50 protein-coding genes (1 of these 50 running past the window's edge) are annotated in these 57,671 nt (G+C 42.3%); 37 read left to right on the top strand and 13 right to left on the bottom strand.

The window, feature by feature from the left end:
* Nucleotides 1–285: 285 nt before the first annotated feature.
* Complete coding sequence (locus tag Q4591_RS10620) at nucleotides 286–2,115, bottom strand: ABC transporter ATP-binding protein (protein ID WP_102439673.1); 1,830 nt, start codon at nucleotides 2,113–2,115, stop codon at nucleotides 286–288.
* Nucleotides 2,116–2,349: 234 nt separating this feature from the next.
* On the opposite strand from Q4591_RS10620, the gene Q4591_RS10625 reads away from it, so the two are divergent.
* From Q4591_RS10625 to sstT, 7 genes are all read left to right on the top strand, one after another.
* Nucleotides 2,350–3,909 (top strand): Ada metal-binding domain-containing protein, encoded by a 1,560-nt coding sequence (locus tag Q4591_RS10625; RefSeq protein ID WP_102439672.1) that lies wholly within the window; start codon nucleotides 2,350–2,352, stop codon nucleotides 3,907–3,909.
* On the top strand, nucleotides 3,899–4,414 hold the full coding sequence (locus Q4591_RS10630; RefSeq protein WP_102439671.1) for a methylated-DNA--[protein]-cysteine S-methyltransferase: 516 nt from the start codon (nucleotides 3,899–3,901) through the stop codon (nucleotides 4,412–4,414). The genes Q4591_RS10625 and Q4591_RS10630 overlap by 11 nt, the downstream gene beginning before the upstream one ends.
* 227 nt (nucleotides 4,415–4,641) lie before the next feature.
* Entirely contained in the window at nucleotides 4,642–5,904 is a 1,263-nt protein-coding gene (locus Q4591_RS10635; RefSeq protein ID WP_241900950.1) for a DEAD/DEAH box helicase, read from the top strand.
* 60 nt (nucleotides 5,905–5,964) lie between these two features.
* A complete protein-coding gene (locus Q4591_RS10640) occupies nucleotides 5,965–6,435 on the top strand; it encodes a dual specificity protein phosphatase family protein (RefSeq protein WP_102439669.1) in 471 nt (156 codons plus the stop codon).
* Between the two features lie 134 nt (nucleotides 6,436–6,569).
* Nucleotides 6,570–8,201 (top strand): phospholipase D family protein, encoded by a 1,632-nt coding sequence (locus Q4591_RS10645; protein ID WP_102519084.1) that lies wholly within the window; start codon nucleotides 6,570–6,572, stop codon nucleotides 8,199–8,201.
* Between the two features lie 113 nt (nucleotides 8,202–8,314).
* Nucleotides 8,315–9,193, top strand: a complete 879-nt coding sequence (locus Q4591_RS10650) for a chemotaxis protein CheV (protein ID WP_102519082.1) — start codon at nucleotides 8,315–8,317, stop codon at nucleotides 9,191–9,193.
* A gap of 249 nt (nucleotides 9,194–9,442) precedes the next feature.
* Nucleotides 9,443–10,666 (top strand): serine/threonine transporter SstT, encoded by a 1,224-nt coding sequence (sstT, locus tag Q4591_RS10655; RefSeq protein WP_102439666.1) that lies wholly within the window; start codon nucleotides 9,443–9,445, stop codon nucleotides 10,664–10,666.
* 107 nt (nucleotides 10,667–10,773) lie between these two features.
* Here sstT and Q4591_RS10660 read toward each other — a convergent pair whose 3' ends face one another.
* Both Q4591_RS10660 and Q4591_RS10665 read right to left on the bottom strand, forming a co-directional pair.
* Nucleotides 10,774–11,430: an RluA family pseudouridine synthase gene (locus Q4591_RS10660; RefSeq protein ID WP_102439665.1), complete on the bottom strand. Its 657-nt coding sequence runs from the start codon at nucleotides 11,428–11,430 to the stop codon at nucleotides 10,774–10,776.
* A gap of 124 nt (nucleotides 11,431–11,554) precedes the next feature.
* Entirely contained in the window at nucleotides 11,555–12,151 is a 597-nt protein-coding gene (locus Q4591_RS10665) for an ACP phosphodiesterase (protein ID WP_102439664.1), read from the bottom strand.
* Between the two features lie 184 nt (nucleotides 12,152–12,335).
* Between Q4591_RS10665 and Q4591_RS10670 the strand changes: the two genes are divergently transcribed.
* The 6 genes from Q4591_RS10670 to secF all read left to right on the top strand — a co-directional run bounded on the left by Q4591_RS10670 (nucleotide 12,336) and on the right by secF (nucleotide 18,220).
* Complete coding sequence (locus Q4591_RS10670) at nucleotides 12,336–12,533, top strand: hypothetical protein (protein WP_102476182.1); 198 nt, start codon at nucleotides 12,336–12,338, stop codon at nucleotides 12,531–12,533.
* 183 nt (nucleotides 12,534–12,716) lie between these two features.
* The gene (queA, locus tag Q4591_RS10675; RefSeq protein WP_102476181.1) at nucleotides 12,717–13,757 is read left to right on the top strand and encodes a tRNA preQ1(34) S-adenosylmethionine ribosyltransferase-isomerase QueA; all 1,041 of its coding nucleotides are present in this window, start codon (nucleotides 12,717–12,719) and stop codon (nucleotides 13,755–13,757) included.
* A gap of 145 nt (nucleotides 13,758–13,902) precedes the next feature.
* Nucleotides 13,903–15,021, top strand: a complete 1,119-nt coding sequence (gene tgt / locus Q4591_RS10680; protein ID WP_102439661.1) for a tRNA guanosine(34) transglycosylase Tgt — start codon at nucleotides 13,903–13,905, stop codon at nucleotides 15,019–15,021.
* A 37-nt stretch (nucleotides 15,022–15,058) separates the two neighbouring features.
* Entirely contained in the window at nucleotides 15,059–15,391 is a 333-nt protein-coding gene (gene yajC, locus Q4591_RS10685) for a preprotein translocase subunit YajC (RefSeq protein ID WP_076542918.1), read from the top strand.
* A 17-nt stretch (nucleotides 15,392–15,408) separates the two neighbouring features.
* Nucleotides 15,409–17,262, top strand: coding sequence for a protein translocase subunit SecD (secD, locus tag Q4591_RS10690; RefSeq protein ID WP_102439660.1), 1,854 nt, complete (start codon nucleotides 15,409–15,411; stop codon nucleotides 17,260–17,262).
* A 10-nt stretch (nucleotides 17,263–17,272) separates the two neighbouring features.
* Entirely contained in the window at nucleotides 17,273–18,220 is a 948-nt protein-coding gene (gene secF / locus Q4591_RS10695; protein WP_076542916.1) for a protein translocase subunit SecF, read from the top strand.
* A gap of 67 nt (nucleotides 18,221–18,287) precedes the next feature.
* Here the strand turns inward: secF and Q4591_RS10700 are convergent, their stop codons facing one another.
* On the bottom strand, nucleotides 18,288–18,539 hold the full coding sequence (locus Q4591_RS10700; protein ID WP_303461028.1) for a hypothetical protein: 252 nt from the start codon (nucleotides 18,537–18,539) through the stop codon (nucleotides 18,288–18,290).
* Nucleotides 18,536–18,934 carry a DUF3224 domain-containing protein gene (locus Q4591_RS10705; RefSeq protein ID WP_102439658.1) on the bottom strand — a complete coding sequence of 133 codons (399 nt, stop codon included), beginning with the start codon at nucleotides 18,932–18,934 and terminating at the stop codon, nucleotides 18,536–18,538. Before Q4591_RS10705 ends, Q4591_RS10700 begins: the two co-directional genes overlap by 4 nt.
* 129 nt (nucleotides 18,935–19,063) lie before the next feature.
* Between Q4591_RS10705 and Q4591_RS10710 the strand changes: the two genes are divergently transcribed.
* The 5 genes from Q4591_RS10710 to Q4591_RS10730 all read left to right on the top strand — a co-directional run bounded on the left by Q4591_RS10710 (nucleotide 19,064) and on the right by Q4591_RS10730 (nucleotide 22,581).
* Nucleotides 19,064–19,381, top strand: coding sequence for a DUF2007 domain-containing protein (locus tag Q4591_RS10710; RefSeq protein WP_102439657.1), 318 nt, complete (start codon nucleotides 19,064–19,066; stop codon nucleotides 19,379–19,381).
* Between the two features lie 125 nt (nucleotides 19,382–19,506).
* Entirely contained in the window at nucleotides 19,507–20,433 is a 927-nt protein-coding gene (locus Q4591_RS10715) for a bifunctional precorrin-2 dehydrogenase/sirohydrochlorin ferrochelatase (RefSeq protein ID WP_102476178.1), read from the top strand.
* A gap of 129 nt (nucleotides 20,434–20,562) precedes the next feature.
* The gene (locus Q4591_RS10720) at nucleotides 20,563–21,099 is read left to right on the top strand and encodes a YaeQ family protein (RefSeq protein ID WP_102439655.1); all 537 of its coding nucleotides are present in this window, start codon (nucleotides 20,563–20,565) and stop codon (nucleotides 21,097–21,099) included.
* A gap of 268 nt (nucleotides 21,100–21,367) precedes the next feature.
* Nucleotides 21,368–21,943: a CBS domain-containing protein gene (locus Q4591_RS10725; protein ID WP_102439654.1), complete on the top strand. Its 576-nt coding sequence runs from the start codon at nucleotides 21,368–21,370 to the stop codon at nucleotides 21,941–21,943.
* Nucleotides 21,944–22,083: 140 nt separating this feature from the next.
* On the top strand, nucleotides 22,084–22,581 hold the full coding sequence (locus tag Q4591_RS10730) for a GNAT family N-acetyltransferase (RefSeq protein WP_102531436.1): 498 nt from the start codon (nucleotides 22,084–22,086) through the stop codon (nucleotides 22,579–22,581).
* 79 nt (nucleotides 22,582–22,660) lie between these two features.
* Here the strand turns inward: Q4591_RS10730 and dapD are convergent, their stop codons facing one another.
* The 3 genes from dapD to map are packed head-to-tail and all read right to left on the bottom strand — an operon-like array spanning nucleotide 22,661 to nucleotide 26,897.
* Entirely contained in the window at nucleotides 22,661–23,485 is an 825-nt protein-coding gene (gene dapD / locus Q4591_RS10735) for a 2,3,4,5-tetrahydropyridine-2,6-dicarboxylate N-succinyltransferase (protein ID WP_076542908.1), read from the bottom strand.
* Nucleotides 23,486–23,503: 18 nt separating this feature from the next.
* A complete protein-coding gene (glnD, locus tag Q4591_RS10740; protein ID WP_102476176.1) occupies nucleotides 23,504–26,083 on the bottom strand; it encodes a bifunctional uridylyltransferase/uridylyl-removing protein GlnD in 2,580 nt (859 codons plus the stop codon).
* 22 nt (nucleotides 26,084–26,105) lie between these two features.
* Nucleotides 26,106–26,897, bottom strand: a complete 792-nt coding sequence (map, locus tag Q4591_RS10745; RefSeq protein WP_076542906.1) for a type I methionyl aminopeptidase — start codon at nucleotides 26,895–26,897, stop codon at nucleotides 26,106–26,108.
* A gap of 330 nt (nucleotides 26,898–27,227) precedes the next feature.
* On the opposite strand from map, the gene rpsB reads away from it, so the two are divergent.
* The 17 genes from rpsB (at nucleotide 27,228) to tilS (ending at nucleotide 47,079) form a co-directional block, all read left to right on the top strand.
* Nucleotides 27,228–27,956: a 30S ribosomal protein S2 gene (rpsB, locus tag Q4591_RS10750; protein ID WP_076542905.1), complete on the top strand. Its 729-nt coding sequence runs from the start codon at nucleotides 27,228–27,230 to the stop codon at nucleotides 27,954–27,956.
* Between the two features lie 115 nt (nucleotides 27,957–28,071).
* Nucleotides 28,072–28,923: a translation elongation factor Ts gene (gene tsf, locus Q4591_RS10755; RefSeq protein WP_076542904.1), complete on the top strand. Its 852-nt coding sequence runs from the start codon at nucleotides 28,072–28,074 to the stop codon at nucleotides 28,921–28,923.
* A gap of 67 nt (nucleotides 28,924–28,990) precedes the next feature.
* Nucleotides 28,991–29,728: a UMP kinase gene (gene pyrH / locus Q4591_RS10760; protein ID WP_076542903.1), complete on the top strand. Its 738-nt coding sequence runs from the start codon at nucleotides 28,991–28,993 to the stop codon at nucleotides 29,726–29,728.
* A 109-nt stretch (nucleotides 29,729–29,837) separates the two neighbouring features.
* A complete protein-coding gene (frr, locus tag Q4591_RS10765) occupies nucleotides 29,838–30,395 on the top strand; it encodes a ribosome recycling factor (RefSeq protein WP_076542902.1) in 558 nt (185 codons plus the stop codon).
* Between the two features lie 83 nt (nucleotides 30,396–30,478).
* On the top strand, nucleotides 30,479–31,303 hold the full coding sequence (locus tag Q4591_RS10770) for an isoprenyl transferase (protein ID WP_102439651.1): 825 nt from the start codon (nucleotides 30,479–30,481) through the stop codon (nucleotides 31,301–31,303).
* Nucleotides 31,304–31,323: 20 nt separating this feature from the next.
* The gene (locus Q4591_RS10775) at nucleotides 31,324–32,181 is read left to right on the top strand and encodes a phosphatidate cytidylyltransferase (RefSeq protein ID WP_102439650.1); all 858 of its coding nucleotides are present in this window, start codon (nucleotides 31,324–31,326) and stop codon (nucleotides 32,179–32,181) included.
* 4 nt (nucleotides 32,182–32,185) lie between these two features.
* Nucleotides 32,186–33,376 carry a 1-deoxy-D-xylulose-5-phosphate reductoisomerase gene (ispC, locus tag Q4591_RS10780; protein ID WP_102439649.1) on the top strand — a complete coding sequence of 397 codons (1,191 nt, stop codon included), beginning with the start codon at nucleotides 32,186–32,188 and terminating at the stop codon, nucleotides 33,374–33,376.
* Nucleotides 33,377–33,390: 14 nt separating this feature from the next.
* The gene (rseP, locus tag Q4591_RS10785) at nucleotides 33,391–34,761 is read left to right on the top strand and encodes a sigma E protease regulator RseP (RefSeq protein ID WP_102439648.1); all 1,371 of its coding nucleotides are present in this window, start codon (nucleotides 33,391–33,393) and stop codon (nucleotides 34,759–34,761) included.
* 30 nt (nucleotides 34,762–34,791) lie between these two features.
* Nucleotides 34,792–37,275: an outer membrane protein assembly factor BamA gene (gene bamA / locus Q4591_RS10790; protein WP_102439647.1), complete on the top strand. Its 2,484-nt coding sequence runs from the start codon at nucleotides 34,792–34,794 to the stop codon at nucleotides 37,273–37,275.
* Between the two features lie 56 nt (nucleotides 37,276–37,331).
* Complete coding sequence (locus tag Q4591_RS10795) at nucleotides 37,332–37,829, top strand: OmpH family outer membrane protein (RefSeq protein ID WP_102439646.1); 498 nt, start codon at nucleotides 37,332–37,334, stop codon at nucleotides 37,827–37,829.
* A complete protein-coding gene (gene lpxD, locus Q4591_RS10800) occupies nucleotides 37,829–38,848 on the top strand; it encodes a UDP-3-O-(3-hydroxymyristoyl)glucosamine N-acyltransferase (protein ID WP_102439645.1) in 1,020 nt (339 codons plus the stop codon). Before Q4591_RS10795 ends, lpxD begins: the two co-directional genes overlap by 1 nt.
* Nucleotides 38,849–38,883: 35 nt before the next feature.
* Entirely contained in the window at nucleotides 38,884–39,345 is a 462-nt protein-coding gene (gene fabZ, locus Q4591_RS10805; RefSeq protein ID WP_076542894.1) for a 3-hydroxyacyl-ACP dehydratase FabZ, read from the top strand.
* Complete coding sequence (gene lpxA, locus Q4591_RS10810) at nucleotides 39,342–40,112, top strand: acyl-ACP--UDP-N-acetylglucosamine O-acyltransferase (protein WP_102439644.1); 771 nt, start codon at nucleotides 39,342–39,344, stop codon at nucleotides 40,110–40,112. The genes fabZ and lpxA overlap by 4 nt, the downstream gene beginning before the upstream one ends.
* Nucleotides 40,113–40,120: 8 nt before the next feature.
* Entirely contained in the window at nucleotides 40,121–41,263 is a 1,143-nt protein-coding gene (lpxB, locus tag Q4591_RS10815) for a lipid-A-disaccharide synthase (RefSeq protein ID WP_303461032.1), read from the top strand.
* Nucleotides 41,264–41,351: 88 nt separating this feature from the next.
* Nucleotides 41,352–41,978 carry a ribonuclease HII gene (gene rnhB / locus Q4591_RS10820; RefSeq protein ID WP_241900949.1) on the top strand — a complete coding sequence of 209 codons (627 nt, stop codon included), beginning with the start codon at nucleotides 41,352–41,354 and terminating at the stop codon, nucleotides 41,976–41,978.
* 186 nt (nucleotides 41,979–42,164) lie between these two features.
* Complete coding sequence (gene dnaE / locus Q4591_RS10825; protein WP_102476170.1) at nucleotides 42,165–45,641, top strand: DNA polymerase III subunit alpha; 3,477 nt, start codon at nucleotides 42,165–42,167, stop codon at nucleotides 45,639–45,641.
* A gap of 64 nt (nucleotides 45,642–45,705) precedes the next feature.
* The gene (gene tilS, locus Q4591_RS10830) at nucleotides 45,706–47,079 is read left to right on the top strand and encodes a tRNA lysidine(34) synthetase TilS (RefSeq protein WP_102476169.1); all 1,374 of its coding nucleotides are present in this window, start codon (nucleotides 45,706–45,708) and stop codon (nucleotides 47,077–47,079) included.
* Here tilS and Q4591_RS10835 read toward each other — a convergent pair.
* Complete coding sequence (locus Q4591_RS10835; RefSeq protein ID WP_303413644.1) at nucleotides 47,056–47,952, bottom strand: GGDEF domain-containing protein; 897 nt, start codon at nucleotides 47,950–47,952, stop codon at nucleotides 47,056–47,058. The genes tilS and Q4591_RS10835 overlap by 24 nt on opposite strands.
* A gap of 180 nt (nucleotides 47,953–48,132) precedes the next feature.
* On the opposite strand from Q4591_RS10835, the gene Q4591_RS10840 reads away from it, so the two are divergent.
* On the top strand, nucleotides 48,133–50,085 hold the full coding sequence (locus tag Q4591_RS10840; protein ID WP_102439639.1) for a monovalent cation:proton antiporter-2 (CPA2) family protein: 1,953 nt from the start codon (nucleotides 48,133–48,135) through the stop codon (nucleotides 50,083–50,085).
* 165 nt (nucleotides 50,086–50,250) lie between these two features.
* Nucleotides 50,251–53,481, top strand: a complete 3,231-nt coding sequence (locus tag Q4591_RS10845) for a DEAD/DEAH box helicase (protein WP_102439638.1) — start codon at nucleotides 50,251–50,253, stop codon at nucleotides 53,479–53,481.
* A 50-nt stretch (nucleotides 53,482–53,531) separates the two neighbouring features.
* Here Q4591_RS10845 and Q4591_RS10850 read toward each other — a convergent pair whose 3' ends face one another.
* From Q4591_RS10850 to Q4591_RS10865, 4 genes are all read right to left on the bottom strand, one after another.
* Nucleotides 53,532–54,749 (bottom strand): CDP-glycerol glycerophosphotransferase family protein, encoded by a 1,218-nt coding sequence (locus Q4591_RS10850; protein ID WP_241900947.1) that lies wholly within the window; start codon nucleotides 54,747–54,749, stop codon nucleotides 53,532–53,534.
* 63 nt (nucleotides 54,750–54,812) lie between these two features.
* Nucleotides 54,813–55,217, bottom strand: coding sequence for a glycerol-3-phosphate cytidylyltransferase (tagD, locus tag Q4591_RS10855; protein WP_102476166.1), 405 nt, complete (start codon nucleotides 55,215–55,217; stop codon nucleotides 54,813–54,815).
* A 54-nt stretch (nucleotides 55,218–55,271) separates the two neighbouring features.
* Nucleotides 55,272–56,666, bottom strand: a complete 1,395-nt coding sequence (locus tag Q4591_RS10860) for a sugar phosphate nucleotidyltransferase (RefSeq protein WP_102439636.1) — start codon at nucleotides 56,664–56,666, stop codon at nucleotides 55,272–55,274.
* A gap of 8 nt (nucleotides 56,667–56,674) precedes the next feature.
* Nucleotides 56,675–57,671, bottom strand: the 3' portion of a protein-coding gene (locus Q4591_RS10865; RefSeq protein WP_303461035.1) for a WecB/TagA/CpsF family glycosyltransferase. It continues 932 nt past the right edge of the window; only the last 997 of its 1,929 coding nucleotides appear in the window; its start codon lies off the right edge, out of view; the stop codon is at nucleotides 56,675–56,677.

The raw sequence follows: 57,671 nt of genomic DNA on the forward strand, positions 1-57,671 counted from the left end.
GTCGATTAGCTCAGCTGGGAGAGCACCTCCCTTACAAGGAGGGGGTCACTGGTTCGAGCCCAGTATCGACCACCATTTTCTTCGATTTATCCTCTTCAAGTCATAATATTTTACTCTCAATGAACACTCATTCATCAGTTATAAATTTATTTAATATTTCTTGTGTTTTCTTAGCTTAACCGCTGCAGATAAAGTAACTCTTGCCGCTTAATGACATAAAAAACGCCCAGTTTCGATAGAAGTCAAAAGTGAGCGTCATAAAAGTGTGTTATTTATTGTGGAATGTTAATCAACGCCTAAAAAGCCGCCAGTTTGATGGGACCAAAGTTGGGCATAAATACCCTCAGACTTGATCAACTCTTGGTGAGTTCCTTGCTCAACGATCTGGCCTTTATCAATGACAATTAGTCTGTCCATAGCCGCGATGGTTGATAGTCGGTGAGCAATGGCAATCACGGTTTTACCTTCCATTAATTCATATAAACTTTCCTGAATTGCCGCCTCAACTTCGGAATCTAATGCTGAAGTGGCTTCATCTAGTAGTAAAATCGGGGCATTTTTCAATAATACTCGGGCAATTGCAATACGTTGGCGTTGACCGCCAGAGAGTTTTACCCCACGTTCACCCACTTGTGCATCTAAGCCTGTATTACCAAAGGGATCTGATAAATCATCAATAAACTCGGCTGCTTGAGCCTGCGCAATGGCTGCTTGAAGCTGTTGCTCCGAAGCATTAGGATCGCCATAGAGGATGTTTTCTCGAATTGAGCGATGCAGTAGTGAGGTATCTTGAGTTACCATGCCGATTTTAGCCCGCAGCGAATCTTGAGTAACATCGGTAATCGGTTGATCGTCAATACTCACTTGACCTTTTTCAACATCGTGAAAGCGCATTAGCAAGTTAACGAGCGTTGATTTACCAGCGCCAGAACGACCTACTAAACCGACCTTTTCACCGGCTTTAATGTTTAAATTCAGATTGCTAATCACCCCTGATTTTTCGCCGTAATGAAAACTAACATCGTTAAAGTCAATTTTACCTTTGCTAACAACAATATCTTTAGCGCCAGGTTTATCTTCAATTTCAATGGGTTTTGATAAGGTATTCATCCCATCAGTGACAGTACCGATATTTTCAAACAGTGAGCTTATTTCCCACATGATCCATTGAGACATGCCGTTTAAACGCAGTGCTAAGCTAACAGCAATAGCAATCGCACCCACAGTAATCGCATTATCTGCCCAAAGCCAAATTGAAACCGCCGCAATGGTAAATGCTAAAAGGTAATTTATGATCTGCACTAAAACGTTAATGATGGTCACAAGGCGCATTTGGCCGTAGACGGTTTTAAGAAAGCCCATCATGCTGTCTTGGGCGTATTCAGCCTCTTGCTTGGTATGAGAAAACAGCTTCACGGTGGAAATATTGGTATAACTATCAACGATCCTGCCAGTCATGGTCGAGCGGGCATCTGCTTGCTTGGCTGAAATGGCTTTTAGCTTTGGCACTAACTTCCACTGAATAGCAATATACGCAAATAGCCACACCAGCATTGGCAGCATTAAGCGCACGTCAGCACTGGCGATCATCACCAGCATTGAAGTGAAATAGATGATGATATACATCAATACATCTAACAGTTTCATGACGGTTTCACGCACTGCTAATGAGGTTTGCATTACTTTAGTGGCAATGCGGCCGGCAAAGTCATCCTGATAAAATGAAACGCTTTGTTTTAGTAAGTATCGATGTGCTTGCCACCTGATGGCCATAGGGTAATTACCCAGCAAGGTTTGATGCACGATAGCCGCATGCAAAGCCACTAATAACGGAATAATCACCAGTACTACCACAGACATCAATATTAAGGTGCTACCTTCATCTTGCATTAAGGTCTGTGGGTTTTTAGTGACTAACCAGTCAACTAATTTGCCCATAAAGCCAAATAATGACACTTCTAAAATCGCCAAAGTCGCTGTCAAAATTGACATGATGATTAAGTGTTTTTCAAAACCGCGGGTGTAATGACGGCAAAAGGCATAAACGCCTTTTGGGGCTTGGCTGGGTTCTTCTGAAGGTAATGGGTTGGTAAGGGATTCAAAGAATTTAAACATCTATTTCTCAATATTTGAAACGGGAACAGCAATATATACAGAGGATACCTTAACTTGGTGCTGACTTGTTAGCTAAGTGTTAGTTAGATTGTTTCGATACTTGTAGGCTAGCATTAAATGGGGTCAGTGGTTGAGTTCCGTTTTCCGCTAGTGACTAGCGTCATTATTCGCTAAAGTGACGCTAATAATCTTCAAGCTGCTATTAACCAGCTTACATAAACGGGTAACGATAACATGTCTCCTAAAGCAGTGCTAAACAGCGAGAAGTCTTTAGCACCTATAGCCAGCAGTCAGGCGTGCAGTTTAGCTGCTAATGTTTGCCGTCAAGCAAGGCTAAGCCGTGATGCGCGTTTTGATGGGCATTTTTTTACTGGGGTTTTAACCACAGGGATTTATTGCCGCTCAATTTGCCCTGCGACGGCACCTAAAGAGCAAAACGTGCGTTACTTTGACTCTGCGATTAAAGCTGCTCAGGCGGGGCTTAGGCCTTGTTTACGTTGCCGCCCAGATAGTGCGCCACAATCCAATGCATGGAAGGGCACTCAAACCAGTTTGCAGCGAGCGATAGCCCTGATTGATGGCGGTTGTTTAAGTGGCGAACAGGGTCAAACACTTGCATCATTATCACAACGGCTGGGTATTAGTAGCCGCTATTTAAGCCAACTCTTTAATAAGCAGCTAGGCACCTCGCCAAAAAAATATGCTATTTATCGACAACTGATGTTTGCTAAACAGCTGTTACATCAAACCAGCTTGCCAATAACGGACGTGGCATTAGCTGCAGGTTTTAATAGTATCAGACGCTTTAATGAAGTTTTTAAGGAGCAGTTGCAATTGACCCCATCCCAATTAAGGCGTGATAGCGCCAAGGCAAATGTTGCTACCAAAGCTGACGGTATTAGCCTGTTATTAGATTACCGCCCGCCGTTTAATTGGTCGAAACAGTGGTCGTTTTACCAGTTAAGAAGCGTTGAAAACATGGAGTGGCTTGATGAGGCATCAAAGGCTTATGGCCGCAGTTTTTGTTTAAATGTTAATCATCGGCAGGTTAGCGGCACCATTGATGTATTACCGCTAAAAGATAAACACCAATTGTCACTTACGGTGAAATTTGAACGTGCTGACGACTTAGACTATTTACATCATGTGGTGCTGTTTGTGCGTAAGTTATTGGATTTAGATGCGGATATGGCGGTTATCCATCAATCATTTAAGTCACTTGTCGACATGGGGTTAACCCCTACAGAGGGTTTACGGATCCCTGCCACAGCCTCGGTGTTTGAAGCCGGATGCCGGGCAGTATTAGGTCAGCAAGTGAGTGTGGTACAGGCAAGTAAGCTACTGAATATCTTGGTGAGGAGTTATGGTAAAAAGCTCGTAATTTCAGATCGTGAGCTTATCTTATTTCCAACCCCGCAAGCGATAGCAGCGGCAAGTTTAACTGAATTTAACATGCCAGCATCACGCAAAGCCGCGCTTAATTTGTTAGGTCAGTTTGTCGCTGAGCACCCAGACGCAAGCCCTGATGATTGGCTCAGCGTTAAAGGTATTGGCCCATGGACTATTGCCTATGCCAAAATGCGCGGTCAAGGCGATCCGGATATCTTTTTAAGTGGCGATTTAGTGATAAAAAACCGCTTGAAAGTTCTGCGCTGCCAGCATGGGAAGGTTGATGGGCAGACAGAAGCGCTTACCGGTAAAGCCTATCGACAATTTTGCGACAAGATTGCCAAGGATGTCAGCCCATGGGGCAGCTATGTCACTTTTCAATTATGGAATAGTAATGAAAGTTAATAATCAACCGCCGATTTACCTGCAAATTGAGCTAAGCCCTGTGGGTTACTTGAAGCTGCGAGCCTCAGAATTAGGCCTTACCCATTTGCAAGTGGTCAGTGAGGCTGACGCTGTCGATAGTGGCGATATTATCGATGCAAGTGCTGACTCAATTGAGCAAGCTCAAAAACATGTGCAGCAAGCCATCACAGAACTTAATGAATATTTTGCCGGTAAGCGCAGTGAATTTGACGTCACGCTTGCAGCCACTGGTACTGTGTTTCAGCATGAGGTTTGGCAAGCGCTGCGAGAGCTGCCGTTTGGGCAGGTATGCAGTTATGGCGATATCGCCAATAAAATTAATCGACCTAAAGCAGTTAGGGCGGTGGGCGCTGCCAATGGTGCTAATCCCATAGCGATAATCGTGCCGTGTCATCGAGTGATTGGTAAAAATGGTACCTTAACCGGTTATGCCTATGGCCTTAAAATGAAACAAGCTTTGTTGTCATTAGAATCAGCTGATTAATCGAATGCGGCTTGTTTCATCATCTATGAGCAGTAATTCATCATTGCTTGATCTATTTCGCTAACTTAAGCGGCATAAATACGCTAAAATAGCTGGCTATACCTTATTTTGAGCACTTGAAATTAATGACCTCTGCTACTGATCGCAAAGATGATACCCAAACGAGCCTAAATGCTGACACCCTTTTAGCGACGCAATCTGAAACTAATACCGTTAGTTTCACCGAAATGGGCTTAATCTCGCCATTATTAGCGCGGTTAACTGAACTTGAGTACCTCACTCCAACGCCGATCCAAGCGCAGGCCATTCCTCACGTATTAGCGGGTAAAGATTTACTGGCTGGTGCTAATACTGGCTCTGGTAAAACCGCAGCATTCGCTTTACCGATTTTGCAGCAGTTAAGTCAGTCTGCTGGGGCGTCAAAAAATAAAGGTAACTTTGTTTCAGCGTTGATTTTAGTGCCGACCCGCGAGCTTGCAAAGCAAGTCGCCGATAGCGTTAAATCCTATGCGGTGCATTTTAATGGCGCCATTAAAACCGTTGCCGTGTTTGGCGGCGTGTCAGTGAATACTCAAATGCTGGCCCTTCGCGGCGGCGCAGATGTACTTGTGGCAACTCCTGGGCGATTATTAGATTTAATCTCAAGTAACGCCATTAAGCTTGATAAGGTAAAAACCTTAGTGCTTGATGAAGCCGATCGTATGTTAAGCCTTGGTTTTACTGACGAGCTGGCTTCAATATTAAAATTAATGCCTGAGAAAAAGCAAAAACTGTTGTTTTCAGCAACTTTCCCAGAGGAAGTTCGCACCCTTACGGCGAGTTTACTGGTTGAGCCAGTAGACATTCAGTTGCAAAGCGCCGAAGAAAGCACCTTAGTGCAACGGGCATTTACCGTAAACCGTGAAAGTAAAACCGCATTATTAGCCCATTTGATCAAAGAGCATAAATGGCGCCAAGCATTGATTTTCGTTAATGCTAAAAATAGCTGTAAGCACTTGGCAGAAAAACTATCAAAACGGGGTATTAGCGCTGAAGTTTTCCATGGCGACAAAGCCCAAGGCGCCCGTAATCGTGTGCTAGATGGATTTAAGTCAGGTGAGATTGAGGTATTAATTGCCACCGATATCGCCGCACGTGGTTTAGACATTGATAAGCTCCCAGTGGTTATCAATTTCGATTTACCAAGAAGTCCTGCTGATTACATGCATCGTATTGGCAGAAGTGGTCGTGCCGGTGAAGTTGGTTTAGCGATATCATTATTAGCCCATGCGGATTACCATCATTTTAAAGTGATTGAGAAAAAAAATGCCCTGCGTTTAGAGCGTGAGCAAGTTGCTGGCTTTGAAGCCGATGAGCAAATGCCTGATGACTTGTTAGAGCTTGATAAGCCAATGGCAAAACCTGAAGGCACAGGTAAGAAAAAGCGTAAAAAGAAAGCCGAAGTCAATGTCGATTTTTGGGCTCATATTAAAAAACCTGAACAAGACTAATTCAGCCTTAGTCCCGAGTGAACGCCCCATTTCATAGTTAACAAGAGTATTAACGTTTTTATGAAGCAGTTATTTTGGTTAGTAGAGGGGGTCATTGCAGGTCGCAGTGGCCCTAATAAACACCCTTGGGATTTAGCGGAATTAAAAGCGGCAGGTATTGGCGCTATTTTATCGGTCAATGATGGTGACGAGGTCGCAGCTGCCGCCATAGAAGCGTTAGGGCTAAAATATTGCTGCACTCCTTTTTCAAATAATATCCCACCGCAAGAGGGTGATGAGGCTATTTGCGTTGCGCAAATGCCAACAGCGTTGGCCTTTATCAGAGAGTGTGAAGCGCAAAATATTGCGGTACTTATCCATTGCCGCTCCGGTAAAGACCGCACGGGCATCATGATGGCGTATTACTTAATGGATAATGGCGCAGCGCCAGTCCATGCTGTGAGTCAAGTGCGCAGTGTAAGAGACATTGCTTTTAGCGCTGAAGGTTGGGATCAATTTGTATTTGATGTCTTGTATGCGCTGCAAGATTAAACCATAGTTATACAGCGCATCTGTGACGGCTTATGATAGCGGTCATGTTAGCAATACGCTTAAACCATAGTGTAAAAGGCTGCCTGATAATAGAGCCCCAGTAAAACCTGAGTCAAATTGAAAGGAAGCCATCAATGCCCAAAAACAATTCTGTCATATTCGTTTGTTGTGTATTGTGTTTAACTCTCATTGGCTGCGCCAATCGCGCTGAATTCAAGCCTCTTTCTCAGCAGTATAAACTCGCGCCTGTCACTGACTCTCCTTTAGCACAATACATTCAATCTCAACTGCAGCAGTCCTCACCTCAGTACTCTTCACTTCAGTACTCTCAAACTAGCAGCCAAAGCAATGATGATACTCAAGCAGAGTTAAGTTTAACGGGAGTTAACCCCCTTAGTGATGGCATTGATGCTTTTATTGCTCGTTTAGCCATGATTGAAGCAGCCACTGAAAGCATCGACTTGCAATACTACATTTATCGCAATGATGAAACCGGGAAAATCCTCAGTTTATTTCTCTATAAAGCCGCTCAGCGCGGGGTGCGAGTTAGGGTGTTGCTGGATGATTTAACCACAGCAAATGGCGACGATGGCTTAATGGCCATTGCAACTCACCCTAATATTTCAGTGCGTTTGTTTAATCCATCCTATGAACGTCAGTATCGTGGACTGGCATTTTTATGGAACTTTAGCCGCCTCAATCATCGTATGCATAACAAATCACTGACCATTGATAATTTAGTGACAGTGGTTGGGGGGAGAAATATTGGCGCTGAATACTTTTCAGCAGATGAGAATGTCGATTTTGGTGATTTTGATTTACTGGCCATTGGCGACGCTGTTGATAAGGTATCAACCCAATTTGATACTTATTGGAACTCGGCCCAAGTTAATAGCATTGAGCAATTGGTAAAGGCCGCTGAGCCATATCAAGGCAATAATACAAATCCTGAGCAAGATAACGTGCTAGCGAAACTGGATGCCAGAGCAAGCATTCTTGAGAAGAGCTTAATGACCGATGAATATGTTACTCGTTTAGAAAAAAATACCTTATTAGATCGCCTGCAAAATCAAGGGTTACAGTGGTATTGGGGCGAAGCCCAAGTGGTGTATGATCCGCCAAATAAACTTGAAAGAAACCCTAATGACAGCATTTTATTAGATGACTTAAGTTATTTTTTTGAGCAAGCGCAGCATCAATTACTGATTGTCTCGCCTTACTTTGTCCCAGGCGATGCGGCAACCCATGCATTAATCAATGAAGTAAAACGGGGTAAAGAGGTCACCATAGTGACTAACAGTTTAGCTGCAACGGATGTATTAGCGGTTCATGCAGGGTATCAGCAGTACCGCCAAAAACTCATTGAAGGCGGGGTTAAGATTTATGAAGTAAAAGGCAATGCCAAGGGCCAAAAATCTAAAAAAACCAGTTGGAAAGGTAGCAGTCGCACGAGTTTACATGCCAAAACCTTTATTATTGATGAGCAAACACTCTTTGTTGGTTCGTTTAATTTTGATCCCCGCTCAGCACTGATCAACACCGAAATGGGCTTAATTATTGATAATGAGATGCTGGCTAAAGAGATCCTTGCAGGGCTTGCGCTGTCAGCAAATGATAAAGCTTATGAAGTGGTGTTAAAAAATGGCGAGCTGGTGTGGCTTGACCATCAGCATCATAAAATTATTTATGCAGAGCCCGGTGCTGGCTTTTGGCGTAAGTTTTTAGCTGATTTTTTAGCATTGTTGCCAATAGAGTCCCAGCTGTAGTTTTCTAATTGATAAAGCAAATTAGCGACTTAACCCCCGAAATTCAGATTTGAATTTGATATGACGAAAAGGCTGTGGTTAACTTTAAATAATCAGTTTTAATCGGCAATATTATGAAAAGTAAAGCAAGCCAGTCACAAGGATTGTTACTGTTTCACCTTTCCCATACTCAGCAGTTTGCTTTGGGCACCTTAAAAGTTCGCGAAATTGTCCCGTACACGCGTTTGTCGGTTATTCCGAAATCCCATCCGTCAATATTAGGTGCAGCAACCATACGCAGTAAAACCATTGCGGTGATTGATATGGCTGCATCGATTGGTTTTAAGCCGATAGATCCAAGCGACTATGATAAATGCAATATTATCATCACTGATTGCCAGCGAATGGTGATAGGCTTTTTGGTTAGAGGAATTGACAAAATAATTGAGTGTAACTGGCGAGATATTGAGGCGCCGGCAGCGAACTTAGGCCATCAGGTTTTTCTTACTGGGGTTGCTCGCCTTGATGGCAAATTAGTGCAATTGTTGGATGTCGAGTTATTAATGGCAAAATTATTCCCCTATGATCCCGCCGCTAACCGAGCTATTTTGACAGATATTCAACGAGAGAAATTAAAGCCACTGAATATCTTATTAGTGGATGATTCTAAAGTCGCTCGAAAGCAACTTTCAGATGCACTCGATTCTATCAATATCCCTTATTCTGTCACCGCAGATGGCCATGATGCACTACAGATCATGCAGCGGGCTGCAGATAACCAAAAACCTATAGATTTGTTAGTGAGTGATATTGAAATGCCAGGACTTGATGGTTATGAGCTTGCATTTGAAGTCAAAAATAACCCGCAACTTGCCAATGCCTATATTATTTTACATACCTCTTTATCCAGTGAAATTAGTGTCAGCCAGGCTAAACAAGTTGGCGCCGATGAAGCCTTAACAAAATTTGATGCCCATGAATTAATTGATGCTATTCTCCGAGGGGCAAAATAACAATTTTCATCTAATACAATAATTTGCCAATAATGAAACGCGCTAAATTTCATCACATGTTGGCTAAATGTGGTTTGTTTGGGAATGTACGGTAATATTAGTGCATCATTTTGCAGCGAAACTAGACTTTAGCCATCCCATCCGATATATACCTATCAGAGCTTATTAAAATCCCGTTATTCGATTTTTAAAAAGTCACAAATATTAGAGCTTAATAAAAGCCATAAATATAAAAATATAGGTCAAGCAATGAATCAAAATCCATCACTGTTAGCGCGATTAGCTAATGGCAGTTTAGTGTTACAAATTCTCGCCGGTATTGTACTGGGTGTTCTTCTCGCCACATTTTCAACTTCAGCAGCAGGGCAGGTTTCCTTCCTTGGTGATTTATTTGTTGGAGCATTAAAAGCAGTCGCACCGATCTTAGTGTTTGTACTGGTGGCATCATCAATTGCAAATCAAAAGAAAAATGCCCATACCAATATGCGTCCTATTATTGGTTTGTATTTAGCGGGCACATTTGCTGCCGCGTTAACTGCAGTACTGTTTAGTTTTGCCTTTCCGACAACATTAGTACTTGTTGGCGGCGTTGAGGGGACTAATCCTCCTCAAGGTATCGCAGAAGTGTTAAATACCTTGTTATTTAAAATTGTTGATAATCCAGTGAATGCACTGCTTACCGGTAACTATATTGGTATTTTAGCCTGGAGTATTGGTTTAGGTATTGCTTTACACCACGCCAATGAGTCGACAAAGAAAGTTATTTCAGACTTAAGCGATGGCGTAACCGCAATCGTACGCTTTGTGATCCGCTTTGCGCCTATTGGTATCTTTGGCTTAGTGTCGGGCACCATTGCGGCAACAGGCTTTGATGCATTAGCAGGCTATGCGCAATTACTTGCAGTATTGGTAGGCGCTATGGCCTTTATTGCTTTAGTGGTTAACCCGATTATGGTTTACGTAAAAATCAAACGTAACCCTTATCCATTAGTGTTTAAGTGTTTACGTGAAAGTGGCGTAACGGCGTTTTTCACCCGTTCAAGTGCTGCCAACATTCCAGTGAATATGGCTTTATGTGAAGAGTTAAAGCTGCATAAAGATACTTACTCAGTGTCAATCCCATTAGGCGCAACCATTAATATGGGCGGCGCGGCAATTACTATTACCGTACTGACTCTTGCAGCTGCTCATACCTTAGGTATTCAAGTTGACTTCTTAACAGCAGTGTTATTAAGTGTGGTTGCTGCAGTATCGGCATGTGGCGCTTCAGGCGTTGCTGGTGGCTCATTACTGCTTATTCCGCTTGCGTGTAGCTTGTTTGGGATCTCTAATGATGTGGCGATGCAAGTTGTTGCTGTAGGCTTTATTATTGGCGTTATTCAAGATTCTGCGGAAACTGCGCTAAATAGCTCAACGGATGTGGTATTCACCGCTGCAGCTTGTGAAGCGGCTGAGAATAAAGCAAACGGTTAAGGGTTAAGCTTAAAAAGCTTCAACCTCTAATGTGAGATAATAAAAAACCGACAACTTGTCGGTTTTTTTGTATCTGCATACTTATTTTAGCGCCAGTTAAATTGTTTTTAGCAAAAAGGGTGTTTGCTAAAAAAAGTGCGTTGCTTTTGAGTGTACGGGTGAATAATTGTCAGCATTTGCGCATGCAAGCTAAGGCGCTTTTTGGCTTTAGCTGTAATGTCATCACCGTAAAAGTTATCACCAAGTATCACATGGTTAAGTGCTAGCATATGAACACGTAACTGATGAGTACGGCCTGTTTCTGGCATCAACTTAACCAAGGTATGATTTGCAAAACGCTCGATGACTTCATAGTGAGTAATCGCTGATTTACCTTGATCTGATACCACTTGAAATGGTGGGTTTTCTTTGTCGCCAGCTAACGATAAATCAATCGTGCCACTGTCAGCGCCCATAACACCATCTACTTCAGCGATATAAACTTTCTTGGTTTTTCTATCTTGAAACTGAGTTTTAAGATGAGACTCGGCTTTTTTATTGCGGGCAAATACCATGATGCCAGAGGTGTCGCAGTCTAAGCGATGTACCAAAATGGCTTCAGGGTAGAGTTTTTGTAAACGAGTAATAGCACAATCATGGGTATTGGCAGCTTTGCCAGGATTTGCTAATAAGCCGGCAGGTTTATTAATAACAATGATATCTCGGTCTTTATAACGGATATCAAGCCATGGAATACTAGGTGGTTGGTAGTCAAAAATTTGCATTTAGTCGCATCGGTTTACAAAAATAGGTGACTATTTTAGCAAATAAACGGCGCTGCAGTAATGGATATCAACCGCTAAAGTAAAATAGCCTCAATTAATCGGCTATTTGATTGCGGCAAATCAGTTATGGCAGGTATTGTTCAGGTGTCTTACGGCTATAGATACGGCTATAGGCCATTAACTGTGGATAGAAAGTACGAAAAGCAATCTCAATTTCAACATATAACTTGTCAACGTCGCTGATGGCCGTCTTAAAAAGCTCAGGTTTTGAAATACGTTGACTCACACCTTCAATTGCTTTGTTTAGCCCAGCTCTTGTTTGGTAGCTCATTAACCAATCTTGTTCGATGACTTTTGGGATGATCAATTGCAGCTTTTCCGGCAGTTCGGCGGTATGTTGCAGGCTATGGTATGCCTTTTGAGTAAACTCAGATAACGATTGCTGATGATACTCATCCCAGTAGAAAGCAAGGTAATGATCAAACACTAAATCAATTAAAATTGGCGCCACACGGCGTGAACTTTTTGGAAATAATTTGATTAAATCGGTGATTAATTCATGGCTGTCAGTAATTTGATCGATTTGTCGATGTAGCCATAAACCTTGTTGCAAATGCTTTGGGAAGTGTTTTATATCGCCCTTGGCAAAGTCTCCAGCAAGATTGGCTGCTAAGTGGCTGTCGCTAATATCAGCTAAATGTAGGTGCGCTAGAAAGTTCATATTTTGTACTTTTATTTTTGAAAATTTACAGTATGATACTAAACAACAAAATTGGAAATATAGTAACAACTGACTGTAAGATTCATCATATAGATTTCTCTTTAAAAGTCATGGCTATTATTTACAATTTGTACTTATGGAAGATATTTTATGCCTGTTGAAATTTGGGCTGTAGGGATCATGGATGATGAAAAACTGGATAAAATCAGTATTAAGGCAGCAGTCTGCTAAAAAACGTAAAAAAGTTGACATAGACCTCAAGATTGAAAGCCATTCTTTTAAACCTGACAGTTTATGTAATTCTGCCGATAAAAATTTGTTTTCATCAGTATCTGAAGTTGATGATAATTTAGCAAATGTACAATCAGCGAATTCAAAATAACCCTATTTCGTGGTTTTTTAAACGCCGCGCTTAAGCCAGATCCCCAACTGATTTTAATGTTGGCGTTAGCCATTAGCCGCTGGCGTGCATTAATCGATCACTATTTCATACCCTTTGCTTGATATTAGCAGTTACTAGTCCTAGACTAGCGCGGTTTTTATTGTCTATAAAAGAGTATCGAAAATGCGCGTAGCAGACTTTTCTTTTGAATTACCAGATGAGCTTATTGCTCGATATCCAATGGCTGAGCGAAATGCTTCGCGTTTATTGACCTTAGATGGCAATTCAGGTGAGTTGGCCGATAAGCAATTTACCGATGTCCTGTCGAAAGTGAATAGCGGTGACTTGATGGTATTTAATAATACCCGTGTTATTCCAGCACGTTTGTTTGGTCAAAAAGCAAGCGGTGGTAAATTGGAAATGTTGGTGGAGAGAATGCTTGATGATAAGCGTATTCTTGCCCATGTTCGTTGCTCTAAGTCTCCTAAAGTTGACTCTATGATTATTGTTGACGGTGGCTACAAAATGAAAATGCTAGCCCGTCATGACGCTTTATTTGAGTTAGCCCTTGAAGATGATAAAACCATTTTAGAAGTACTTGAAGAAGTTGGTCATATGCCTTTGCCGCCGTATATCGATCGTCCCGATGAGGATGCTGATAAAGAGCGCTATCAAACGGTTTATAACCAAACCCCCGGCGCTGTGGCAGCACCTACAGCAGGTTTGCACTTTGATGATGCCATGCTTGAGGCGCTAAAAAACAAAGGCGTTAATATCGCTTTTGTAACCTTGCATGTAGGCGCGGGTACTTTTCAGCCAGTGCGAGTGGATACCATCGATGAACATGTGATGCATTCTGAGTGGGCTGAAGTTAGCCAAGAGGTTGTCGACTTAATTGCTCAAACTAAAGCGGCGGGCAAACGCGTTGTTGCTGTAGGCACTACATCAGTGCGTTCATTAGAAAGCGCTGCGAAAGCCTGTGGTGATGACCCGTTGACGGAATTTAAAGGCGATACCGATATTTTTATTTATCCAGGATATCAGTTCAAAGTTATTGATGCCATGGTGACTAATTTTCATTTACCAGAGTCAACCTTGATTATGTTAATCAGCGCATTTTCGGGTTATGAAAATGTGATGAAGGCTTATCAGCATGCGATTGAGCACAAATACCGCTTTTTTAGCTATGGCGATGCCATGTTTTTAACGAAAAAAGCCCCGTAACGATTGATTTTGATCTAAAATACCCGCCCACAGAGGTGGGTATTTTTTTGGGTTTATTTTGTAGCCTCACTTGAAGTTGCAACATTTGCCCTCATGTCTTAATGAAACAACAGCGAGTCAGACTGTTTATCTGGCAAGGTGATTTATGAAATTTGAATTAGATACAACTGATGGTCGCGCACGTCGTGGTCGTCTGATTTTTGAGCGCGGCACCGTTGAAACTCCAGCATTTATGCCAGTAGGTACTTACGGTACTGTGAAAGGGATGACGCCTGAAGAAGTTAGAGCCACAGGCGCTGATATTCTGTTAGGTAACACCTTCCATTTATGGCTTCGCCCAGGTGAAGAAATCATGCGTAAGCATGGCGATCTTCATGATTTTATGAATTGGCAGCGTCCAATTTTGACTGACTCTGGCGGGTTCCAGGTATTTAGCTTGGGTGATATTCGTAAAATCACTGAAGAAGGGGTGCATTTCCGTTCGCCTATCAATGGTGAGAAGATTTTCTTAGACCCTGAAAAGTCGATGCAAATTCAAGACTCATTAGGCAGCGATGTGGTGATGATTTTTGACGAATGTACGCCATATCCTGCAACACATGATGAAGCGCGTAAGTCGATGCAAATGTCATTACGTTGGGCACAGCGTTCACGTGACGAATTTAACCGTTTAGAAAATCCGAACTCGTTATTCGGTATTATCCAAGGCGGTGTGTACGAAGATTTGCGTGATGAAAGTATTAAGGGCTTAACTGAAATCGGATTTGATGGCTACGCCGTAGGTGGTTTAGCTGTTGGAGAGCCCAAAGAAGATATGCACCGTATTTTAGAGCATGTTTGTCCTCAGATCCCTGAAGATAAGCCTCGCTACTTAATGGGCGTTGGTAAGCCAGAAGATTTAGTTGAAGGCGTCCGTCGTGGTGTGGATATGTTTGATTGTGTTATGCCAACCCGTAACGCACGTAATGGTCACTTATTTACTTCTGAAGGCGTGATTAAAATTCGTAATGCTCGTCATCGCGATGATACTTCTACCCTTGATGAAAATTGTGATTGTTATACCTGTAAAAACTACACCCGCGCGTATTTATATCACTTAGATCGCTGCAATGAGATCTTAGGTGCGCGTTTAAACACCATTCACAACCTACGTTACTATCAAATGTTGATGGAAGGTTTGCGTGGCGCAATTCAGACAGGTACATTAGACGCCTTCGTGACAGAGTTTTACACCAAACTGGGTCGTGAAGTACCAGAACTATAGTTGACTGATTTTTTTTAGAAAATAAGAAGAGAGTAATATGTTAATTTCAAATGCATACGCAAACGCAGCAGGCGCTCCTCAAGGTGGCGGCACCATGGAACTGATTTTCATGCTAGTTATTTTTGGCTTGATCTTCTACTTCATGATCTTCCGTCCGCAGTCTAAGCGTGTAAAAGAGCACAAAAACTTAATGTCTGCATTAAGTAAAGGTGATGAAGTGCTTACAAGCGGTGGCATTTTAGGCAAGATTGCTAAAATCAGCGATGATAGTGATTATGTTTTATTAAGCATTAATGAAACCAGTCAGATCACCATTAAAAAGGACTATATTGCAGCGGTATTGCCAAAAGGCTCTATCCAGTCGTTGTAAGCCAAGAGGGCTCAGGTGTGTTAAATAAATACCCAATGTGGAAGAACATCATGGTGATGCTAGTCATCGCCATTGGTGCTTTTTACGCAACTCCAAACCTATTTGGTGAGGATCATGCAGTACAAGTCGTAGCGACTCGTGGTGCAGAAGTGACAACTTCAACTCTATCGACAGTAAACGGATTACTTGAAAGTAAAGGCATTGCGGTAAAGCGCTCTGAGCTCGAAGATGGGCAATTACTTGTCCGTGTTCAAAATTCTGAGCAGCAATTGCTTGCTAAAGAAGCCATTGCTGATTCATTAGGTGATAAATATACCGTTGCATTAAACCTAGCGCCGGCGACACCTGAGTGGCTTGAAGCTCTTGGTGGATCACCAATGAAGTTTGGTTTGGATTTACGCGGCGGTGTTCACTTCTTAATGGAAGTGGATATGGGCGAAGCTATTCGTAAGATGGAAGAAGCCAAAATTGCTGATTTTAGAAGCCAATTGCGTGAAGAGAAAATTCGTTACGCAGGTGTTCGTAAAACTGCAAAAGGCCTTGAGATTAAATTCCGTGATGCTGAAAACTTAGCCAAAGCAGAACGCTTCTTAAAGTCTCGCAATAATAATGAAATGGTATTTAATGATGGTAGCAGCGGTGAAAACTTTGCCCTGTATGCCACCATGAGTGATAGCTACCTTAGTCAAATTAAGGAAGAAGCACTACAGCAAAACATGACGACTATTCGTAATCGTGTTAACGAACTGGGTGTTGCTGAGCCGGTAGTACAGCGTCAAGGCGCTGAACGTATTATTGTTGAACTGCCAGGTGTACAAGACACTGCGCGTGCAAAAGAAATTTTAGGTGCTACAGCATCAATTGAATTTCGCATGGTTGATCAAAACACTGATCAAAGCGCAGCAGCAAATGGCCGCGTACCTGCGACCTCAGAGGTATTTCCTCGTCGTTCAGGTGGCATTGCGGTGCTGAAAAAAGAAGTGATGTTAACTGGTGATCATATTACCGGTGCCCAACCTTCTTTTGATGAATATAGTCGCCCACAAGTATCGATTAACTTAGATGCTAAAGGTGGCAACATCTTCTCTAACGTCACTAAAGACAACATTGGTAACCCAATGGCGACTTTATTTATTGAGTATAAGGATAGCGGTATTCGCAATCCTGATGGCTCAGTGAAAATGACTAAAATTGAAGAAGTTATTTCAGTTGCTACCATTCAAGCTCGTCTAGGCCGAAATTTCGTTATTAACGGTCTTGATCATTCTGAAGCACAAAGCTTAGCGTTATTACTTCGTGCAGGTGCGCTTATTGCGCCAGTGACGATTGTAGAAGAACGTACTATTGGTCCAAGCCTTGGTGCACAAAATGTTGAAAATGGTATCCAAGCAATGATTTGGGGCTTGGCAGTTGTTTTAGTCTTTATGCTTATCTATTACCGTGCATTTGGTGTTATCGCAAACTTAGCACTTACCGCTAACTTAGTGATGGTTGTTGGCGTGATGTCAATGATCCCAGGTGCCGTATTAACCCTGCCTGGTATTGCCGGTATGGTATTGACCGTTGGTATGGCAGTAGATGGTAACGTGCTGATTTACGAACGTATCCGTGAAGAGTTACTTGCTGGACGCAGTGTTCAACAAGCGATTCATGAAGGTTACGCCAATGCATTTTCAACCATTGCTGATGCAAACATTACCACCTTTATGACGGCATTAATTTTATTTGCTGTGGGTACGGGCGCGGTTAAAGGTTTCGCAATTACTCTGATGATTGGTATTGCAACGTCAATGTTTACTTCTATCGTGGGAACGCGCGTTATCGTGAATCTCATGTGGGGTGGTAAACGCGTTAAGAAACTATCAATTTAAGGAGTTGACCATGTTACAAATATTTTCAGTAAAGAAAACGATCAACTTTCTAAAACATGCAATGCCAATCAGTGTTTTATCAATGATTTTGGTGGTGGCTTCTTTTGTGTCATTAGGCACAAAAGGCATCAACTGGGGTCTTGATTTTACTGGTGGTACGGTTGTTGAGTTAGAGTTTTCAAAACCAGTAGACTTATTAGAGCTACGTGCTGAATACAGTACTGATGGCGCTGACGGAGCAGTAGTGCAAAATTTCGGTTCAAGCCGAGATATCTTAGTACGTTTACCTGTTCGTGATGATCTAAAAAGTGATGATCAAGTCGCTGCGATTGTGCACGGTGCTCAAGTTATTGATGCCAACGTTATTCAAAAGCGTGTTGAATTTGTTGGCCCTCAAGTGGGGAAAGAGTTAGCAGAGCAAGGCGGCTTAGCCGTGATTGTGGCGTTAATTTGTATTCTCATTTACGTATCATTCCGCTTCGAATGGCGTTTAGCAATGGGCTCTGTTGCCGCACTTGCTCACGATGTCATCGTCACCTTAGGCATTTTCTCTATTTTACAATTAGAGTTTGATTTAACGGTATTAGCAGGTTTGCTTACGGTAGTGGGTTACTCGTTGAACGATACCATCGTAGTCTATGACCGTATCCGCGAGAACTTCTTGAAGATGCGTAAAGGCGGTCCTGATGAAGTGGTTAATACGTCTATCACGCAGACAATGAGCCGTACTATTATTACTACAGGTACTACCTTAGTGGTGGTGATTGCGCTATTCCTTAAGGGCGGTAGCATGATCCATGGTTTCGCAACGGCGCTACTGTGTGGTATTTTTGTTGGTACTTACTCATCTATTTACGTGGCAAGTTACTTAGCCATTAAATTGGGTATTTGTCGCGAGCATATGATGCCAGTTGAGATTGAGAAAGAAGGTGCTGATCAACCTTCAATGATGCCTTAATCTTAAGCCGCAACACAAAAAAGCCACTCAATCGAGTGGCTTTTTTATTGGAATGTATTTCTTAAATTTAAATACTGATGTTTAAGCTGCTTGCAGGGATAACTTGCTGGGATAACAAGTGCCTATAAACTTCAGCTTTAATGGATGCAATGAACTGGCTGTTAGTCGGGTGATGAATATCCAATGCAACCCAGCCATCAGTGGACATTTGTTCTAACTGAGTAAATTTAGTGCCTGAAACAGTGTCAGCATCCCACTGCCCAGTAGCTTTAATTATGCCAACCGAAGAGTGTAAGCGGCTAATAGAAAACCCCATCATATTTGGCTTAATTCCATTTGGTACTCAGCTTGGCCTTTTTCACCAGAAGTAAATGCGCCTTTACCAGCAATGTTAATCAACTCGCCTTGGCCAGAATTTGGCACGATAATGAAGTCACTGCTGGCGACACCACTTTCAAACTTACCATTGTGTTGCAATACAAAGCTGCCGGACTTGCCATTAATGCTGACTTCCACGTTTTCAAAACCACAAAACACTGCTTTGCCATCTGCGGTATAACACATGATATATTTGGGCTGGCTGACACCTTCAAGATCGCCTGAGTACATTTGGCTAATACTTGCTGAGGTTTGCTTAGCACCATCAGGGTGTTCTATATCTGTGGCTTCATCCCAATTTGTAATTTGAAATACACCGGATATTTGCAGATTCATATGATTCTCCTTTAAAGGCTATCAAGAGCATATAATGAGTATAAAGTTTAATCAATGCTCGACAGCAAGAACCATTTACAAGTACGATGATTAAAAATTTGCCATCAGAGCAATGCAGTAGGAATAATAATGGACAATAGAAAAGTACTCTTAACGGGCGGTAATTTACTCCAAGCGCATACTTGGAAAGGGCTGCTTGAAACAAATGGCATATTGGTAGAATTGACCGGTGAAGCTTTACTCGGTGGTGTTGGTGAGTTACCCACTGAAATGCAAACTGTGGATATCTGGGTTTGTCAAAATCAACTCGAGCAAGCTAAAACGCTGTTAGAGTCTCATAATATGGACTGTCCGCAATGGCAATGCCTTCAATGTCATGAGATGAATGAAGGCAGTTTTGAACTGTGCTGGCAATGCAGCTCGCCACAAAGTACCACCCACAACTAACATTGACCTTTTACCGCTGTAAAAGTCTTAAGATTGAATCATTATTATTGATACTAAATAAGACGATGACAATGGCACTATTAACTGGTTATAGTTGATTATCTTAATTATTTTGCGAGTGTTCGATGCAGTATTTTCCATTATTTGTGGATACCAAAAATTTACAGGTACTAGTTGTTGGTGCCGGAGAAGTGGCCACTAGAAAGCTTGATTTGCTGTCACGCACCGAAGCTGACATTACTGTTATTGCCCCGGATATCGCTCAAGAAATTCAAAGCTATCATCAAAAAGGGCGAATTCGATTACATAGGCGCGTTATTGAAGCAGCTGATATTGCTGATTATGATGTGATCTACATGGCCACAGCCAATGAACAACTCAATAAAGACTATGCCGTTTTAGCCACCCAAAAAGGCATTTGGGTCAATGTGGTTGATAATCCCAGTTTTTGCCGCTTTATAACACCTTCCATCGTCGACAGAGGTCGCTTAGTCGTTGCCATCAGTACCGCTGGCGCCGCGCCAGTGTTTGCTCGCACTATTCGTTCCCGACTTGAAACGCTATTGCCCCAGTCATTGAGCCCTCTATTTGATTTTGTTGCGTCAAAGCGCACTGAAGTGCAGCAAAAAATCAGTTCTGGTAAAGATAGACGTTTATTTTGGGAGCGATTCTTTAAACTAAACAGTGATCGTTTTGATAGTGTGACAGAAGCTCATTATCAAGATGCATTTAGCAGTTTAGCTGCCGATGGCGAAATATTATTGTTAGATGAAAACGATAACGCGGCCTTATTGCCTATTGCCGCTATGCCATTATTGCAGAAAATTGAAGTAATTTATCGGGACAGTCCGCTGACTGAAAATGGCGTTAGTACCGATATTAATGAACTTATAAGACGTGATGCTAGCCGCGAAGCTGTCCCTAATTTCAGTGAAATTGCAGCAAAATATCACCATGGCGAGCGCATGCTATTGGTGCTAGACACTGAAAAGTTAAAAAAATTTAAAGCACATTTCCCCATGGCGAAGCATCTTCAACCTGGGGCTTTATAGCCATTTTTGTGGGGATATTTACTGCCTAGCTTAATGGTAAATTGACTGAGCTAAAAACATATTCTAAACCGAGTTTCATACTTGTGCTAAACAGGTTAGACTCGGTTTTTTTATTTGTATGGAACTCCCATGGCGCCTAAAGCTACCGTCTATAAAGCAACAATTCAAATCGCTGATATGGATAGACATTACTATGCCGATCATCAACTTACCATTGCCCAGCATCCTTCTGAAACGGATAGCCGCATGATGGTGAGAATTTTAGCGTTTATTATGAATGCGTCGGACTCGCTGCAATTTAGCAAAGGGCTGTGTGTTGAAGATGAACCTGAGCTATGGGAAAAAAGCTTATCTGATGAAATCAATTTATGGATTGAATTTGGCCAAGCTGATGAGAAGTGGCTGCGTAAAGCTTGTGGTCGGTCAAAGCAGGTTCAGTTAATCACCTACAGTGGTCGCAGTGTGCCTATTTGGTGGAAGCAAAATGAACAAGCACTGCAACGCTATAAAAACTTAAGTGTATTTAATATAGCTGAAGAAAGTGTTGCAGCAATGGAAGTGTTTGTTAACCGCAACATGAAATTGCAGGTGAGTATTACTGATGGCGAAATTTGGTTGTCTGATGAAGCCAATAGCCTGATGGTTCAACCTGAGCGTTTAAAGTAAGGTCAACCAAAGAGCTTATAATTGTTTTAAACCTTTAAATTATACATTTTGCACTATAATTTACAGGTTAACCTGTCTAAATTAAGCCGTCGTATACCACTATCAAGTTTGCCTATGCCAAAACCTGATAGTGGCAAATTAAACTATGAAGTCATTGCAAGTGATTATAATTTAGAAGCTTTAATTGTAATAAGCTTGATAACTTCCCTCAATTAGACTCGATAACACCCAGAAATATCGGTTGTTTTGTCAAAAAAGGAAGTTTTTAATGAAAACACTAAATTTATATTCAGTTGACAAAGTCGATGAGCTTGCCCGCCCTGAAGTGTCTGAGCATATCAATATTTATTCAGCCGCCGCTGCGGTGTTTACTGATTTTAGCCAGCTAAAACCTTTTGTAATTGAAATGAATACCGCTGCGGTAGACGTTGAACATTTAATGAAACAATCCCATGTCAGGTTAAAAATTGTCATTGATCAACAAGGGCATTTTATGGGGCTGGTGAGTTTACAAATGCTTCATAGCCAAGAAATGCTTAAGCAGGTCGCCGCAGGTTTTTCGCGAGATCAACTTTTATTGAGTGACTTTATGTTGCCAAAAAATAAGCTAAAAGCCATTGATTATGTGGAACTGGTTAAAGCGCGAATTATTGATGTCATTGAAACGTTGAAGCATTCCCAGCATCAGCACTGTTTAGTAGTTGACGAGCGAGCCCACGTTATTCGTGGCTTAATTTCGGCTAATGATATTGTACGAACCTTAAAACTCCCCATTGATGTGAATTTAAATCCCAGCTTTATGGAGATTGCCGATAATGTCGAAAAACTGAAAGCCGCGAGTTAACCGCACTTAACGTCGATTAATCAAGGTCAATTAATCAAGGTCAATTTATCAAGGTCAATTTATCAAGCTTGATGTGTTGTTTTTATATCAGTAAAACAATAATGTGTAATGATTAAGCATGATATTTACACGGAGCAAGGATGCAGATCAGAAAAGCACAGCGCCATGATGCCACAGTGGCATTTGATATTCGAAACCAAGCAATACTAAGCCAATGCAAAGGGCATTATGATGACGCAATGCTGGTAGCTTGGACGGATGGTGAGCTGCCAATAACATTTGTCGATGCATTTTCGGAGCATGGCTATGTTGCTGTGGTCAATGATGCAGTGGTAGGTGTTGGCATGATTGACGTTAACCATGATGCCGGCAAAAGTTTCGCTGTTGCTACTGGCATGGTCGATGGGATGTTTGTGCACCCCAGTACTTTTGGTCTAGGTGTCGGCAGGGCGATGTTACAACAACTCGAAACCGTCGCAATTGAAGCAGGCTGTAAAAAATTAATATTGGATGCTTCTTTAAATGCAGCTGATTTTTATCGCGCTTGTGGTTTTAAAGGTGACAAGCATTCAATTTACCATTCCCCAAGAGGCCTTAAACTTGCTTGTATACCAATGGAAAAATTAATCATTAAATGAGCTAATTAATCATCAGTTGGCAGATTTTACCCATTAAAAAGGGCTTCAATAGAAGCCCTGTTAATTGGGTGACTAACGATTAATCTACGATACGCAGTAATTCGTTAATACCCACTTTTCCGCGCGTTTTCGCATCAACCTTTTTAACGATAATAGCAGCATATAAGCTGTAAGTGCCGCACTTAGAAGGTAAGTTACCAGAAACAACAACAGAGCCTGCAGGTACACGCCCGTAATGTACTTCACCTGTTTCACGGTCAAAAATACGTGTGCTTTGGCCTATGTATACGCCCATTGAAATAACACTGCCTTCTTCAACAACTACGCCTTCAACGATTTCGCTGCGCGCGCCAATGAAACAGTTATCTTCAATGATAGTAGGACCTGCTTGTAGTGGCTCTAGAACGCCACCAATGCCCACTCCGCCAGATAAATGTACGTTCTTACCAATTTGTGCACAAGAACCCACAGTCGCCCATGTATCGACCATAGTACCTTCGTCAACGAATGCACCTAGGTTGACATAAGAAGGCATTAATACGGTATTTTTACCGATAAATGAGCCTTTACGAACCGTTGCAGGTGGTACAACACGAATTGCTTCTTCTTTGAAACGTTCAGCTGTGTAGTCAGCAAACTTCTGCGGCACTTTATCAAAGTACTTGGTATCACCACCGTCGATAACTTGATTATCAAAGATACGGAAAGAAAGCAGTACCGCTTTCTTTAACCACTGGTGTACATGCCATTCGCCATCAATCTTTTCTGCTACGCGAGCCTGACCTTTGTCTAGCATGCTAATAACAGTTTCGATATCTGCACGAACACTTGGCTCTACCGTGCTAGGTGTGATGTCCTGACGAGCCTCAAATGCAGCTTCTATGCGTTGGCGTAATGCCTCCATTACTTTCTCCCGATTAGTTTATTGTGGTAAAGGTGTTGAAAGCGCTCCTAAGAGGGCTTCAGATAGTTGCGCTTGTTGCGTTTCATTGAGCTCGCTGCCGGCATTATTTTGTAAGATAAAGAAATCTTCGGCGCGCTCTCCAATGGTGGTTATTTTAGCTGATAATAAGGTGATATCGCAGCGATGCAGCACTTCTCCGACGCTGGCTAATAAGCCCGGGAAGTCTAATGCGATTAATTCCATCATACTTGTATCATGGTTAGTCCCAGGTAGGAAACTTACTTGGGTACGAACATTAAAAGGTTTCATGATCCGTGACAGCTTTCTAAATTTTGACGGTTTAGGTTTTTGTGCTGCTAACGCCTTCTCAAGTGACTTTTTAATCGACTGAATACGGGAAAGTTGGCTGATTGGTTCGCCATCTTGCTCTAGGATAACGAATGTATCTAAGGCGTAATCATCATTTGATGTCATAACGTTAGCATCATGAACATTAATGTTTTTATTGTCTAACACCGCCATAACAGTGGCAAATAACTTGGGTTTATCTTTGGCGTAAACAAACAGCTCGCTGCCACCACGGGTTGTATGCTTTGAAATAAGCACCAATGGTTTTTGCTTGTCGTGTTTCAACAAGGCTTCTGTATGCCATGAAACCTGATTAGGTTGATGACGTAAAAAGTAATCGTCTTTAAACCTTAGCCATAACGCATCAATATTTTTTTGTTTTACGCCACGTCGTAGCAGCTCTTTTTGCGCTTTTTGTTTGGTTTCTTGGACTCGCTCAGCCACATCAATGGGCTTTTCTTTGCCTCTGGCTAACACGCGCTGAGTTGAAAAATATAAATCCCGCAGTAACGAGCCTTTCCAATTATTCCATGCTTTGTGGTTTGTCGCGCAAATATCGGCCACAGTTAAGCAATATAAATAACTTAAATGCACCGCATCTTGGACTCTATCTGCAAAAACGGCCACCACATCAGGATCTGAAATATCACGGCGCTGTGCGGTGACTGACATCACTAAATGGTTTTCAACCAACCAAGCCACTAAACGGCCGTCATGATCGTTTAATCCATGAAGCTTACAAAAATCCAGCGCGTCTTTAGAGCCTAACTTACTATGATCGCCGCCTCGTCCTTTAGCAATGTCATGGAATATAGCGCCTAAAACTAATAAGCCTTTTTTAGGCAACTGATTAATTAAAATCGCGCCTAAGGGGAATTCATCTATCTGCTCAGTTTGCGAAAAGCGGTCAATGTTGAGCAGTAAGCGGTGAGTGTGCTCATCAACCGTGTACGCATGAAATAAATCAAACTGCATTTGACCTTCGATGTTACGCCATGCGGGTAAGTATGAAGATAATATGCCGTGTTTATGCATCAAGGATAAAGCTGTTATGCCACGAGGGTGTTTTAAAATACTCATTAAGCATTTTCTGCACTCTGGGTTATCTTGTAGTGGCCCCTTAAGGCCACGTCGTGCTTTACGTAAAAGCCGCAGCGTTGGGGCATAAATGCGTTGGATATTAGAATTTTTGGCCACTAACAAAAATAAATTAATAATTTGTTCAGGTTGTTGCTCAAACAGTTGATTATCGAGCACTTCAATGAAGTGACCACGGCGCTGATAGTTTTCATTGATTGGCTGAATGGTTAACGGCGCAGTTTGATGCAAGGTTGCACGCTTAAATAACTGCAGCAACATCTCATTTAATTCCATTACCCGTCTTACTGTGCGGTAATAGCGTTTCATCATTTGCTCGACCGCGAGCTGAGTCCCATCCTCATAACCCATTGCTGCGGCAACTTGTCTTTGTAAGTCAAACAGCAGCCTATTTTCATCTCTGCCAGCAATCATGTGCAGTGAAAAACGCAGTTGCCAGAGAAAATCCTGACATTCCAGTAACTCGGTTAATTCAATGGGCTCAAGAAAGTCGTAGCCGACTAATTCTTGTAATGACGCGGCGTCAAAGTGGCGCATAGCCACCCATGCTATAGTTTGAATATCGCGTAAGCCACCGGGACATGACTTGATATTGGGTTCTAAATCAAAGGCATTGGCTTTAGCATGTCGATATTGCTGTTCTTGTTTTTTTGCAAGAAAGAATGTGTCAGAAGGCCAAAAATCATGTTCACGAATCGCGTCATATAATTGATCAAATAAGCTTTCGTCACCTGATAACAATCTAGCTTCAAGCAGGTTAGTAGCAGTGCTGATATCGCTAAGGCCAAGCTCAAGGGTTTGCTCAATGGTGCGCACACTGTGACCGATCTCTAAGCCAGAATCCCAAAGGTAAGTGATAAATTGGCTGATAAGCTCTTGGGCTTGCAGGTTCTTGGCTTCGGTTTGGGTCAGGATCAGTAAATCAATATCAGAGTGGGGGTGTAATTCACCGCGGCCGTATCCACCCACCGCAATGAGCGCAATCGTCTGATCATTAGTATAAAACGATTGCCAAGCTTGTTTTAATAGCTCATCAACAAATACACATCGCTCTTTGACGAGTTCAGTTATTGGCTGCTTTTGAGCAAATTGCGCCAATAAGCGCTGGTTTAGATCGACTAGGGTGTTTTTAGCTACCAGCGCAGTGTTCATTGACGTCCTTTTTACCTAAAAATTAAAGCGTTCTTGGGAATTCTTCTTCATTACGTAGTGTGAGTACTTCGACTCCGGTTTTAGTCACTAGCAATGTGTGTTCCCATTGTGCTGATTTTTTACCATCTGAAGTGGTCACTGTCCAGTTATCTTCTTTATCTAAAACCGTTGTGTAGCGTCCAGCATTAATCATTGGCTCGATTGTGAAACACATGCCTTCTTTTAAAACCGTTTTGTCGTTGTTTTTATAATGGACCACTTGTGGCTCTTCGTGAAAGCCTTCACCGATGCCGTGACCACAATAATCTTGCACGATTGAGTATTTGTCTAAACCAGATTTACTGGCTTTAATGAACTTTTCGATAGCAGTGCCAATTTCACCTAACTTAGCACCCGGCTTGACTTTCTTAATGGCTAAATAAAGGCTTTCTTGAGCAATACGAACTAGACGTTTGTCTTTAGGGCTAACATCACCAATTAAAAACATTTTAGAGGTGTCGCCATGAAAGCCATCTTTGATCACTGTGATATCGATATTGAGCACGTCACCGTCTTTTAATATGTAAGGGCCAGGAATACCATGACACACGACTTCATTTACCGAAGTACAGATTGATTTTGGAAAGCCGTGATAGTTCAGCGGTGCAGAGATAGCTCCATGTTCTTCAGTGTATTTAGCACAGATTTCATTCAACTCATCTGTCGTTACTCCCACTTTTACATGTGGGGCTATCATTTCTAACACGTCAGCGGCTAATTTACCTGCTACACGCATTTTTTCGATTTGTTCTGCTGTCTTGATAACTATGCTCATGAATTTTCTCTTACCGTTGTCGCTGTCAAAAAAGCGCATTTAAAATGTGGCAAAATTTGTACTTTTTACCCAGTTATGATATAAAGCGCGCCGTTATGTATAAGTCTTAACGAAACATAAAAGTGAACTAAGCATCAAAGCTTTCTTCACTTATTGCTTCACTAAGAGTAAAATATGGCGGCCATTATACATGTTATAGATGGCAATTTAACTAAATACTAAATCACACACGTATCGACACATTCTTCGGGGTGCTCTTAGTCTATTTTAGGCAAGGGTCGAAGGTATGGGATCCGTGGAGGTCTAACCCCCCAAATTAAGGTATATAAAATGACTACTGTTTCAATGCGCGACATGCTTCAAGCTGGTGTTCACTTCGGTCACCAAACTCGTTACTGGAATCCTAAGATGAAACCTTTCATCTTCGGTGCACGTAATGGTGTTCATATCATCAACCTTGAGCACACTGTACCAATGTTCAACGAAGCTTTAGCTTTCATTAGCAATGTTGCTTCTAAGAAAGGTAAAGTTCTTTTTGTTGGTACTAAGCGCGCTGCTGGCGAAGCTATCAAAGAAGCTGCAATCTCTTGTGACCAGTACTACGTTGATCACCGCTGGTTAGGCGGTATGTTGACTAACTGGAAAACTGTTCGTCAGTCAATCAAACGTCTTAAAGAGCTAGAAAGCCAGTCTGTTGACGGTACTTTCGACAAGCTTACTAAGAAAGAAGCGTTAATGCGTACTCGCGAGCTAGAGAAGTTAGAAAAATCTCTTGGTGGTATCAAAAACATGGGTGGCTTACCTGACGTATTATTCGTTATCGGTGCTGACCACGAGCATATCGCTATTAAAGAAGCTAACAACTTAGGTATCCCAGTTGTTGCTGTTGTTGATACTAACTCTGCTCCAGATGGCGTTAACTACATCGTTCCTGGTAACGATGATGCTATGCGTTCTATCCGTTTGTACACTTCTTCTGTTGCTGCAGCTGCTAACTCAGGCCGTGGTCAAGATTTAGCTGTTCAAGCTGAGCAAGACGGTTTCGTAGAAACTGTTTAATAAGGTTGATGGTTACCATCTCCCTTATTTGCCAATAATTAATTGGTGAACAGGGGCCTTTAGGCCCCTGTTTTATAGATGAAATATTAAACGAATCAAATTTGAGGACTTAACAATGGCAATTACTGCTGCCCAAGTTAAAGAACTTCGTGACCGCACTGGCGCTGGCATGATGGACTGTAAAAAAGCATTGACTGAAACTAACGGTGATATCGAGCTAGCGATTGATAACATGCGTAAGAGCGGTGCTGCAAAAGCTGCTAAAAAAGCAGGTAACATTGCTGCTGAAGGTACAATTCTAATCAAGCAAGCTGAAGGCTACACAGCATTATTAGAAGTTAACTGCCAAACAGATTTCGTTGCTAAAGACGGTAACTTCTTAGCATTTGCTAACGAAGTACTTGAAGTTGCTGCTGCATCTAAAGTAACAATCGAAGAGCTAAAAGCACAGTTTGAAGAAACTCGTGTTGCTTTAGTAGCTAAAATCGGTGAAAACATCAACGTTCGTCGTATCGAGTACATCGATGGCGCTACTCAAGCGACTTACCGTCACGGCGACCGTATCGGTGTTGTTGTAACGGGTGAAGCTGACGCTGAAACACTTAAGCACATCGCAATGCATGTTGCTGCTTCTAAGCCTGAATTCGTTAATCCAACTGACGTACCTGCTGATGTTGTTGCTCGTGAGCAAGCGCTTCAAGTAGAAATCGCGATGAACGAAGGTAAGCCTCAAGAAATCGCTGAGAAGATGGTTATTGGCCGTATGAAGAAGTTTACTGGTGAGATCTCTCTTACTGGTCAAGCTTACATCATGGAGCCTAAGAAAACTGTTGGCGATATTCTTAAAGAGAAAGGCGCAACAGTATCTAACTTCATTCGTTTAGAAGTGGGTGAAGGTATCGAGAAGAAAGAAGAAGATTTCGCTGCAGAAGTTGCTGCACAAATCGCCGCTACTAAAAAAGCGTAATTCAACATCTCTTCATACCCTAAAGCCGCAGCAACCGCTGCGGTTTTGTTATAATTAGGAAAAAGTTATGAGCACCAATCCAAAACCTGCATTTAGACGCGTTCTTTTAAAATTAAGTGGTGAAGCCTTGATGGGCGAAGAAGGCTTCGGTATTGACCCTAAAGTACTTGATCGTATGGCTCAAGAAGTCAAAGAACTGGTTGAGTTAGGTATTCAAGTTGGGGTTGTAATTGGTGGTGGTAATCTATTCCGTGGTGAAGGCTTAGCGCAAGCTGGTATGAATCGTGTTGTTGGCGATCATATGGGCATGTTAGCAACCGTAATGAACGGCCTTGCAATGCGTGATGCACTGCACCGTGCCTATGTAAATGCACGTTTGATGTCAGCCATTCCTTTAAAAGGTGTGTGTGATGACTACAACTGGGCTGAAGCAATCAGTTTATTAAAATCGGGTCGTGTTGTGATTTTTGCAGCGGGTACCGGTAATCCATTCTGTACAACCGATTCAGCAGCCTGCTTACGCGGCATTGAAATTGAAGCTGAAGTTGTACTTAAAGGCACTAAAGTTGATGGTGTTTATTCAGCTGATCCAATGAAGGATCCAGAAGCGGTTAAATACGACACCCTGTGCTTCAACGAAGTGTTAGAAAACGAATTTAAGGTAATGGACTTAGCAGCATTTACGCTAGCCCGTGACCACAACATGCCAATATTAGTATTCAACATGAATAAGCCAGGTGCATTGCGCCGTGTTATCATGGGTGAAGAAGAAGGCACGTATATTAGCGCTAAAAAATCAAGCTAAATCAGGCTTAGAAATTTAACTTGAACGGGTATCGACATAGGGCAACCCGTGTACCATTATCAAGGTGCCGTTCAGGTATTAAGTGTTTGTGACCAAAAGGATATTTAACGTGATTAATACAATTAAAGAAGATGCTCAAGAACGTATGAGCAAATGTGTTGAAGCAACTAAAAACCAAATGGCCAAAGTGCGTACCGGCCGTGCTCACCCAAGTTTACTTGATTCAATTCAGGTTTCTTACTACGGTTCTATGACACCACTTAAGCAAGTTGCTAATATTGGTATCGAAGACTCACGTACGCTAAATGTAACTGTATTTGATGCTACTATGGTGCAAGCTGTAGAAAAAGCGATTATGAGCTCTGATTTAGGCTTAAATCCAATGACTGCCGGCAACTCAATGCGTATTCCATTACCAGCATTGACTGAAGAGCGTCGTAAAGATTTCATCAAAGTGGTTCGTGGTGAAGCTGAAAATGGCCGTGTTGCAGTCCGTAACGTTCGCCGTGATGCTATCAGCGAAATTAAAAAGCTTGAGAAAGCAAAAGAGTGTACTGAAGATGATGTTCGCCGTAGCGAAGATGAAATTCAGAAGTTCACCGATGCTAGTATCAAGAATATTGATGGAATTTTAGCTGTTAAAGAAAAAGAATTGATGGAAGTCTAATTCTCCTCATAGCAAAGCTAGAGTTGAAGCGCCGTGTAAGGTTATACTACACGGCGTTTGTCTATTTGAAAGGGTTGTAATAGATGTCATCCACTGTTGGATTTGAGCCAGAAACACAATTAGATACCGATATTGATTCATCAGAGCAATTGCCTGGGCAATTATCTGATGTGGTTAAACAGTCGTTGCCTAAACATGTTGCCATCATTATGGATGGCAATGGCCGCTGGGCTCAGCAACAAGGTAAACCAAGAGTGTTCGGCCACAAGGCCGGTGTAAAGGCCGTGCGTCGGGCTGTCAGTGTGGCGAGCCAGTTACAAATCGAGTCGTTAACCTTGTTTGCTTTTTCCAGTGAAAATTGGCGTCGTCCTGATAAAGAAGTCAGTTTGCTGATGGAATTGTTTTTCACTGTATTACAGCGCGAAATCAAACTACTGCATAATAATCAAGTGCGTTTAAATATTATCGGTGATATCAGCCGCTTTTCTGCACGTTTACAAAAACAGATCCATGAAGCACAACAAAAAACGGCAGGCAATACTGGTTTAGTGCTTAATGTTGCTGCTAACTATGGTGGCCGCTGGGATATTTTACAAGCGACACAAAAGTTAGCGGATAAAGTCGCCCAAGGTGATTTAGCATCCGATGAGTTAACTGAAGATTTATTAAATCAACAACTGTGCATGCACGGACAAAATGAAGTTGATTTGATGATCCGGACAGGCGGTGATTACCGCATCAGTAATTTTATTTTATGGCAGGCTGCATATGCGGAGTTAGTCTTTACTGACACCTTATGGCCAGATTTCAATGAGCAAGCGTTTAAAGATGCCCTTGCTGTATTTGCCAGTAGACAGCGCCGCTTTGGTTTGACAGGCAGTCAAATCGAAGAAATTCGCGCTATATAAAGAATTAAGAGGCTAAACTTTTGTTAAAACAAAGAATTATAACAGTATTATGGTTACTTCCTCTCGTTATAGGGGCCATTTTCTTTCTGCCTGCAGAGTATTTTGCTTGGGTTTTGGTGCCGGTATTCATGATCGGCGCAAAAGAGTGGGGCAGCTTTATTGACCCTGAGTGTAAAGTGACCCAGTGGACATTTACCGTCACAGTCACCGTTATTTTATTAGCGTTAAACTTTATCGTACCTGTGGATGCAATGTGGCTTAAAGGCCAATTACACCCTATTTTTGTCTCTATTATTGCTATTGGTGCTTTTTGGTGGTTTTTAAGCGCACTTTTAGTTATTTCATTTCCTAAAACTGACAGCATATGGAAAAACAGCCCAATGCTGAAGTCGATGTTTGGTCAGCTAACACTTATTCCCTGTTTTGTTGCCCTCATTACGCTCAAATCAATCAGCAGTAATGTTGACCCTTATTTTGGCGGCACCTTAGTCTTTTTAGTCATGTTAGTTGTTTGGGCCGCTGATACAGGTGCTTATTTTGCTGGTCGCGCATTTGGTAAGCATAAATTGATGCCCAATGTTAGCCCTAATAAAACCCTTGAAGGTTTGATTGGTGGCTTATTAGCAACCTTGGTCGTCGCATGTGGGGTGATGTATTACTCACCAGAACAAGAATTAGCTTTAGTGATTACCGTTACGCTGATAACCGCTTTAGCTTCAGCCTTTGGTGATTTATCTGAAAGCATGTTTAAACGTGCTGCTGATATAAAAGATTCAGGTACTATTTTACCAGGCCATGGTGGAGTACTCGATAGAATGGACAGTTTAACGGCTGCACTACCGATCTTCACTCTTATCTACATCGCATTCTGGATTTAATACAATGCAAAATATGGTCATTTTAGGCGCTACTGGCTCCATTGGGTCAAGTACGTTAAGTGTTATTAGCCAAAACCCACAGCAATATGCGGTTTATGGTCTCGTTGCCAATGCCAGCGTCGATAAAATGTTGTCATTATGTATCGAGCATAAACCAGTATATGCACATATGGTCGATGAATCTGCAGCTAAGGCGCTGCAGCAGCGTATACCTGCTAATATTGCCACTAAGGTGACAACAGGTGAGGATGCGTTATTAGGTCTTGTCACGGCTTCTGAAGTTGATACGGTTATGGCCGCGATTGTCGGCGCAGCAGGTCTTGTTTCAACCTTTGCCGCAGTTAAAGCGGGCAAACGGGTATTGCTGGCAAATAAAGAAGCCTTAGTCATGTCTGGCGAATTGTTTATGCAGGCTACAGTGCAAAGTGGCGCGACCCTACTGCCGGTCGATAGTGAGCATAATGCTATTTTTCAGTGCTTACCTGCCGATATTCAAGCCAACCTTGGGCACTGTGATTTAACCGCATCTGGTATTTCGCATATTTTACTGACAGGCTCTGGTGGCCCATTTTTAACCGCCGATTTAGCCGCGCTTCAATCCATGACGCCAGCACAAGCGTGTAATCACCCTAATTGGTCAATGGGACCTAAAATTTCAGTCGATTCAGCCACCATGATGAACAAGGGTCTTGAGTTTATTGAAGCGCGCTGGTTATTCAATACTAAGGCTGAGCAATTGAAAGTGGTTATTCACCCGCAAAGTGTGATTCACTCTATGGTGCAATATCGAGATGGTTCAGTGCTCGCACAAATGGGTAACCCAGATATGCGTACACCTATTGCCCATTGTATGTCTTTTCCTGAAAGAATTAACGCTGGAGTTGAACCTTTGGACTTTTTCAAAGTCCGAGAATTGAGCTTCTGTGAACCTGACTTCAATCGTTTCCCATGTTTAGGCTTAGCAATGCAGGCTTGTGAGCAAGGGCAAGAGGCGACAACAGTACTTAACGCCGCTAACGAAATTGCCGTAGCAGCCTTTTTAGCTGAACAAATCAAGTTCACTGACATCGCTAAAGTTAATGAAGCGTGTTTATTAAAAGTGCCGCAGTCGTCGTTATCGACGATTGAAGATATTGTACAGTTAGATGCACAAGCACGTGCTATTGCTCATGAAGCAATTAAATCAATTAACTAGTTCTTAGGAGAACAATGTTAGATTTTTTATGGAACCTAGGGTCATTTATTGTCGCATTAGGTATTTTGATTACAGTTCATGAATACGGACATTTTTGGGTTGCACGCCGTTGCGGCATAAAAGTCGAACGTTTTTCTATTGGCTTTGGTAAAGCCATTTGGCGCAAGGTTGGTAAAGACGGCACTGAGTACGTTGTGGCGATGATCCCGCTTGGCGGTTATGTCAAAATGCTTGATGAGCGAGTAGAAGAAGTCCCAGAGGAATTACTCGACCAAGCTTTTAATCGAAAAACCGTTTGGCAGCGTATTGCGGTTGTGGCAGCCGGGCCCATGGCCAACTTTTTGTTCGCCATTGTTGCCTTATACCTTATGTACATCATTGGCGTACCTTCTTTAAAGCCTGTTATTGATACCACCAAAGCCAATACTCCTGCGGCGCAGATAAGCATTAAAGAGCCAATGCAAATTTTATCGGTATCTGGTCAAAAAGTCAGAAACTGGGAAGAAGTTAATTTAGCGTTAGTGAGTCATATTGGCGGCGATTCGTTAGAGATCAGTCTTACACCGCTTAATGCGGCCGTCACAGATGCCCAGATTGGTCAATCCCATACGCTTGATATTAGCCAATGGACATTTGACCCCGATAAAGAATCGCCAATTAGTGCAATTGGTTTAGGTATTTATCGCCCAGCCATTGAACCTATAATAGCCTTGATCACCAAAGGTAGCGCGGCAGAATATGCTGGTATGCAGGTTGGCGATGAAATTACTGCCATCAATGGTAAACCATACCGCGATTGGAATGCGTTTGTAGATGTGATACAAAAGTCTGCCGATAAAACGGTGCAGCTAAAAATATTACGTGATAATCAAGCATTAACCCTTAATGTCACCCCGCAAGCACAAACCAATGCTGCAGGCCAAGTGATTGGCATGGTCGGGGTAAGTCCTACTCAAATTGATTGGCCGGAAAGTATGCGCTTCCAGCTTGAGTATGGCATAGTAGATTCCTTCACAGCAGCCGCTGATAAAACATGGCAACTGGTGGTTGTCAGCTTTAAGATGATTGGAAAACTGTTTACCGGCGATGTGTCGGTGAAAAACTTAAGTGGTCCTATTTCTATAGCTCAAGGTGCTGGTACCAGTGCAGACTATGGATTTGTGTACTTTCTTGGGTTTATCGCACTCATCAGTGTGAACTTAGGCATCATTAATTTAATGCCTTTGCCAGTGCTCGATGGGGGACACTTGCTGTATTACTTTATCGAAGTGATTACGGGTAAGCCTGTACCGGAGAAGGTACAGGACATAGGATTCAGGTTTGGCGCAGCGATGCTGTTATTGTTGATGAGTGTTGCACTCTTTAATGATTTTTCCAGACTCTGAGCAGGGAACACAAATAATTAGAAGTGCTCTATGAGATTGAATAAACTTTTTGCCTCGATGATTTTAGTCGGCGCGTCATTTTCAGGCAATGGTATGGCGGAAACTTTCCAACCATTTGAAGTGACCGACATCCAGATTGATGGTTTACAGCGAGTCGCACTTGGTGCTGCCTTGCTAAACCTGCCCGTTAAAGTGGGCGATACGGTAGACCAAGTAAAATTACAGCAAGCCATTAAAAGCTTGTATGCCTCAACCAACTTCGAAACCATCAGTGTTAGCCATGAAGATGGCGTATTGCTTGTTTCCGTTAAAGAGCGTGCCACTATCAGTGCTGTTACCTTTGAAGGTAACAAAGATATTAAAGATGAGCAGTTACAAGAAAGCTTAGACGGCTCAGGTATTAAAATCGGTGAGTCACTTGATAGAACCATGTTGTCAGGCATCGAAAAAGGCCTGCAAGATTTCTATTACGGTGTGGGTAAATACGGCGCGAAAGTTGAAGCAGAAGTCATTAACTTACCTCGTAACCGTGTTGAACTTAAATTTAACTTCACTGAAGGCTTAGCGGCTGAAATTCGCCAAATTAACGTAGTGGGTAATACCGTTTTTTCAGATTCTGAATTAATTGGTTTACTTGAGCTTAAAGATTACGTTGCTTGGTGGGACTTATTTGGTGAGCGCCGTTATCAAAAGCAAAAGCTTGAAGCTGATTTAGAAACGGTAAAAACCTACTATCACAACCAAGGTTATATTCGCTTTGCGGTAACATCAACCCAAGTGGCAATGACCCCTGATAGAAAAGGCTTGTACATCACCATCAATGTTGATGAAGGTGATAAGTACGAGGTCTCTGAAGTTAACTTAACCGGTGATTTAATGGGCCGTGAAGAGTTGATGAAGGCTATCTTGCCGATCAAAGAAGGCGATATGTACAACGGTGGTGATGTTACCTTCACCGAAGAAATGTACAGCAAGTATTTAGGCCGTTTTGGTTATGCTTATCCTGAAGTAAAAACCTATCCAGAAATTAATGACGAAACCAAAGAGGTTGCATTAAACATTAATGTTAACCCTGGTAAACGTGTTTACGTGCGCTCAATTAACTTCAGCGGTAACACAGTTACTAAAGATGAAGTAATGCGTCGTGAACTACGTCAAATGGAAGGTGCGTGGTTAAACTCAGCTCAAGTTGAGCAGTCAAAAGTATTGTTAAACCGTTTAGGTTACTTTGAAACAGTTGATACTGAAACCGTACAAGTACCTGGCAGTGATGACTTAGTGGATGTGGCTTTCAATGTGAAAGAACAGCCATCTGGTTCATTTAACGCCGGTGTGGGTTATGGTACTGAATCAGGCTTAAGTCTGCAGTTTGGTGTACAGCAAAGTAACTTCTTAGGTACGGGTAACCAAGCGGGTATTAACTTAAATACCAATAAGTATTCTAAGAACGTTAACTTCTCTTACACTGACCCGTACTTTACTAAAGATGGTGTGAGCTTAGGCGGCAGTATCTTCTGGAACGAGTTTGATGCAAACGAGGCTAACCTTGAGCGTTATAAGAATAAATCTTATGGCATCGCGGTAAACTCAGGCTTCCCGATAAACGAAAATAACCGTTTAAATGGTGGTATCGGCTATCGTCATAACGCGATTTCAGAAATCTCTGCTTACGAACAAGCATTACGTTTCTATAATGTTTACCGTGAGTCTGATGACCCGAATTCTGATTTAGCCTTTGATAACTTTGAGATAAATGGTGGTTGGTATCGCAGTACATTAAACCGCGGCACCTTCCCAACAGATGGTTCATCGCAGCGCCTAAGTGCGAAAGCAACCATTCCAGGGTCGGATCTGCAGTATTTTAAAACTGACTTTGATACCAACTTTTACTTACCATTAACCCGTAACCACAGCTTTGTGTTACTAACGCGAGCGCGCTTAGGTTATGCCAATGGTTATGGTAAGTTTAATGATAATGATCAAATTTTGCCTTTCTGGGAAAACTATTACTCAGGTGGTAGTAGCTCATTACGTGGCTTTAAGTCTAATTCTGTCGGCCCTCGTTCGTTCTATTTATATCGTGGTAGTGAGCCATGTGCGCCAGATCCATCAGGTGACGGCTGTACACTGCCAGGTGATCCTAACCGAATTCAAGTGAGTTCTGGTCGTTCTATTGGTGGTAATGCCATTGCGACTGCCAGTGTGGAAATGATTGTTCCAACGCCTTTCTTGGATGAGGCTTATTCTAATTCAGTACGTACTAGTTTCTTTGTTGATGCTGGTAACGTATGGGATACCGAGTTTGATTATGACTCGTATAGATACCTTCCAGCGGATGAGTTTGACAAACTGGAAGATTATAGCGACCCAGGTCGGATCCGTGCCTCTTGGGGTATGAGCGTCCAATGGTTATCACCAATGGGACCTATGGTGTTTAGCTTGGCTTGGCCGATTAAAGAGTACGAAGATGATGAAACAGAGATATTTTCGTTCAACATTGGCAAAACGTTCTAAAACAAATACACTCAGCAAGTTTTGCTGATAATAACAAGGAGTCTATTTTGAAAAAGATGTTAAATCGCGCGTTAGTAACAATGGCATTTTTAAGTGCACCTATGATGGCACATGCTGAAAAAATTGCTGTGGTTGATATGGGCGAAGTATTTGAGCAACTGCCTCAACGTGAACAAATTTCACAGTCACTAAAAACTGAGTTTGGTGATCGAGTTGCTGACGTACAAAAAATGCAAGAACAAATGCGTACATTAGTTGAAAAGCAACAACGTGATGGCGCGTTAATGAGCGAAAGTCAAAAAACTGAGCTTGGACGTGAAATGGAATCACTAAAGTCTGATTTCCAATTAAAAGGCAAAGCACTTGATGAAGATATGCGTCGTCGTCAAGGTGAAGAGCAAAACAAGCTTTTAGTTAAAGTACAAGAAGCGATTAATACTATTGCTGCAAAAGAGTCTTATGACATCGTATTGCAACGTGGTGCAGTTATCTACGTTAAGCCAGATGCTGATATCAGTGATAAAGTTGTTCAAGCGTTAAGTAAAGGCAACTAATGAAAACCGTGACTTTAAAAGAGCTTGGTCAGCTATTAGGCGCATCTGTTAAAGGCGACGACACTTTGGTGATCACCAGTGTTGCGACCCTAGAAGATGCCGCCTCAGATCAACTTTCTTTTTTAGCCAATAGTAAATATCGTGCCCAGCTTGAGACCTCTCAAGCGGGTGCGGTGTTATTGAGTGAAAAAGATGCCGAAGATTACAGCGGCAATGCTTTAGTGTTAAAAGACCCATACGTGGGCTTTGCACGGGTAGCACAACTTTTAGATACCACCCCAAAAGTTACCAAAGGTATCCACCCCTCGGCACAAATCGATGCCTCAGCGCAACTGGGCGAGAATGTCGCTATAGGGGCTAATGTTGTCATCGATGCCAATGTCATTATTGGTAATGACGTACAAATTGCTGCAGGTAGTGTTATTGGCGAGCAATCTATCATAGGTTCTGGCTGTATTTTAAAAGCCAATGTGACTTTTTATCATGATGTGATTGTTGGTCAGCAATGTATTTTTCATTCTGGTTGCGTGATTGGTTCTGATGGCTTTGGCTATGCGAACGAGCGCGGTAACTGGATCAAAATCCCACAAACTGGTGGTGTAAGAATTGGCGATAATGTAGAAATTGGCGCCAATACCACAGTAGATCGTGGTGCTTTATCTCATACAGAAATTCATGATGGCGTTATCATCGATAACCAAGTTCAAATTGCCCATAATTGTGTTGTCGGCCAAAATACCGCTATTGCAGGAACCTCATTCCTAGCCGGTAGTGCGACTCTTGGTAAGTACTGTATTATTGGTGGCGGTAGCGGTATCGCAGGCCATTTGAAGGTTGCTGACGGCACCCATGTCTCTGGCAGCACCAATGTGACAAGCGAAATTCGTAAACCAGGTTTGTATTCATCTGCTACAATTGCAATGGATAACAAATCATGGCGTCGCAATACTGTTCGTTTCCGTCATTTAGATGAATTATTTAATCGCGTCAAAGTGATTGAAAAGAAAATACAAGATTAGAAGTCATGGCATGATTGCCATTGCGAGGAATTAGCGTGTCAAACCAATTAAATACCATGGATATTGAAGAGATCCTTCAGTATCTTCCTCATAGATACCCTTTTTTGTTAGTTGACCGTGTTCTAGATTACACCGTAGGTGAGTCTTTACATGCGATTAAAAATGTCACCTTTAATGAGCCTTTTTTCCAAGGTCACTTCCCAGTTAAACCAGTAATGCCTGGTGTATTAATCATTGAAGCGATGGCCCAAGCAACAGGTTTGCTTGCATTTAAAACCATGAGTCCAGATCCATCACCAGATGTCTTATATTTACTTGCTGGTATTGATAAAGCACGTTTTAAGCGGGTGGTATCTCCAGGTGATCAGATTCATTTCCACGTTAAAATGATTAAAGAGCGCCGAGGAATTGGTGTATTTGAAGGACAAGCATTCGTCGATGGCGAGCTAGCCTGTTCAGCCGAAATCATGTGTGCACGCAGAGAGATCAACAAGTGATTGATAAGTTAGCATTCGTTCACCCAGACGCAAAAATTGGTAACAATGTCACGATTGGCCCTTGGAGTTATATTGGCGCTGACGTTGAAATTGGCGACGATACTTGGGTTAGTTCACATGTCGTTATCAAAGGCCCAAGTGTCATTGGTAAAGGCAATCGTTTCTTCCAGTTTTCTTCAATTGGCGAAGAATGCCAAGATAAGAAATATGCTGGTGAGCCAACAACTTTAATCATGGGTGATAATAATATCATTCGTGAAAACGTGACTATTCACCGCGGTACCATTCAAGATAATAGTGAAACCCGTATAGGTTCAAATAACCTACTTATGGCTTATGTGCATATCGCTCATGACTGTGTGTTAGGTGACAATATTATCATGGCAAATAATGCTTCTATTGCAGGCCATGTACATGTTGGTGATTGGGCTATTTTAGGTGGCATGACTGGTGTACATCAGTTTGTACATATTGGTGCCCATGCGTTTACTGCAGGCTCTTCAACCATCTTTCAAGATGTGCCGCCATTTGTGATGGCAGCCGGTAGCCCAGCTATCCCAAGAGGTCTGAACGTTGAAGGTTTGAAGCGCCGAGGTTTCACTAAAGAAACCCAACATGCTATTCGTCGTACCTATAAATCGCTATATCGTAAAAATTTAACGATTGAAGAAGCATTAGCTGAAATTACTGAAGACGCTGAAGCCGATGAATACGTTAAAGGCATGGTTGAATTCATTAATGGTTCATCTCGCGGGATCATTCGATAGTATTGATAATGACAAATAATACCCCTCGTGTATTTGCTATGGTCGCCGGAGAAATCTCCGGCGATATTTTAGGCGCAGGCTTAATTAAGTCGCTACAAAATCACTACCCAGATGCGCGCTTTATTGGCATTGGTGGTCCTCAAATGGAGGCTCTTGGTTTCGAGAGCTTTTTTTCGTTTGAAGAGCTTGCCGTTATGGGGATTGTTGAAGTGTTAGCAAGGCTGCCGCGTTTACTTAAAGTGCGCGCCAGTTTGATTGAGCAAATTTGTGCAGCAAAACCTGATTGCTTTATTGGTATTGATGCGCCAGATTTTAACCTTGGGGTTGAACTCAAGTTAAAAAATAAAGGCATAAAAACGGTCCATTATGTGAGTCCGTCGGTCTGGGCTTGGCGTCCAAAACGTATTTTCAAAATCGAAAAAGCCACCAATATGGTGTTGTCGTTATTACCTTTTGAAAAAGCGTTTTATGACAAACATCAGGTGCCATGTACCTTTGTCGGTCATACTTTAGCGGATGATATTCCGCTTGAAAGCGATAAGTTAGCTGCCCGTAAACTGCTGGGTTTAGACCCTAATGCAGAATATTTAGCCATTTTGCCTGGATCTCGCGGTGGTGAGCTAAAACAGTTAGCTGAACCTTTTATTAAAGCGGCGCTGATTGTTAAGCAAGCTTATCCAGATATTAAGTTTGTCACGCCACTGGTTAATAAGGCCCGTAAGGAGCAGTTTATTGCCGCCCTTGAGCTGTATGCACCAGATTTGGTTATCGATTTAATTGAAGGGCAATCAAGGGAAGTCATGGCCGCAGCTGACGCTATTTTACTAGCATCAGGCACTGCAGCACTTGAAGCCATGCTGGTTAAAAGGCCTATGGTGATGTCTTATCGGGTTAATGCGCTGACTTACAAAATTGCTAAACGCATGATGTTAGTTGAGCATTACTCTTTGCCAAACTTGCTCGCGGGCAAAAAGCTTATTCCTGAAATTGTTCAAGATGAGTGTAATCCTGAGAATATTTCAGCTGCAGTGATTGAGCAGTTAAATGCAGATTTTACGCCGCTTAAGCAAGAGTTTGAGCAAATTCATCGCAGTTTACGCTGCAATGCCAGCGATAGAGCTGCTGACGCGGTAATTAACTTACTCGATTAATATCAGTAATTTTTAAAGCCTGATTGAGTGATGTTATTCGCTCAAGCAGGTTTTTTTATGGCAATTTTAGAGGTGATTTGTGAGTCGTATTCCTGCAGTAATAAAGGGTATTACCCCCGAACAAGTTGAATACATTAGCCGCGGCGTGGTCGCGGGTGTTGATGAAGTTGGCCGAGGCCCATTAGTGGGTGATGTGGTTACCGCAGCAGTTATTTTAGACCCTAATAATCCGATATCAGGCTTAAATGACTCAAAAAAATTAACTGAAAAACGCCGTGAATTGCTATTTACTGAAATCAGTGAAAAAGCCTTATGCATTAGTGTCGGCCGTGCATCCCCATTAGAGATTGATGAACTTAACATTCTCCATGCCACCATGCTGGCTATGCAGCGGGCAGTGCAAGGCTTAACTATTACCCCAGAGCGAGTGTTGGTGGATGGGAATCGTAGTCCAGAGTTTGGAATCGTTAGTCATGCCATTATCAAAGGTGATGGCTTGGTGGCAGCAATAAGCGCCGCATCGATTATTGCCAAGGTAACCCGCGACAGGGAAATGGCTGAGCTTGATGCCAGATATCCACAATATGGGTTTGCCAATCATAAAGGTTACCCAACTAAAGCCCATTTTGAAGCATTAGCACAACATGGGGTATTAGCTGAACACCGCAAAAGTTTTAAACCAGTCATGGCAGTACTGGCAAAATCTGAATCTTAAACCGCTTTGGTTATAACAATATAGCATTAGACAGCATCGCCAAGTATTGCCTACGGCATTGGCGCTGTTTAATCGGCTTATTTAGCGATGATAGCCCTAATCTGTTCTATTAAATTTGGGGTTAGTTTGTTAATCTGGCTAGCAGTTTTTTCCTTTTAATCACGCATTTCAAAGATACTATAATCTATGTCCGATCCTCGTTTTGTTCATCTTCGCGTTCACAGTGATTTTTCCATGTCAGATGGCGTGGCAAAAGTTAAACCTATTATTGCCAAAGCCGAAGAGCTTGGAATGGGGGCGCTAGCGATAACAGATCAAAATAACTTTTGTGGTCTGGTAAAGTTTTATGGTGGCTGTCATGGGGCAGGGATCAAGCCGATTGTTGGCGCTGATTTTTGGATGAAAGTCCCAGGTTTTGAAAAAGAGTTTTGCGCCTTAACTATCATCGCCTTAGATAACGACGGTTATCAAAATTTAACCCAGCTCATCAGTGAGGCCTATTTACGTGGCCAAATAGATGGGCGAGTGGTTATCGATCAAGAGTGGCTGATTAAGTTTAATAAAGGCATTTTGATTATTTCTGGGGCGAAAGAAGGCGATGTTGGTAAGGCATTATTAAAAGGTAACCAAACCCAAGTTGATCAGCTGATAAATTTCTATCAAACCCATTTTGAAGATCGTTACTTTTTAGAGCTTTTGCGAACTGGCAGAGCTGATGAAGAACGCTATCTGCACATGGCGGTAAAATTAGCTTCTGATCGCAATCTACCTGTTGTGGCGACCAATCAGGTGGTCTTTTTAAAGGCCGATGATTTTGAATCCCATGAAATACGGGTGGCGATCCATGACGGTTTTACTTTAGCTGATCCTCGCAGACCGAAAAAATACAGTAAAGAACAATACTTACGCACAGAAGAAGAAATGTGTGAGTTATTTGCTGATATTCCATCAGCACTGGCAAACAGTGTGGAAATCGCCAAACGCTGTAATGTGACTATACGTTTACACGAATATTTCTTGCCTAACTTCCCAACGGGCGATTTGACCATTGAAGACTTTCTCGTCGAAGTGTCGGAAAAAGGCCTAGAAGAGCGGCTGGAATTTTTATTCCCTGATGAACAGGTACGTTTAGAAAAGCGTCCCGAGTATGATGAACGCCTAGATATTGAGCTAAAAGTGATTAACCAAATGGGCTTCCCTGGTTACTTCCTTATTGTAATGGAGTTTATTCAATGGGGTAAGGATAACGATATTCCTGTTGGACCGGGTCGTGGATCTGGTGCGGGCTCATTAGTGGCATATGCACTAAAAATTACCGATCTTGACCCACTAGAGTACGACTTACTGTTTGAACGTTTCTTAAACCCAGAACGTGTCTCTATGCCTGATTTCGATGTCGATTTCTGTATGGATAGACGTGATGAAGTTATCGATCACGTTGCTGAATTGTATGGCCGAGATGCGGTATCACAAATTATTACCTTTGGTACCATGGCGGCAAAAGCTGTGGTACGGGACGTTGGCCGTGCACTCGGTCACCCCTATGGTTTTGTTGAACGGTTAACAAAAATGATCCCTGCAGAGCCCGGGATGACTCTGACCAAAGCCTTTGAAGTGGAGCCATCATTACCAGAAGCGTATAACGCTGATGAAGATGTCCGTGAGCTGATTGACATGTGTCGACGACTTGAAGGTGTTACTCGTAATGCCGGTAAGCATGCTGGTGGCGTGGTTATCTCACCGACAGTTATCACTGATTTCTCGCCCCTTTATTGTGATGCTGAAGGCTTAAACCCAGTAACGCAATTCGATAAAAATGATGTAGAAACCGCAGGGCTAGTTAAGTTTGATTTCTTAGGCTTAAGAACCCTGACCATTATTGATTGGGCGCTGCAAATGATTAACCCGCGCCTAGCAAAGCAGGGCAAAGAGCCCGTCAGGATTGAGGCCATTGACTTAACCGATCCTAAGTCGTTTAGATTACTTCAGCGCTATGAAACCACAGCGGTATTCCAGTTAGAATCCCGTGGTATGAAAGATTTGATTAAACGTCTGCAACCCGATTGTTTTGAAGACATGATTGCACTTGTGGCACTGTTTCGCCCAGGCCCATTGCAATCAGGCATGGTAGATAACTTTATTGAGCGTAAGCATGGCCGTGAAGCGGTCTCTTACCCTGATGCAGAATATCAACATGAGTCATTAAAAGAGCTGTTAGAGCCAACCTACGGCATTATTTTGTATCAAGAACAAGTGATGCAAATTGCCCAGGTTCTTGCCGGTTATACCCTAGGTGGCGCGGATATGTTACGCCGTGCAATGGGTAAGAAAAAACCAGAAGAAATGGCAAAGCAGCGCGGCACCTTTAAAGAGGGGGCTATCAATAACGGTGTTGATGGCGACCTGTCGATGAAGATCTTCGACTTGGTTGAAAAATTCGCCGGTTATGGTTTTAACAAATCTCACTCAGCTGCCTATGCACTGGTTTCCTATCAGACCCTATGGCTTAAAACCCATTACCCTGCCGAGTTTATGGCGGCGGTAATGTCAGCAGATATGGATAACACAGATAAAATCGTTATCTTAGTCGATGAATGTGAACGCATGGGCATACCGCTTATTCCACCGGATGTGAATAAAGGCTTATTCAAATTTACCGTTGATGACGAGCTTAACATTGTCTACGGGATCGGTGCGATTAAAGGGGTTGGTGATGGCCCAGTGGAATCGATTCTCAATGCCCGAAAAGACGGACCATTTATTGATTTATTTGATTTCTGCGCCCGAATTGATCTTAAAAAGCTCAATAAACGCGTCATCGAAAAACTGATTTGTGCCGGTGCATTAGACAGTTTAGGTCCGCACCGCGCGGCGATGATTGCCACCTTACCAGAAGCGATTTTGGCCGCGGCCCAGCATGCCAAAGCTGAAGCTATTGGCCAAAACGATATGTTTGGCCTACTTAACTCTGAACCAGAAGACAATAAACAAAACTTTGTTGAATGTACTCCTTGGCCTGATAAAGTTTGGCTTGAAGGTGAGCGTGATACTTTAGGTTTATACCTTACAGGTCATCCGATAAATCAATACTTAAAAGAGCTGAAGCAGTACACTTCAGGGCGTTTAAAAGACGTCCATCCGACTGACCGCGGTAAAACCATGAAGGCCGCGGGGCTAGTTATTGCCACTCGAGTGATGGTAACCAAACGTGGCTCAAAAATGGGGCTGGTGACGTTAGATGATAAAAGCTCACGCTTAGAGGTGATGCTATTTACTGAAGCGTTTGAAAAGTTTAATCACTTGCTTGAAAAAGATAAAATTTTGATCTGTGAAGGTGAGGTCAGCTTTGATGATTTTGCTGGTGGCAATCGCATGACTGCCCGTAACATCATTGAAATTGGCGAGGCTCGTAGCCACTTTGCCAATGCAGTGGAAATAAACATTACTGCTGATGACATCAATCAAACTTGGCTTGAGCAATTTGAGCAAGCATTAACGCCATGGAAAAACGGCAGTGTGCCGGTTATCATTAATTATCAGCAGCAACAAGCAGCAGGCCAATTACGCCTTGGTGATGAATGGCGGGTGAATCCAACCGATGAACTGATGCTGGCAATTGAAAGTCTAGTGGGCTCTAAAAACGTCAAAATCGTGTTTAATTAATTTAGCAAACTGGCTTTGGTTTCGGGCTCACATTGCTGAGCCATTTGGGCAATAGAGGCATCCATTGAGCGTAGATATTTGCAAAGCGATACAAGCGCATGCGCTAGTGCTATTAAACGCACAGCCTCAGGCTAAGTTAGTATTAGCTTACAGCGGCGGGGTTGATTCTGAATGCCTTGCCTATGGTTTAAGCCAGTTTGCCCAGCAGCACCCTAATATCCCTTGCTTATTAGTCCATGTTCATCATGGGCTTAGTGACAATGCAGAGCATTGGGTCAATCATTGTCTCACTCAGGCTAAGCACTATCAGTTACCCATTCAGATAGAACGTGTAGCGATTAATAAAGCTGCGCGGCAAAGTTTAGAGGCGCTCGCCAGAGATGCCCGCTATAACGTCTTCAAAAAATACCTTAACCAAGGCGATATATTACTCACCGCCCATCATCAAGATGATCAACTGGAAACCTTACTGTTAGCCCTCAAACGTGGTCAAGGGCCCAAGGGCTTAGCGGCCATGGGCGCCATGCAGCCATTTAATCATCAAAGTTGGATTGTTAGGCCGTTACTTGATGTTACTCGCCAGCAAATTGAAGCTTTTGCCAGTGATAACCAACTTAAGCACATTGAAGATGAAAGTAATCAAGATGAGCAATTTGACCGTAACTTTCTGCGCCATGACATCATTCCGAGATTAAAAGCTCGCTGGCCAAGTATTGCCACCACCGCATCACGCAGTGCTAAATTATGCGCTGAGCAGCAGCAAGTGATTGAAGATGAAGTTGATACGCGCTTACCCGCATGGCTTGATACAGCAACACCATTTGAGTTGCCCGCTTTTAAATTACAGCAATTGTCAGACCAAACACCTCAATGGCAAGCCCTGTTGCTGCGGGGCTTTATTCAATCTTTAGGGTTTAATTTGCCGTCTCAATCGCAGCTGGAACAAATTTTACAGCAGCTGATCTATGCCGCTGATGATGCCAAGGTGGATATTTTTTGTGGTGATTACTCAATAAAGCGTTTTGCTGGCAAGGCATTTGTGGTGCCTGTTAGTAATGAAAAGCCAGATGATGTTGAGTTGATTGGCAATATTCAGTCATTGTGTACTGGCAAGCAATTGAGTTTAACCGTGCAGATGAATCAGCTAGCTGACTGCGCTATTGGTTTAACGCAAACGGGAGTAAGACTAAGGTTAGCGACAACGGAGCAAGTGACTATCTCATTTGGCGCCAAAGGCAGTATTCGCTGTCAGCCGCATTTTCGTGATAAAGGCCGTGAGCTTAAAAAAGTTTGGCAGGAGCTAGCCGTGCCACCTTGGCAAAGGCATAAAATACCGCTTATTTTTTACAATGACACCTTAGTTGCCGCCATTGGTTTTTGGGTTGATAAACGCTATCTTGCCAGCCATAACGAGTTAGGCGTTTGTTTGCATACTTAATTTAAAGCCGTTTTTACCCGCGGCTTTTGCTGCATACAACGCCATATCTGCAGTTTCATAAAGTTTGTCTTGGGTTTGTGGTGGTAAAAACTCAGCCACCCCAATACTGCATTGCACCTTAAATGCACTGGTTAATGGGTGGCTATTTATTGCCGCAATAATACGTTCACACAAAGGTGTCATCGTATGTTCTTTTCCTTGGGCTATAATTATAAATTCATCACCACCAATTCGAAATGCTTGGTCAGTATTGCGGATAGCATCATTTAATAAATCAGCAAACTCTTTTAATACCGTATCCCCCAGTTTATGACCATGTTGATCATTGAGGTTTTTAAAGTTATCTAAGTCCAGCACAATCAGAGAAATATCAGCTTGTTTTCGGTTAGCTCTTGCCAGTGCACTCTTAATACTTTGCCGATAATAATAGCGATTACCTAGCCCAGTCAGGGCATCAAACATCGCTTGGTTCGACATCTGCGCATATTGGTAGGCATTATGTAATGGCTGATTGAACAGTTCTTCTAAGGTGTTTAACAATCTTGTTTGACTTGGTGTCAGTGGCGTAGATAAGTAATATTTAATGCTATAGGGCTCACCAAAACCGGTGATCACTCGCTGAATACTGAGTCCCTGGCAACGACCCCAATTCAGTTTTAATTGGTGATTAAGCTGGATGCCGCGGATCGGCAAAACTTGTCCGATGCTTTTGCCATAGCGGGCAAAAACGCTTTCAGGGTCTAAATTTGAGTGTAATTGCTGTAACACTGCCAGTAAATTAAGCCTAGGTTCTTCATCGGTTGTTTTATAATAAGCTTCTGATTTACTTATAGTTAACTTCGGGTATGGTTGTGACGTTACTGCGTAGTCCATAGCTATTATCCCAATGATGATTTCAAGTTTCTAATTGTTATTCGTTTGATAAATTTATTAAGCAATAACTATGCCTGTTATTTTTTGTTTACCATTTTCATAAGGTTATTGTTAATTTGCCACTTTGTTAATAGACTGTTTATCTAATCGTTATTTTATTGACTCGGAGAACATGCCTTTATGGAGCACAGTATTTTCATCCATATTCTCTCAATGCTAGTCATTGCGATTGTGGCAATTTCTTTGTTACGCCGAGTTGGTTTACCGCCAATCTTAGCTTATCTGCTAACCGGGGTTTTCAGCGGGCCTAGTGGCTTTCATTGGTTTACTCAAGCGCAAATGCATTCAGTGGCAGAATTGGGTGTGGTGCTGCTGATGTTTAGCCTAGGGTTAGAGTTTTCGGTTCCTAAGCTCTGGTCTATGCGCCGCACAGTATTCGGTTTAGGCAGTGCTCAGGTGACATTCACCGCATTAATTGCCGGTTTAGTCGCCTACTTATTCGGTCAAAATATGGTTGCTGCTGTGGTGATTGGCTCTGCTGTGGCGCTATCATCAACGGCGATTGTGCTAAAACTGGTTAATGATCAAGGCTGGATGCGTCGCCGACATGGCGAGCTCTCTGTCAGTGTGCTGTTATTTCAAGATATTGCCGTGGTACCGCTACTGATTGTATTACCTTTGTTATCTCCTAGCAGTGAAGCCATGGGCGCTGTTGAAATCGCTTGGGGGCTGTTCACTGGTATTTTGGCCTTTTTAGCATTGATGTCATTTGGTAAATGGATTTTACCGCGTATTTTTGATGAAGTAGCCCGCTCTCGCTCTAACGAATTGTTTGTATTATCAACCTTAGTGGTGGTGTTAGTTACTGGGGCGTTTACCCAGTGGCTGGGATTATCCATGGCGTTAGGTGCCTTTATAGCCGGGATGCTGTTAGGGGAAAGTCAGTATCGACGTCAGTTAGAAGCGGATATTAGACCATTTAGAGATTTACTGATGGGACTGTTTTTTATCTCCATCGGTATGCTATTAAATTTTGCTATTGTTGTTGAGTTTTGGTGGCAAATTTTATTAATCCTCATTGCAGTGTTAATGACCAAAATCTTAGTGGTGTTTGGTTTATTAAAGCTTGGGGGCGAGCAATTTAAAGTGGCATTAAGTACGGCTATCAGTTTGGCTCAAGTGGGCGAATTCAGTTTTGTGGTATTAGCCTTGGCGGTTAATTATCAGCTATTAGAAACTCAAATGAGTACCATTTTAGTGATGGTGGCGGTGTTATCCATGTCCATCGCACCTTGGTTAGTCAGGCATTGTGTTGATATTGCGGCAAAAATTGAGGGTAAAACCAATAGTAAAGATCAAATGGATGAAGAATTCATTTTACCCAGCCCTGATGATGGCGACTTGGTATTAATATTAGGTTATGGCCGTGTAGGGCAAACCATTGCGCGTTTTTTAAAAACCGAAGCGGTGCCATTTGTGGTGCTGGACTTAGATCCCAAACGTGTTTCTGAAGCCCGCGCTGCAGGCGAGCCGGTCTATTTTGGTGATGCCTGTAAAATGGGCTTGTTAAAGCAAATTGGTATTCGCCGAGCCAGCATGGTGGTGATCACCTTTGGTGAGTCAAGGCAAGTTGAAGACTGCTTAGCATTATCACGTAAATTAGCCCCTGAAACTAAAATTATTGTTCGCACTACAGATGATGCTGAATTAGAAAATTTAACAGAAGCTGGCGCCACTCAAGTTATTCCAGAAAAGCTCGAAGGCAGTTTAATGCTGGTGTCGCAAGTGCTGTATAAATGTGGCGTGCCGCTACCAAGAATTATTAAACGTTTAGAGTCTGAGCGCCGTAATCACTACCAATATTTACATGGTTTTTTCACTGGCGCCGAAACCGACTTTACCTTGGAACTGCTGCATGCTGTGGCGTTAGATACAGGTGCAGATGCTATCGGCAAGAAACTCACCGATATTGACTGGTCGCAGTTTAGTGTTGAAGCACGAGCTGTTAGACGTAAAGGTGAGGAGATAAGTCCACCGCCGGATGATTGGGTGTTTGAGCGCCGTGACATTGTGATGGTGGTAGGAAAACCCCGTGCAATTGAAGCCATTGAAGAGCACTTATTACAAGGCTAGTTGCAAGGCTAGCATCAATTAGCTTACGCACTCTATGATATTAGCCTTAAAAAAAATAATTAAAGCGCATGTCACGGTAGAATTTTACAGGCATCTTCCATAGAATGGATGGTTACGCTCGTTGTTGTGTAGCCATCTTTTGCTACTGCTCGTATGGAATAATGCATGTCTGCCAAATTGTTTAATCTTCCAATAAAAATTACCTTAGAACTTGTTGCTAAGCTATTTTCATCTACTCAACTGCAAAAGGCGCAGAATTATTTGATTGAAGGGCGGGTACTCGACGTTCACGCCAGTCAAGATAACCACAATGTTGAATCCTATGTGGTAGGAACCGCCACCGAGCCTTATCGTCAAGACATCAGCTTGGTCAATGTCAATCATAAAATCGTGATGAAATCTCATTGTACTTGCCCTGTTGCTAGCAATTGTAAGCACGTTGCCGCAGCGTTACTGGCGTTAGTGGATAAAAAGCCAGTTGAAGAGCAGCGTCTTAGCCAATGGATTTTACAATTAGATAAGCAAGATACCCTCACACAGACCGAAGATGATGAAGATAAAGAACGGATAATCTTTGTGTTATCAAGCGATCATCATGGTATTTTTGTTGAGTTTAAACGCAGTAAATTAAACAAAAAACTGCAGTACAACAAAGGCAGTAAAGTTGCGTTAAATGATGTGAAGTATCATCTGCCATGGTGGATTAACGCTGAAGATAGCCAAATCATCAGCTTATTATTATCGTCTTCAAAAAGTGCCTCAAAAATCTATCTTGAAGGTGAAATTTGCGCACTGGCATTAAATAAGATGATCCAACTTGGCAGTTGCTTTTGGGAAGAAAGCCGCACCCCAATTCAGATGACCCGCGCATTAACCCCAGACTTTATTTGGCAAGAAACTGATACCCGTCATACGCAAATCAGTATGACCATGCCTGAGCTTGAAAACTGGGAGTTTATTGCCACCAATCCACCGATGTTTATGGATTTAGACTATCTAAAGATTGGTCATTTGGATACTGACTTAAGCGTTGAAAAATTAAAGCTATTGCAACAAATGCCGCCAGTGCCATTAGATAAAGTCGACGATATCAGCGATAAAATGTTGCGTCACTTTTCCCCTAAAAGTGTCCCTGTACCCAGTGAAATTGAATTTTATGAAATTGAGCAGCCATTAGTCGCAAAGCTGACTTTTACCATGGTGCAATTAAGCGACAGCGCAGTTATGCAGCCGGTATTACAGCTGCAGTTTGGCTATGGCGATATGCTGTTGTCAGGCAAATTAGCTCGCGAAAAAATCACCTTGATTAAGCAAGGTAAAGTCCAGTATCAAATTCATCGTGATCCTGAGCAAGAAGCGCAAGTGGTGCAGATACTACAAAGCTTGCAATTGCAACTTATTGATAACAGCCTGCTGACTTATAATCATGCCAGTAGCTTTTACAGTTTAGGCTTAATGCCTGATATGGTGAATGAGTGGGCCCAGCTCACCACCTTTGGGGTGATGACCTTAGAAGACTTAGGCTATAACGTAGAGTTTGCCCCAGAGTTTGACCTTAATATTGTTGAAGCCGACATTGAAGTTGACCTTGACGATGATGAAGACAGCGGCTGGTTCTCACTGTCACTTAATGCTGATATTGATGGCCAAAGTGTACCTTTATTAAGTTTAGTTGCCCGTTGGCTGCAGCAAAATGGCGAGCCAGATGACGAGCAGGAGCTCATTCTGCCAGGGCCTAATGGCCGCTTTGTGAAGATTAAAGCCAAAACCATTAAACCGCTTATTTCGGTTATCCAAGAGTTATTCCAGCGTGGTGGTGGCGACCAACTAGAAGTCCCTCGCAATCGGGCTGACTTATTGAATGAGTTATCAGAAAGCGATATTCGGTTACTTAATGGTGAGCGCGTTAGACAGTTAGCCAATAAACTTACCGAGTTTAAAGGCATAGAGTCAGCGCCGCTGCCAGAAGGGCTTAATGCCACCTTACGTGACTATCAAAAGCAAGGTTATGACTGGCTGTGTTTCTTAAAAGAATACCAATTAGGCGGTATTCTTGCAGATGATATGGGGCTAGGTAAAACCCTGCAAACGCTCGCTTTTTTACTTAAAGCGAAACAATCAAAGCAACAAAGCAGCGCAGTTAATCCACGGGCATTTAGACCTAGCTTAATTGTTTGTCCCACCAGTTTAGTGGGCAACTGGTTTAAAGAAGCACAAAAGTTTACCCCAAGTTTAAAAGTGCTGGTGGTACACGGCAGTAAACGTCAGGCATTACTTGAGCAGATTGCAGATTACGATGTGATTGTGACCACTTATCCTTTGATCTTGCGTGATGAATTGTTCTATAGCGAATACAGCTTTGAGCATATTATTTTAGATGAAGCACAGCAGATTAAAAATGCCCAAGCAAAAGTCACTCAAGCGCTTAAAACCTTCAAAGGCCAATTTAGATTATGCTTATCAGGTACGCCACTTGAAAACCATTTAGGCGAGTTAAAATCACTAATGGATTTTTGTTTACCGGGATTATTAGGTCAGCATAATTACTTTAATAAAGAATTTAGAGGCCCGATTGAAAAGCAAGCTGATACTGAAAAATCGGCGATATTGCTCAATCGTATTGCGCCGTTTTTACTGCGCCGCACCAAAAGCGAAGTAATGTCGGAGCTACCAGAAAAAACCATAATCATTCAAACCTTAGAGTTAGAAAAAGATCAGCGTAATTTATATGAAAGTATCCGTTTAGTGATGGAGAAAAAATTACGTGAATTGTTTGCTAAACAAGGTGTATCAAGCAGTCACATTGAGTTTTTAGATGCATTGCTTAAACTACGCCAAGCCTGTTGTGATCCACGCTTAGTGAAGCTAGAGCAAGCGCAGTACGTCAAAGATAACGCCAAACTCACTTGGTTGACTGAAAATGTACCCGAGATGGTTGAAGAGGGCCGTAAAATCCTTATTTTCAGCCAGTTTACCGGTATGTTGGCGCTAATTGAGCAAGAATTGATTGATTTAGGCATAAGCTATAGCAAGCTTACAGGGCAAACCCGTAACCGTCAGGTTGAAATTGACGCCTTCCAAGAAGGTGAAATTCCGGTGTTTTTGATTAGCCTAAAAGCGGGCGGCACAGGGCTTAATTTAACCGCCGCCGATACCGTGATCCATTTTGACCCATGGTGGAACCCGGCTGCCGAAAAGCAAGCCACAGATAGGGCGCACCGTATCGGTCAGCTCAACCCTGTATTTGTGTATAAACTGATTGCCCAAGGGACGGTAGAAGAAAAAATTCAAGAGATGCAGCAGCACAAACAAAGCCTAGCTGATAGCATTCTTGCAGGCAGCGCTAAAAGCCAGTGGACAGGTAATGCAGATGATTTACTGTCACTGCTTCGCTAGTCGCTAGTCGCTAGTCGCTAGTCGCTTGTTAGTAAGTCATTGATGGGGTTTTATTTAGCCTTAACAAATTCATCCAAACAATCAAACACATTGATATGTTGATATTGCCAATAGAGCTGAGATAACTCAGCTCTATTTTTTTTATGCTCAGCTTGCTGACTAGCATCGTTTTTATCCAACGACGTAGCAAGGTAAGCCATAAGTTGGCTAAATTCAGTTATCACCCTACCCGCAGCAGGAATAGACGCTGCATAGTCATAGCATTGGCGGCTGTCAGTACTATATTGCTGCTGATCAAATTGATAAAACACAATATCCGCTTGGCTTTGCAGCATATCGATATACAAAGACGAATAATCGGTAATTAATAGATCAACCTCATTAATAATTTCATAGGTATCTTGCCAATCACTGATATTAATAATGTTAGGGTAATTGGATATATCATTGCCAAGTTGGGCTTCATTAGGGTGAAGCCGTAATAAAAATAGCTGCTTATTAGCAACTAAATAAGCCGATAACAACTCAAAATCAAATGCTTGCAAATAAGGATTCGATTGTTTTTCAGCAAGGGCAGAGGCGTCACGCCATGACGGGGCATAAAGAATAATACTGTCAGCGTGATTAATTTGCTTAAGTTCATCAGCTAAGGAATTTGATTCGGGGTAGTGGCTGTAATAATCAGTGCGCGGATTACCGCAATTGAGCATTTGGTTAAGGTTGATGTTAAAGGCGCTGGCAAAAAGGTTGGCCACTAAATCACTGGGGGCAATCATATGATCAGGCTTTACTTTTTGCTGGTGGTATAAACTTGCAGAGTTAAGCTTTTCGCTCAGGCTTTTAGGGTGATAAATCGTTAATAAGGGGCCGTTGTTAATATCATACTCAATACGTTTTAGCGGCGAGCCATGCCATAAATTAACCTTGGTGGCACCTTTAGCAAAATACTGATTAATATCACCAATATAACTAGTATAGAAATAAAACTCAGCGGTTAACGCATGATAAATCCCTTTGGCGCTCCAGCGGTGATACGCCTCATAGCCTTGTTGGTTTAATGCGCTGATAACATCGCCATCGCCACTTATCCAAATCGCGCGGATCGTTTTTGTGCGCTGCCAATGTAAAAACAGGTATTTGCTATTATCGGCAAATTTATTTTTATAACACCCCATCACTGCTTTGCGCGTTCTTGGCGTTAAGCCAGATAAAAAATATACGCTTTGAGTCATGACATATTTGATGCTATTGGCAATAAATTGGCTCATGCAATGTCTCCTTGACTGTAAATTCCTTTAAATACAAAGTTTAGCACTAAACTGCTAATAAGCTTAGGCCGCTTTAACAGATTTAACCGCGAGGTTATTTTTAATCTCAGTGGTTGAAATATCGTCGGTACGGGTGAGGTACATGACTTCGCACTGGCTTTTTAAGAAATCAAATTCACCTTGCCAATCATCGCCGATGGCAAAAATATCAACATCAAAACGGCTAACATCAGCTGATTTTTGCTGCCAGTTATGCTCAGGAATGACCTTTGATACATATTTACAAGCCGCCACAATTTCTACCCGTTGCTGGTAGCTAAAGAAAGCTGCCTTGCCTTTTAGGGCATTAAATTCATCGGTAGAAACCCCAACAATCAGTTGATCGCACATTTTGCTTAGGCGCTGAAATAATCTCACATGGCCAAAGTGGAATAAATCAAATGTACCGTATGTAATGATGGTTTTCATAATGAATATCCTTTTTAATCAGTAATTAGCTGCAATCTCTAATTTAAAATCAATTTAGCTTTTAATGATGATGTCAGCTTGTTTGCTGTGAAACTTTTGCTGCAATATGTTTGCTAGGTAAAGTGGCTTTTGCGCTTGGGCAAATTCCATTTCAACCATTTGTATTTCTTCATCAGGGGTGTGCTGGTCAAAGTTCAATTGCACCGGACCATAGACGCCATAAGTGGTGTTGCTGTCATGCAAATGCTTATGTTTACTGGATGCGCCAAATAGGGCTAAATCGCCTTTGGCTGCTAACCAAAGTTGTGGTAGTAGTGAAAAAAACTTGTTGTTAAAATTAAACTTGTGCGCTTTAACGGCTTTATTGTGGTTGTTAATCACGGTTTCAGTCAGCAGTGGTTTATTGGGCTTGATGATCAATGCGCCCACAAATAAGGTCAGTAATAGTGGTGACAGTAAGATATAAAACATCATCATTAGTCCACGCTGCATTAGCGTGTGGTAATTACTGGCGCTTTGGGTCGATGTGGCGATTAAACTTTGATCTTCAATTTTGCTCCAACTGCTGGTTTGTGGGTCTATCATCAAGTCTTGGGAAATGATTTTATTGTTAACCGATAATTGCGGCCCAACATAGGTATTAGGCAAAATAATACTGTTTTGGATCTGGCTATCTTCAATAAAGCAGTATTTTCCCACCACCACCGCATCAGTTAATTGAGCTTTATGAGACACTTTGGTGTATTCACCAATTGCGCCATACACCTCGGCGCTATCTAATTGCGGCAGCTCGCATTGGGCTTCAACCATAAGGCTTTGGTTGCTTGAGCCTGTTTGGTGTTTGCGACCTTTACTGCTAAATATTTTGCTACAAATCACAAATTCAGTGGCTGCCACATAGCCTGATAAGCTGTCTAAATAAAAGCACTGACCATGAAGCACTTGGGCGATACTATCATCATGATCTACCGCTGTGGTTTGCAGTGGCCAGTTAAGCAATTGATTGTGTTTCCAGCCAGCGGGTAGCATCATCATTCCAGGGTTACGCTGCTCCATTGTTGCGTGAACAAATTTGGTGGGTACCATGCTGGAAAATGCCACAAAACGCTCTAGGCAAGGGCTTCTTAATATATCGCCTCGAACCACTAATGCCTGGGTGGTGTTATCGATATGCATTCTGGCAAGCACGCTATTAACTGCTTCTTGTGGCTTACTTAAAAAATACTCAATATTCAAACCCCATTGCTGGCCATTACCAATTTGGGCTTCCAGTTGTTCTGCATCAGCGCAAATCACCATTTTGACTTGGCTTATGCCTGCATCCGCTAAATCTTCTAGGGTGTACTCCACTAGAGGCTTGTTTGCTAGCGGTAATAGCGCTGGGCAATATTGCTGGTTTAGCGGCGCTAATTCATTTCCATTGCGGTTGGCAAATACGATAGCTTGCATAAGGTCTCCTAGTAGGCGCCACGCGCCAAAAGTACAGCTGGAATAGTTTTTAATAACAGTGTGATATCTTCTTTAAGCGATTGTTTGTAGATGTAATCAATGTCCAGTTCTACTTGCTTATCAAAAGGAATATCTGAGCGTCCGCTAACTTGCCAAATGCAGGTGATGCCAGGTTTTACCCCTAATCTGCGACGGTCGCTTAACTGATATTGGCTTACTTCATTAGGTAGTGCAGGTCTTGGGCCAACTAGTGACATATCACCAATTAACACGTTCCAAAGTTGTGGTAACTCATCGATTGAAGCTTTGCGGATAAGTTTTCCTATGGTGGTAATACGCGGATCTTGCTTCATTTTGAAAATGACGCCACCTTGCATTTCATTGTTTTGTTTGATTTTTTCTAACCTTTGCTCGGCATCAATATACATTGAGCGAAACTTCCACATGGTGAATGCTTGGTTATTTTTGCCACTGCGTGTTTGTGAAAAAAAGATCGCCCCTTTCGACTCAATTCGGATACTTAATGCGGTTAACGCAAATAATGGCGCTAATAAAATTAGCAAAATGCTAGCAGCAACAATATCGAATGTGCGTTTTGCAAATTGGCCACATTTGATTTTAAAGAAGTACCAATGACGGTTGTGATTTGAAATAGCTGATAGCGGCTGAGCCTTAGCTTGGCTGGTCGCTGAGGCCAAATTTAGCTGTTGTTTTTGCTTTAACACTCGCGCTAAAAATAGCGGGTTACCCACCACGTAGCGTTTCCACATGCGTTGTGGCTCTTGTGCTAAGCGCCATATCCATTCCATTCCTACTTGTCTGACAGCAATAGGTGCACGAGAAACATTATTGGCGAAGTAATCAAACAGTCCACCAACCCCAACGGCTGCGCCCACCTTTAATTGATATTTATGTTGCTCAATCCAATGTTCTTGCTTTGACGCCCCCATGCCGACGAGTAGTAGCTGCGCCCCTGATTGATTGATTTGCTCAATCACCTCTTGT

Origin of the sequence: Shewanella sp. 3_MG-2023, from assembly GCF_030548765.1 — a bacterium.
In the GTDB taxonomy this organism is placed as follows: domain Bacteria; phylum Pseudomonadota; class Gammaproteobacteria; order Enterobacterales; family Shewanellaceae; genus Shewanella.

Excerpts from the sequence above, each read along its gene's own strand:
- Q4591_RS10620 (WP_102439673.1), bottom strand. The coding sequence starts at position 2,115 with ATGTTTAAATTCTTTGAATCCCTTACCAACCCATTACCTTCAGAAGAA.
- Q4591_RS10625 (WP_102439672.1), top strand. The coding sequence starts at position 2,350 with ATGTCTCCTAAAGCAGTGCTAAACAGCGAGAAGTCTTTAGCACCTATA.
- Q4591_RS10630 (WP_102439671.1), top strand. The coding sequence starts at position 3,899 with ATGAAAGTTAATAATCAACCGCCGATTTACCTGCAAATTGAGCTAAGC.
- Q4591_RS10635 (WP_241900950.1), top strand. The coding sequence starts at position 4,642 with ATGGGCTTAATCTCGCCATTATTAGCGCGGTTAACTGAACTTGAGTAC.
- Q4591_RS10640 (WP_102439669.1), top strand. The coding sequence starts at position 5,965 with ATGAAGCAGTTATTTTGGTTAGTAGAGGGGGTCATTGCAGGTCGCAGT.
- Q4591_RS10645 (WP_102519084.1), top strand. The coding sequence starts at position 6,570 with ATGCCCAAAAACAATTCTGTCATATTCGTTTGTTGTGTATTGTGTTTA.
- Q4591_RS10650 (WP_102519082.1), top strand. The coding sequence starts at position 8,315 with ATGAAAAGTAAAGCAAGCCAGTCACAAGGATTGTTACTGTTTCACCTT.
- sstT (WP_102439666.1), top strand. The coding sequence starts at position 9,443 with ATGAATCAAAATCCATCACTGTTAGCGCGATTAGCTAATGGCAGTTTA.
- Q4591_RS10660 (WP_102439665.1), bottom strand. The coding sequence starts at position 11,430 with ATGCAAATTTTTGACTACCAACCACCTAGTATTCCATGGCTTGATATC.
- Q4591_RS10665 (WP_102439664.1), bottom strand. The coding sequence starts at position 12,151 with ATGAACTTTCTAGCGCACCTACATTTAGCTGATATTAGCGACAGCCAC.
- Q4591_RS10670 (WP_102476182.1), top strand. The coding sequence starts at position 12,336 with ATGATGAAAAACTGGATAAAATCAGTATTAAGGCAGCAGTCTGCTAAA.
- queA (WP_102476181.1), top strand. The coding sequence starts at position 12,717 with ATGCGCGTAGCAGACTTTTCTTTTGAATTACCAGATGAGCTTATTGCT.
- tgt (WP_102439661.1), top strand. The coding sequence starts at position 13,903 with ATGAAATTTGAATTAGATACAACTGATGGTCGCGCACGTCGTGGTCGT.
- yajC (WP_076542918.1), top strand. The coding sequence starts at position 15,059 with ATGTTAATTTCAAATGCATACGCAAACGCAGCAGGCGCTCCTCAAGGT.
- secF (WP_076542916.1), top strand. The coding sequence starts at position 17,273 with ATGTTACAAATATTTTCAGTAAAGAAAACGATCAACTTTCTAAAACAT.
- Q4591_RS10700 (WP_303461028.1), bottom strand. The coding sequence starts at position 18,539 with ATGATGGGGTTTTCTATTAGCCGCTTACACTCTTCGGTTGGCATAATT.
- Q4591_RS10705 (WP_102439658.1), bottom strand. The coding sequence starts at position 18,934 with ATGAATCTGCAAATATCCGGTGTATTTCAAATTACAAATTGGGATGAA.
- Q4591_RS10710 (WP_102439657.1), top strand. The coding sequence starts at position 19,064 with ATGGACAATAGAAAAGTACTCTTAACGGGCGGTAATTTACTCCAAGCG.
- Q4591_RS10715 (WP_102476178.1), top strand. The coding sequence starts at position 19,507 with ATGCAGTATTTTCCATTATTTGTGGATACCAAAAATTTACAGGTACTA.
- Q4591_RS10720 (WP_102439655.1), top strand. The coding sequence starts at position 20,563 with ATGGCGCCTAAAGCTACCGTCTATAAAGCAACAATTCAAATCGCTGAT.
- Q4591_RS10725 (WP_102439654.1), top strand. The coding sequence starts at position 21,368 with ATGAAAACACTAAATTTATATTCAGTTGACAAAGTCGATGAGCTTGCC.
- Q4591_RS10730 (WP_102531436.1), top strand. The coding sequence starts at position 22,084 with ATGCAGATCAGAAAAGCACAGCGCCATGATGCCACAGTGGCATTTGAT.
- dapD (WP_076542908.1), bottom strand. The coding sequence starts at position 23,485 with ATGGAGGCATTACGCCAACGCATAGAAGCTGCATTTGAGGCTCGTCAG.
- glnD (WP_102476176.1), bottom strand. The coding sequence starts at position 26,083 with ATGAACACTGCGCTGGTAGCTAAAAACACCCTAGTCGATCTAAACCAG.
- map (WP_076542906.1), bottom strand. The coding sequence starts at position 26,897 with ATGAGCATAGTTATCAAGACAGCAGAACAAATCGAAAAAATGCGTGTA.
- rpsB (WP_076542905.1), top strand. The coding sequence starts at position 27,228 with ATGACTACTGTTTCAATGCGCGACATGCTTCAAGCTGGTGTTCACTTC.
- tsf (WP_076542904.1), top strand. The coding sequence starts at position 28,072 with ATGGCAATTACTGCTGCCCAAGTTAAAGAACTTCGTGACCGCACTGGC.
- pyrH (WP_076542903.1), top strand. The coding sequence starts at position 28,991 with ATGAGCACCAATCCAAAACCTGCATTTAGACGCGTTCTTTTAAAATTA.
- Q4591_RS10770 (WP_102439651.1), top strand. The coding sequence starts at position 30,479 with ATGTCATCCACTGTTGGATTTGAGCCAGAAACACAATTAGATACCGAT.
- ispC (WP_102439649.1), top strand. The coding sequence starts at position 32,186 with ATGCAAAATATGGTCATTTTAGGCGCTACTGGCTCCATTGGGTCAAGT.
- rseP (WP_102439648.1), top strand. The coding sequence starts at position 33,391 with ATGTTAGATTTTTTATGGAACCTAGGGTCATTTATTGTCGCATTAGGT.
- bamA (WP_102439647.1), top strand. The coding sequence starts at position 34,792 with ATGAGATTGAATAAACTTTTTGCCTCGATGATTTTAGTCGGCGCGTCA.
- Q4591_RS10795 (WP_102439646.1), top strand. The coding sequence starts at position 37,332 with ATGTTAAATCGCGCGTTAGTAACAATGGCATTTTTAAGTGCACCTATG.
- lpxD (WP_102439645.1), top strand. The coding sequence starts at position 37,829 with ATGAAAACCGTGACTTTAAAAGAGCTTGGTCAGCTATTAGGCGCATCT.
- lpxB (WP_303461032.1), top strand. The coding sequence starts at position 40,121 with ATGACAAATAATACCCCTCGTGTATTTGCTATGGTCGCCGGAGAAATC.
- dnaE (WP_102476170.1), top strand. The coding sequence starts at position 42,165 with ATGTCCGATCCTCGTTTTGTTCATCTTCGCGTTCACAGTGATTTTTCC.
- Q4591_RS10835 (WP_303413644.1), bottom strand. The coding sequence starts at position 47,952 with ATGGACTACGCAGTAACGTCACAACCATACCCGAAGTTAACTATAAGT.
- Q4591_RS10840 (WP_102439639.1), top strand. The coding sequence starts at position 48,133 with ATGGAGCACAGTATTTTCATCCATATTCTCTCAATGCTAGTCATTGCG.
- Q4591_RS10845 (WP_102439638.1), top strand. The coding sequence starts at position 50,251 with ATGTCTGCCAAATTGTTTAATCTTCCAATAAAAATTACCTTAGAACTT.
- Q4591_RS10850 (WP_241900947.1), bottom strand. The coding sequence starts at position 54,749 with ATGAGCCAATTTATTGCCAATAGCATCAAATATGTCATGACTCAAAGC.
- tagD (WP_102476166.1), bottom strand. The coding sequence starts at position 55,217 with ATGAAAACCATCATTACATACGGTACATTTGATTTATTCCACTTTGGC.
- Q4591_RS10860 (WP_102439636.1), bottom strand. The coding sequence starts at position 56,666 with ATGCAAGCTATCGTATTTGCCAACCGCAATGGAAATGAATTAGCGCCG.